Raw genomic sequence first — 54,641 nt, 5'->3', positions numbered from 1 at the left:
CCGAAGATCACTATAATATTGTTTGTTGACGCTTGTTTGTTTAGTTTTCAAAGAGCAATTTTTACCTTGTCGCTCAAAGGCGACTTTATTAGTCTATCAGGTTGTTAACTTGAAGTCAACATCTTTTTTTGCTTTTTTCTAATCTTCTTTGTTGCCGTCGCAGCAACATTTACTAATATAGCACCTTTGTATGTCCCTTGCAACAGTTTTTTAATTTAATTATAAAGATAAAAATACCAATATTGCCGTTATACCCGGACGTTTTTAAAACAGTTCCCTCCAGAATCACAAATGACAATGTTCTTGTTCACATTTTTTTCAGTACTACCTCTATAGGAAGATAGTAATCGCTGGAATAGAAAAAACGCCAGCTTCCCTTATAAGGAAACCGGCGATGTTTGTTTTTTATTTGTGCCTCATTAATGGGAATAGCAGGACATCTCGAATTGACGGAGAATTTGTCAGCAACATAACAATCCTGTCAATTCCTATTCCAAGTCCGCCAGTTGGAGGCATCCCGTACTCAAGGGCTTCAATGAAATCGTCATCCATTTCGTGGGCTTCGTCATTTCCTTGCTCACGTTCTTTAAGTTGTGCTTCAAAACGCTCTCTTTGGTCGATTGGATCATTCAGCTCCGTAAAGGCATTTGCATGTTCACGGGCAACGATGAACAATTCGAAACGATCTGTGAAACGAGGGTCATCCTCGTTCTTTTTTGCTAAAGGAGAAATTTCAACTGGATGCCCATAAATGAAGGTTGGCTGAATGAGTTTTTCCTCTACCTTTTGCTCAAAGAACTCGTTGACGATATGTCCATATTGCATATGTTCGTTTATTTCAACTCCATGTTCTCTAGCAAGCGCACGTGCTTCCTCTATGCTTGTCTCTTTCCAGAAGTCGACACCTGTATGTTCTTTAATGGCATCAACCATATGAAGCCTCTTCCATTCCGGCTCAAGGTTTACTTCATACTCACCATACTGGATGAGGGTTGTTCCCAACACTTCGCGGGAAATATGGGCTATCAGGTTTTCAGTAAGCTTCATGATATCCTTGAAGTCCGCATACGCTTCATAAAGCTCGATCATTGTGAATTCCGGATTATGCCTCGTTGAGACCCCTTCATTCCGGAATACACGCCCGATTTCGTATACCTTTTCAAGGCCTCCGACAATAAGTCGCTTTAAATGGAGCTCAATGGCAATCCTCATGAACAATTCCATATCAAGTGCGTTGTGGTGTGTGACGAATGGGCGTGCAGATGCTCCTCCGGCAATTGCATGCATCATCGGAGTCTCTACTTCAAGATAGCCTTGTTCATCAAGGTAACGCCTCATCGACTGAAGAATAAGGCTGCGCATAACAAATGTGGCTTTACTCTCATCGCTCATTATTAGGTCCAGGTAGCGCTGGCGGTAACGCTGTTCAACATCTTTTAAGCCATGGAATTTATCAGGTAGTGGACGGAGCGCCTTTGTCAGGAAGGTGTACTCTGTTACTTTAATGGAAAGCTCGCCAACCTGGGTTTTAAAAAGTGTCCCTGTCACACCAACGATGTCGCCAAGGTCTGTTGAATTAAATAGTTCATATTGCTGGTCCCCAACTTCATCTTTGCGGACATAAATCTGGATTTGGCCGGTCAGGTCTTTAATGTGGGCAAACCCAGCCTTTCCTTTACCGCGTTTTGTCATAATACGGCCAGCAAGGGAAACGGATACTCCCTTCGACTCAAGCTCTTCTTTTTCCAGTTCGCCGTACTGTTCGATTAATGATTTTGCATTGGCGTTACGTTCGAATTTTTTGCCAAACGGGTCAATCCCATTCTGGCGCATTTCATTCATTTTTTCTCTTCTTACCAAAAGCTGGTCATTTAATTCCTCTTGGCTCATCTACATTCAGCTCCCCATTTATATAGTGCGGTATGCATACACGCGCTAATTGATTTATTAAAGTTCCTTTATGCAGTTTAGACAATTTCACATAAAAAGAGACATTAGTACCATTGTACACAAACTTCCTTCGAGGGACATTAAAAAACTATAAGTACAACAAAGACTGCCAGTTTTTTACTGACAGCCCTACACCTTATATGGCCAAAGACCGGGTTTCACCAAACCATACTTGTGAAACTCTTTAAAACCTCTTACCCGACGATTGCCTGGCTTTCCTTTTCTTCGGCTTCTGTAACAAGGGCATTGAGCAGCATGACAAGGTCATCTCTTGTATTACACTCATTTATGGGGTTGCGGACCTTGGCATTTCCCTTGACCCCTTTCAGATACCAGGCAGCATGCTTACGCATTTCGCGGACAGCGACGTATTCATTTTTAAGGGCTATCAATCGGTCAAGGTGAAGGATGCATACGTCTATCTTTTCACGGACCGATGGCTCGTCCATCAATTCACCAGTCTCAAGGTATTTAACGGTCCTGTATATCATCCATGGATTCCCAAGAGCGGCGCGGCCGATCATGATGCCATCGACACCTGTTTCATCAAGCATGCGCTTCGCATCCTGCGGGGTCTGGACATCGCCATTCCCAATGACGGGAATGTTTACAGCCTGTTTCACCTCGCGGATGATATCCCAGTTTGCTTGGCCCTCGTACATTTGGACACGGGTGCGGCCATGGAGCGCGATAGCCTTCCCTCCGGCGCGTTCAACCGCGCGGGCGTTCTTAACGGCATAAATATGCTTCTCGTCCCAGCCCATACGCATTTTGACCGTAACCGGCTTTTCTACAGCATCAACAACCGCGGAGACCATTTCATAAATTTTATCCGGATCTAGAAGCCACCTCGCTCCTGCATCACATTTTGTGATTTTCGGAACTGGGCATCCCATATTAATATCAATAATATCCGCATTAGTGTTTTGGTCAACGAATCTTGCGGCCTCGACAAGCGTATCTTTTTCACCGCCAAAAATCTGGAGGCTTAGCGGCTTTTCGCGCTCATCTATATAAAGCATATTCATTGTCTTTTCGTTCTTGAAGAGAATGCCCTTGTCGCTGACCATTTCAGCACACACAAGACCCGCACCAAATTCCTTCACGGTCAGCCGGAATGCCGAATTGCAGACACCTGCCATAGGGGCCAGGACAACGGGGTTCTTCATGGCAATATCGCCAATTTTCAACATTAGTAACGGCCTTCCCTTCTGTAAACTATTTATCTTACTCCTCAGGGGGAGCCATATCCTCGATGCTTACGCGCAAAATTTGTGAAGCTCTCCTTAAAAAGTCAGCAGTTGGCAACCGGTTGCCTCTCTCAATCTCCCCAAGAACGGAAACCGATACTCCAAGCTCCTTTGAAAAACTGTCCTGGGTATATCCTTTTAGTTTTCTGAAGGCCCGAATCCGTCTTCCCCATTTTTCCGCATCCATATCCGTACTCCTTTTTTATCAGGCAAGCGATCCACTATTGATGGAAGTGGTTCGATTTTTCCTGGAAGAGTTATATTTCCGGCAACTTCATACAGTGGCATAAGCACAAATGCACGTTCCGCCATCCGGGGATGGGGAATAATAAGCTTCTCTGTTTCAATATTTTCTTGGTTATAGAGGAGAATGTCAAGGTCTATTGTGCGCGGACCCCACTTCATTCCCCTTTTTCTCCCAAGTGAGTATTCGGCCCCTTGGCATACTTCCAGCAATTCGCCTGGCGGCAAATCTGTTTTAATCTCTACCACCATATTTAAAAATAGGTCCTGGTCCTCATAACCGACTGGGTCCGTTTCATAAATAGAGGAATATTCTTTTACATTAATTGAAGGGTGGCTGTCGAGGATGCCAATCGCTGATTTCAGGTTTTGAAATCTGTCACCCATATTTGAACCGAGTGAAAGGAAAGCGTGATTTTCCACAATTATCTTCTCCTTGTAATTTCAACAGCGACTGACTGGTAATGGCCTGGGATTGGGGGATCAGGTTTAATTACCTTGACAGTTGCTTCTTCAATCAGCGCAAATTCACCAAGAATCCTTGATGCGATTTTTTCAGCAACTGACTCAATTAATTTATACGGCTTACCTTCGACGACCTCCCTGCAGACTTGGTAAAGCTCGGCGTAATTGACAGAAGCATCTAAGTCATCGGTTTCCCCCGCCCTCTTCAAGTCGAGGCCGACCGCAAGATCGACAATAAACCGCTGCCCCAGTTTCGTTTCTTCGGAAAAAACACCATGGTACCCATAAAACGCCATTTGATTTACATGGATTTTATCCATCCACTCTCCCCCTGCCCATTAAAGCATCCATCATTTTGGCCATCCTCGCCATTTCCTTTACATCATGAATGCGAATCATTTGGCACCCCTTCTGAATCCCATAACAGACTGTGGCCCCTGTTCCTTCCATTCTTTCCTCGGGTGGCAATTCGAGGACCCGGCCAATGAACGTTTTTCGGGAAGTGCCAAGAAGGACCGGATAACCAAGGGCAACAAGCGTATCCAGGTTTTGCATCATTTCGATATTTTCCTTAAAGTTCTTTGCAAAACCAATCCCGGGGTCAAGGATAATTTGCGAATCCTGTACTCCTGCTTCTTTTGCAATACGGATGCTCTCGTAAAGATCCGTAAACACATCACGTGTGAAAAGCTCATAATCGCGATTATCGCGGTTATGCATAAGAATAATCGGTGCGTTGAATTCAGCGGCAACTTTAGCGATTTCAGGCTCGGCTTTTGCCCCCCAAATGTCATTTACGATATGGGCGCCTGCTTTAAGGGCCTGCCTAGCGACTTCCCCTTTATAAGTATCAATGGATATTGGCACCGCAATTTCTTTCACTAATGACTCAATAATTGGGACGACCCTTTCAAGTTCTTCTTCAAGTGAAACCGGATCGTGGCCCGGACGAGTGGATTCGCCGCCAATGTCGATAATATCGGCGCCCTGCTCGACCATTTCCCGGGCACGTGCAACCGCGCGGTCGGCCGCATTGAATTTTCCGCCGTCGGAAAAGGAATCAGGGGTTATATTTAAAATCCCCATCACAATGGTTTTTTGCATATAATCAAGGATATACTTTCCGCATACGATTTTTCCATGTCCGTTGCTCATTAAAAATCCTCCGTTCCAATTTCACTCTTGCTGCGATACAATTTGCGGCCGGCCGCGTACCTGCTATGCAGAAAGCTGGCCAGTTTCCCATTTTTGCCATTAAAGCAAGTATTCCCAATTTGCGGGCATGCAACAATTTCCTGAATCGAGTTCGTAAAAAACACCTCTTCGGCCTCAAGCAATTCCTCTGCAGTATATACCCCTTCACAAACCTCAATTCCGGACCTAAAGGCAAGCTCCTTTACAAACTGACGGGTAATCCCGTTTAGTATCCCTGTTTCCATAGACGGGGTATAAAGGATACCTCCTTTGGCCCAAAACACATTCGATACAATTCCTTCAGCAACAAAGCCTTCCTTCGTCAAAAATATCCCTTCCGCTCCAGGAAAATCGCGTAGCTCCCGCCAAGCCAGAAGGTTATTCAAATAATGGTGCGATTTCAGCCGTTCCTTTCCCTCAGGCGTATTTCTGGGTAGGGAAAGGATTTTTCCGAACTTTTCTTGCATAGAGCCTGCCGGCGGTAGCGGCTTTGAAAAAACGATTACTTCTGGCGAATCATAAGGCTCGAACCGAAGGCCGATTTCCCCCATCCCTGCTGAAACATTAAAGCGAATGTAGGCGTCCGTGTATCCATTCGCCCTCAAGAGCATATCCACAGCAGCTTCCGCTTCTTCCAAACTAATTTTCCTGTCAATCTCGAGGATTTCAAGCCCTGCATTCAGCCTAGCAAGATGGTCGCCGAGCAACAGGGAATGGCCATCATAAACCCTAAAGGTTTCGAACAGCCCCACACCATAAAGGAAGCCGTGGTCGAAAGGGCTAATCGCCGCTTCTTCCTTTTTGACAAGTCTACCGTTCTGCCAAATATACATTCCTATTTCCCTTCTTAAATCCCGAATGGGCCTTGATAAAATTGGCGAGGAGTTGTTTTCCCGGGCCAGTCATAATGGATTCCGGGTGGAACTGAACCCCCTCGATGGCTGCTTCCTTATGGCGAAGCGCCATAATTTCGCCCTCTTCAGTCCAGGCTGACACCTCAAGGCAATCCGGAAGCGTTTCTTTTTTTACAATCAAGGAATGGTAGCGGGTTGCTTCAAACGGGCTAGAGATTCCACTAAAAATCGTTTTCCCATCATGATGAATGGGCGATGTTTTCCCGTGCATTAGCCTCTCTGCGCGGACGACATCCCCGCCGAACACCTGAGCGATTGACTGGTGTCCAAGGCATACGCCAAAAATGGGGACCTTGCCTGCGAAATAGGAAATTGCCTCAAGGCTGATCCCAGCCTCATTTGGGCTGCACGGGCCTGGGGATATCATCAGGATGGACGGGTTTGCCTGCTCGATATCCTCCATTGATACTTCGTCATTTCTTTTTACAACCAAGTCCGCGCCTAGCTCCCCCAAATATTGGACAAGATTGTACGTAAAGGAGTCATAGTTATCAATCATATAAATCATTTGTTATCACCTGTTTCCGCAAGTTCTTTCGCTTTCCAAAGCGCTCTTGCCTTTTTCAGAGACTCTTTATATTCATATTTGGGGTTTGAATCAATAACGATTCCTGCGCCTGCCTGTACATGGGCTTGTCCTTCTTTTACAAGCATTGTCCGTATCATGATGTTCAGCTCAAGGTCTCCGTTGAACCCAATCCATCCTAGTGAACCGGTATAAGGGCCACGCCTAGAGGGCTCAAGCTCTTCGATAATTTCCATCGTCCTCACTTTCGGCGCCCCAGTAATGGTCCCACCCGGAAAAACGGCATCAATCAAATCAAACCCGTCCTTTTCAGGAACGATTTTGCCGCGGACATTTGAAACTATATGCATGACGTGTGAATATTTTTCAATGACCATGAACTCATTCACTTCAACCGACCCATAGGCGCTAACCCTCCCGAGGTCATTTCGCTCAAGGTCCACAAGCATCACATGCTCTGCCCGTTCCTTTTCACTTTCAATCAATTCATTAGCTAGCAGTTGGTCTTCTTCCTCATCTTTTCCCCTAGATCTTGTCCCCGCTATCGGCCTTGTACTGATTTCATCCCCCATTTTCTTGACGAGCAGTTCTGGGGAACCACTTACTAACTGGAATTCAGGTGAATGGAAATATCCCATATACGGCGAAGGATTGATTTCCCGCAGCTTCTCATAGACCGTAAGCGCTGGAACGCCAATCGGCTTGGTCTGCCTAACAGACAGGTTTACCTGGAACACATCACCCTGAGCAATGTATTCCCTCACCTTGCCGACCGCTTCCATAAATTGATTCTCCCCAATTGAGACCTCTCGTTCCTGATAGGCATCACAATCGTGCTGTATTTCCGTATCAGCAGCAGGCTCATTCCACCGGGCTTCCCAATGCGCGGCACGCTTCGCCAAGTCATTATTCTCTTCCTCTTCATAAAGAAAGTACATTCTCACTGAGCCCTCATGCAAATCAAGTACAAACCATTCTCTATGGAGCATAAAATAGAGGTCAGGAATACAAAGTTCATCTTTTGCCAGCTTAGGCAGTGTTTCAATGTACCTTGCATAGTCATAGCTTAAATATCCAATTGCTCCGCCTGCGGCAAGGGGGATTGGCGATTCGGCCTCAATTTTGAAATCGGCCATATACTTCTTTAGTTCATGAAGGGGGTTTCCATCCACCGTAACGGCAGGCTTGCCTTCTTCCATGATTTCAAGACAATTCCATCCCTTGGATTTGATAATTGCAAAAGGACTGAATGCCGCAATGCTGTAACGCCCTCCCCTCCCACTTTCCAAAAGGACGTGGTAGCTTTCACCGGCTGCAATTTGTTTATATTGCTGAAAAAACTTATCGGCTGACAAGTTGATTTTATGCGTGTAGATGTTTTTCCCCAAAAAACTCACTCCCATTTTCCCGTATCTTCTTCATCATACAAGAAGTCCGCAAATGAAAAAAGCATGATCCGCAAAGTTGCGTCCATGCTTTATTAAATCTTTGTTTATTCTTCGAACTGAAATAGAGGAGTACTAAGGTAGCGTTCGCCGTTGCTCGGGATAATAGCCAGAACTTTTTTGCCTTTTCCGAGTTCTTTCGCAACCTTTAACGCCGCATAGATGGCCGCGCCGGAAGAAATACCTCCGAGGATCCCTTCTTCCTTCGCCGCACGGCGGGCATATTCGAAGGCCTGTTCATTTTCAACCTGGATGATTTCATCATACATGTTTGTGTCTAGGATTTTTGGAATAAATCCGGCGCCAATTCCCTGGATTTTATGAGGGCCCGGTTTACCGCCTGAAAGGACAGGCGAATCGGTTGGCTCTACCGCATAAATTTTTATATCGGGATAAGCGTTGCGGAGGACCTCGCCCGCACCCGTTATCGTACCGCCTGTTCCGATTCCTGAAATAAATCCATCCAGCTGGCCGCCCATTTGCTCGACGATTTCTTTTCCAGTTGTCCTTCTATGCACTTCAGGATTTGCCTCGTTATTAAATTGCTGTGGCATAAAGTAACCGTTTTCCTTGGAAAGCTCTTCAGCCTTCCGGATCGCACCGCCCATTCCTTCTGGCCCAGGGGTCAATACAAGCTCTGCCCCATAGGCGCGGAGAAGGTTGCGGCGCTCCATGCTCATTGTCTCAGGCATAACCAAAATAGCCTTATATCCTTTTGCAGCTGCAATCATTGCTAGCCCAATACCGGTATTCCCGCTTGTGGGCTCAATTATCGTATCGCCTTCTTTTAAGTCGCCCTTCTCTTCGGCTGCTTCTATCATTGCCAAGGCGATACGGTCCTTTACACTGCTTCCCGGGTTCATATATTCCAACTTCAAAAATACTTCCGCACTATTCTCATCCACAAGCCGATTTAGCTTTACAATCGGGGTATTGCCGACCAGGTCAGCCACCGAGTTTGCAACTCGTTCCATTCGTCCCACTCCTTAATCCGAGTAAATTTATTGGTTTTATATAGAATGTAACAATTTGCCTACTAACTGTCAATATTTTAGTTTCCCCGAAACATCATTAGGGAAACAGAAATAAAACAAAAAGGTTCCGCATTGCCAATGTATGCGGAACCTTCCCAGTTTTGCAGATTTTTTTAAATTTTTACTCTTACTGGATTGAAAAATCCGTATTCCGCCGCTTATTTGCCAAAAAACCATTTAACGTCGGCCTCTTCCCAAAGCGCCGATGCTGATGGTGGCATTCCTAACTGCGAAAGGGCGATCTGCCTGCGAATTTCATCCTTCACTTCTTTAAAGGAATACTTTTTTTCCTCCATTTTTGCGTGCAGCTTTATAATCGCATAGCCTTGGCCCGCTTTAATTGGCGAACTCCATTGATCCTGTTTGAGTTTCTGTGCAGCTTGGATATATTCAGAAGGGAAACGTTCATCACCAACCTGGATAAACCCAAGGTCTCCACCTTCCCCAGCTGTAAATTCATCAACGGATCTTTCCCGGGCTAGTGTTTCAAAGCCAGAGCCGCCTTCAAGCTCCTTAATGGCCTGATTCGCTTCCTCCTTTGTTTTTACAACAATATGGGAAAGATGGTAGGCTGCCTGTACATCAAAAAGAGATTTATTCTTTTCATAGTAACGTTGCATTTCGGTCTCGGATACCACTGCATCCTTTGTTAAGATTTCTTCGAGCAGCAGTGAGAGTTCAATTTGTCTTTTCCACTTTCTCACATCCTCGCCCTTTAGAGAGGATGCTCCGCCATAGGCGGTCTGGAACATTCTAAGTTCTCTCTCAACATCTGCCTTCGGAACGGTTATTTTGTACTTTTTGGCCATCTGGCTGATTACTTCCCTGTCAACCAGTTCCCTTAATGTATCTTCACCGTATCGTGACTCCAGCTCCTTCAGCCACTCTTCTCTGGAAATACTGCCTTTCCCTACTGTCGCAACTGTTTCTCCGTTCGCCTTGAAAACGGAAGCCGTTTCTCCTTTGGATAAAAAATACGAGACGGTCACAGCATTCAGGATGACCAATGCTGCGATGACCCACCACAATTCCCTCGTTTTCATTGTCCCTCTCCCGGATAGCCTTACTTCGCTTCTCTCTTTAGCGCTTCAAGCTCTTCTTTTGAAAAATGGTATTTTTCGTTACAAAAATGGCAATGGGCTTCTGCCATCCCATCTTCTTCAATCATATCGGAAATTTCGCCCTGTCCTAGCGACACAATCGCATTGGAAAACCGTTCCTTGGAGCAGGTGCATTCAAATTGTACAGGCATCTTTTCCAGGATGGTCAGTTCTTCCTTTTCAAACAGCTCTTCAAGAATTTCTTCTGGGGTAAGTCCTTGCTGAATCATCTTCGAAATCGGGGTAATGGTTTTAAGCCGCTCCTCGATTCGTGTAATTGTTTCCTCACTTGTCCCAGGGAGCAACTGAAAAATAAAGCCGCCTGCTGCAAGTATGCTGTTATCTGGGTTAACGAGTACGCCGACACCCACAGAAGAGGGCACTTGCTCCGAGGAAGCAAAATAATAGGTGAAATCCTCTCCCAACTCCCCTGAAACAAGAGGAACCGATCCGCTAAAAAAGTCCTTCATGCCAATGTCCTTAATAATGGTGAGCGTACCGTCTGTCCCAACCGCGCGCCTTACATCCAGCTTTCCTTGATCATTAAGTTCAAAATGCGTTTGCGGATTGCTTACATATCCCCGCACAGTTCCTTTCGCATTGCTATCGACAAGGATATTTCCGATTGGGCCTCCGCCTTCAACTTTTATTGTTAATTTGTTCTCGCCCTTTAGCATGGCCCCCATCATCAATCCAGCTGTCATGGTACGGCCAAGCGCTGCTGAAGCCGTAGGCCAGGTATAATGCCTTCTTTGCGCCTCCGCCACGGTTTCTGTACTTCTTACTGCATATGCTCTAATTTGCCCATCGTAGGCAAGAGCTTTAACTAGATAATCGCTCATTACTCTGCTCCTTTCTCGCTGTTCTTTTTTAGAGTCCAATTCAAGCTGCTGGGTTTGCGTTATTACCCCTATTACGACTCTCATTGAATGGCTTTTCACGCATGGAGCTTTTCCAGCCGCCAACGACTAGGAATCTTGCCTATTTAGTGTATCCATATTACGCTTATAGATTAAATGAAGTCCTTTGAGTGTCAAGAACGGGTCAACAATATCGATAATTTTTGATTCCTCGGCAATCAAATTGGAGAGGCCGCCTGTCGCAATGACGCTCGGAACTTTTGAGCTATTGGCAACCATCCGCTTTACGATGCCTTCAACCTGTCCAACATATCCATACACAATCCCAGCCTGCATGGCTGCGACCGTATTTTTGCCGATAACGCCCTCGGGCCTTGCGATTTCAATCCGTGGCAGCTTGGCTGCCCTTGAATAGAGAGCTTCGGTCGATATACCTACACCAGGGGCTATTGCTCCACCCATATACTGTTTCTGCTCGTTAACATAGCAATAGGTTGTTGCTGTGCCGAAGTCAACGATGATAAGCGGGCTCCCGTATTCATGAATGGCTGCAACAGCATTGACAATCCTATCGGCCCCCACTTCCCTCGGATTTTCATATTTTATATCCAGCCCAGTCTTAATACCTGGGCCGACGATTAATGGCTTAAGGTTAAAATATTTTGCGCACATCCTTTCGAGCGAGAACATAATCGGCGGCACAACAGATGAAATAATAATCCCTTCAATATCGTTAAAAGAAAGGTCAGAATGCTCAAAGAGGGATTTTATCAGCATTCCGTATTCGTCCTCCGACCGGTTTCTACTCGTTTCAACTCGCCAATGATGAAGAAGCTCGTCTCCCTTGTATACCCCTAAAACAATATTTGTATTTCCGACATCAAATACGAAAATCATTCAACTCACCACTCAATGGAAATTAACCTGGACGATTGTCCCTCAATGGATATCGAGCATCTTGCCACAGGTTTCAGGTTTACTGAAAACATCATATCACAAACGGTTTACGGATAGGAAAGACCAAGCGCCTATCCGGCATAAAAATTCCGCTTATACACCCTATGGGAGTGAATGTAAATTTAAAGGGCACCGTCAATTGAACGGTGCCCTTAAGCTTTAGATTATTTTTTCTCGTCCTGATTTTCTTCAGGCTTGAGCAAATTCGATTTTGGTGTACCTGATTCCTCGTCCTCTTCCTTTTTGCCAGAAATGTTTATGATGACATCATCAAGAGTACTCTTGATTTCGGCTGGAGTAGAGTTGGCCGGAACTTTCCCATCCGGAAGCCTTCCGTGGTCAATCAGGTGCTTGATGCCTTCAGCATCGAGTGTTTCCACTTCCAGAAGCGTATTGGCGATTAAATCGAGCTTGTCACGGTTTTCTGTCAAAATCCTCTTCGCACGCGCATACGATTCCTTGATGAAAGTCTGAATCTCAGTGTCGATCTCAAAAGCGATCTGATCGGAGTAATTCTGTTCACTGTGAAGGTCACGGCCTAGGAATACCTGGCCTCCCTGCGGCTGGCCGAACTGGAGCGGTCCAAGCTTATCGCTCATACCAAATTCGGTTACCATCTTTCTCGCAATTCCTGTTGCCCTTTGGAAGTCATTATGGGCTCCAGTGCTCACTTCGCCAAAAACGATTTCCTCCGCAACACGTCCGCCTAACAGGCCGGTGATTTTATCCAAAAGCTCAGGCTTTGTCATGAAATAACGGTCTTCCTTAGGAAGCATGACAGCGTATCCGCCAGCCTGTCCACGCGGTACAATCGTTACCTTATGCACCATTTCAGCCTCATCAAGCATAACGCCGATAACTACATGGCCAGCTTCGTGGAAAGCGACTATTCTGCGCTCTTTCTCAGAAATGACCCGGCTCTTCTTCGCCGGCCCCGCAATGACACGGTCAGTTGCTTCGTCGATATCTTCCATTTCGATTTTCTTCTTATCGTGGCGGGCCGCTACAAGCGCTGCCTCATTCAACAGATTTTCGAGATCAGCTCCGGAAAATCCAGGAGTCCGCATGGCTATGCTCTTCAGGTTGACTGATTCATCGAGTGGCTTGTTCCGTGCATGGACTTTAAGGACTGCTTCCCTTCCTCTAACATCCGGTCGGTCTACTGTAATTTGGCGGTCAAAACGCCCCGGACGGAGAAGCGCCGGATCAAGGATATCAGGGCGGTTTGTCGCCGCAACGATAATGATTCCCTCATTTGCCCCAAAACCGTCCATTTCGACAAGAAGCTGGTTCAGGGTCTGTTCACGTTCATCGTGGCCGCCGCCAAGGCCAGCCCCACGCTGGCGTCCAACCGCATCAATCTCATCGATAAAAATGATACAAGGGGCATTTTTCTTAGCTGTTTCAAACAAATCGCGGACGCGGGATGCACCCACACCGACGAACATTTCCACGAAATCGGAACCGCTGATCGAGAAGAACGGCACACCGGCTTCCCCGGCAACCGCACGGGCAAGAAGCGTTTTACCTGTTCCCGGAGGACCCACTAGCAGGACGCCCTTGGGAATTCGCGCGCCAAGCTCGGAAAACTTGCGCGGATCTTTAAGGAATTCAACAACCTCAATCAGTTCCTGCTTTTCTTCATCCGCCCCGGCCACATCCTTGAAGCGGACCTTTTTCTTTTCATCATTGTAAAGCCTGGCCTTGCTTTTACCAAAGTTCATGACACGGCTGCCGCCGCCCTGTGCTTGGTTTAGCAAGAAGAAGAAAAGAATGAAAATGATTACAAACGGGATAATGGATGTAAAGAAAGTGACCCAGCCGCTCGTTTCTTTCGCAGGCATTGTCTCAATCTTCATATCTGGAACCGCATCATCAATCCGGCTCAGCATCCGTTCGCTATTCGGGACATACGTCAGGAAAAACTTGTCCTTGGCGGCATTTTCAAGCTGGCCACGGACTTCATAGACGCCGCGCTCTGGCTGCAGCGTGACCGATTTTATTTCTCTCTTTTCTAGATGAGAAATAAATTGGTCATACGATATATTATCTGTTGGCTCATTGTTTCCATTAAAGAAACTTACAACGCCAATGATGACTAAAAATATCAATAAATAAAAGATGGTGTTACGGAAAATCCGGTTCATCCCTTACCTCCTCCCACGGTGGAAAACAGTATATAAAATAGTAGCATAATGATGATGCCGCTTCAACAATTGAGTTTGAAAGCCGCCTGATTCACCTATTAGTTTAGCCTATTAGGCATTGTTGTACACTTCAGGTTTCAAAACACCGATGTAAGGAAGATTCCGGTACTTTTCCATATAGTCCAGGCCGTAGCCGACAACAAATGCATCAGGAACTTTAAACCCTACATAATCAGCAGTTATATCTACCTTTCTTCCAGTCGGCTTGTCAAGCAGAGTGACTATTTTAATCGACTTAGCTTTCCTGTAACGGAACAGTTCGACAAGGTAGCTCAATGTCAGGCCACTGTCGATGATATCCTCAATAATCAACAGGTCCCTTCCTTCAACGGAGGTATCCAAGTCTTTTAGAATTTTCACTTCTCCGGAAGATACTGTGGAATTCCCATAGCTTGAAACATCCATAAAGTCCATCTCAAGGTAGCAATCCATTTTTCTAAGGAGATCTCCCATAAAAGGCATAGCTCCCTTTAAAACGCCGATTGCCAGCGGAAATTTATCCTGGTAATCATCTGTCAATCGGGCTCCCAGCTCCCTGGTTTTTTCTTGGATTTCATCTTCCGAAATCAGGATTTTTTCAATATCATTTCTCATTTTCCATGTGCCCCCTAGATGTTGGTTCCTTATTAATATAAAGCTTTAGATAGTCTTCCCCGGGTTTTCCGGCACAATCAAGGGCGGATTTTTTCAGCCCGGGAAGCCAGACAATCCGGCCGGTGCTATCTGTTATGACAGGCCAGTTTTCCCGCTCGGAAACCGGTACCTTGTTATCGATAAAGATATCCTTCAGCTTCCTTGTGCCTCGCATCCCTTTCAATGTCATCCTGTCGCCATTACGCTTTGTACGGATGATAAGTGGAAAGTGTACTTCGGTTGCAGGTAGATATGTACATTCCGTCCTAGTGTCTTTTTCAGGCTGCGTGCACACCTCAAGGGAAATTACAGCTCCACTCGGCAGCGCCACTTTCCCGGGTATATGCATCTCAATCCTGAATGGTTTCACTTTTGGACGCCCAAATTGGAAAATACACTCAGAATAGGAACGGGTGACAATCAGCCCAACGGGGAAATCAAGGTTTCCGGATGGATGAGGACGGTTTATCAAGGAAATAACTTGATCGATATGTATGGCTGCTAAATCCGCAAGCCTTTCTTCATAAAGATAGTTTAATATTAGTTGAATCCCTCTTCTTTGTAAAGGCATTGGCATTCCAAGAAAAGTCAGTATATCCAACACTACTTTTCCTTTTTCCCTGCTTTTTATTACTGTAACCATCCTGCTGGCCGCCAATTCCTCCAAATAGGCTTCGTCGCTCTCCAATTCTTCACTAAATCGCTGGAAATGTTCATGCACTAGTGGGTTTTCCTTTTTTAAAAAAGGAAGGACAGCCATCCGAAACCGATTCCTGCTATAGATATCCTTTTGGTTGCTTGGGTCTATTCGCGTTTCAAGGCCATTCCTTTTACAATAGTCGTCAATATCCTCCCTCGACGCTGTCAAAAACGGACGGATAATCGCTCCCTTCACGAAGGGCCTCATAAACGGGATGCCGGCCCGGCCTCTCCCAGAGCTGCCCCGAGTCAGACGCATCAGAATTGTTTCCAATTGATCGTCCCCATGGTGTGCGAGCGCCAGGTACTTATATCCATGCTGTTCCATCTGTTTCCGAAAAAATTCATAGCGGGCTTCCCTTGAAGCCTCCTGGCCATTCTTCCCTTCAAGGGCAATAATTTTGGGGACATCTATTCTTGCCATATCAAACTGAATTCCGAGCTCCTCGCAAAAATGCTTTACAAATAAAGCGTCCTCAAGCGATTCGTTTCCCCGGAACATATGGTCCACATGGGCCACGGCAAGTTTCAACCCCCATGCCTTTTCCCGCTCCCATAAATAATGAAGGAGAGCCATGGAATCAGGTCCGCCGGAAACTCCCACAAGAATACTGGCCCCTTTGAGGGAGACGGATTTTCTTTTCAATAGCGCCTCTGTTTTTTCTTCCAGCATGGTCATACTTCCTTAGTTTTGTGGTTAGTGTATACCGCGCTTATAAGCCGGTGAATCCTGTTTAATACGACTTAAAATGAAAAAAGTTTCACTTTCCGGATACTTTTAAAATTTTTTCCCTGTTTTAATGAAGAAGACAATCATGTCAATTGTACAACAATATATATAAAATAAAGAAGCGCCATCACCGAAATCACATAAAAGGTTTCATTCCGGCGGCTTTGTCCCTTTTTTTGGCGGGTAGAATGGCGCCGCAACTTTGGATTCACCGCCGGTGGGATTGGATCCGAATTACCATTTTGAGGATAAGGGCGCTTCATGCATAAGAGAAGGCCATTCCTCATTTCCCGGGCCGTGGAATATTTACCCTGCAAAGCATTTGCCAAAACCGGCTCTAAAGGGACAAGCTCTTTCTTTTGCCTGATTGCTCCCAGCAATTGGCCTAATCCTCCCTCCCCTTTTCGGAAATTGTTCGGGTAGGATGTTGCGATCATCACCATCGCAACTGCAAACAAGTCATAGGATGGCTCGGCTTTCCGCGTCCCCATCCCCCAATATCCCCGGTCATAAAACTCGGTGTATTCCTTTATCGCTCTGCCAATCAGGGTTGTTCCACCTACATCGATGCAGCGAATCCTTGGCGGAGGGCCAGCCACAATTAAATTTTCCGGCTTTAAATCGCCAAAGACCCAGCCGTTTTCGTGAAGTTTCTCCAAATCCTTCAGAAGCTGGAGGAAAAGGGCCAGCCTCCACTCCTTGCCCTTATTGTAAATGAATGGCAGAAGGCCTGATCCCTTGATGTATTCCATGACATAAAAACTGAGCATTCCTTCGGAAGTAAGCCAATCGTCTACATCAAGCAGGGAAGGCCCAAGGGCTTGGCCCCGGGCCTTGGCAAAGGATTTGAGCACATTAACCTCCGAGGTAATCGACATGCTGTCTCCGCTGATTTTTAAGGCTGCTTCTTGGTTTCCTTTTTTAACCAAGTAGACGACTCCGTTTGCACCATTACCCAACTCTTTTAAAAGAATATATTCATTCCTGTGCCACTTTCCCGAAACAACTGTCCCTGGCCTAAACTTACATGGATTCTTCGAGGAAGGATTCATCATCTTCGTTCAGAACTCTCCTTAACGCGCTCTTTTCATTGAACAAATGAATGGCCTCACGGATTGCCGGCCCTGTTGGAGTAATTCCTCCGGCAGCCAGGAGTGGGAAAATGGAGCTAATGGTCTCCAACCTAGGTGTCCAATCTAGAATTCTCTCCGTTTCTCCCCTTTTCCCGGGAAATACTAACACAGAAAACTGGTTTTTGCCCGAACGCGCATTCAGGCTTAAAGAGAGATCAAGCAGCGCTTCCTTTACGGTCGGCAATTTGTGCTTCATGCTAGCGCTCATATCAACTAGAATAATTACCTCAAGGTCAACCGCCTCGCCAAGCTCGTCAACTACCTCAAGGACTTCCCCTCTTTTTTCCGGGGGAAGATCCTCAAGAGTTTTCGTACCTCCGAGGATTTGCCTTAATTCCCGGTTTACAACCCCCTGAAGGGTCTGGGTCATAGCTTTCCTCGTTACCATTTGAACAGTCTGCGATAGCTGCTCCGAATATACCACTTGGCTGACTCCCCCGCCCGACAAAGCGATTCCTTCAATCTCCCTCATTCCCTGGCTATCAATTATATCCTGCTCCATGACTCCAATTACGTTGACAGTGATACCCTGCTCCTTTGCTAGCGCCGCCATAGCGACAGGATCCTCACCCTGATTTGAACAACCATCCGTAATCACAAGGAGCTGCCTGATTTTCCCTATATGCATTTCATTCTCCTCCAATCGATAAATGTTACCATTTTCGACTTGATAGAGGGGATTTATACCAACTTCGCTTTATGCACGCTTCTTTTTGATTCCATGAACCGGTATGGAGGCCCACTTTGGTGTATTGTGCATGATCTTTGCAACAGCGACCGTCATATCATCTTCAATTTGATTGGATCTCGAACGGATTACCTCTTCCATAATCAAGTCTGCTACTTCCTGGGGATTAGCTGTTTCAAGCTCATGGATTTTTCGTTTCATCCACATTTCATAATTTCCGACATGCTTTGGGCCCTCGAAAACTCCATCACTCATCATAATCAAAAGATCGCCCGGCTTCAGCTGCTCACTGACGACATCAACATCGAATTCCTGCACGATCCCCATCGGCAAGTTACTCACCTGTATTTTCATAACTTTTTCTCCTCTTTTAATAAAACTAGGAGTAGAACCGATCTTTAAAAATTTTGCTGAAGCATTCTGCAAATCAATGACTGCCAAATCAAGCGTAGAAAAAATCTCATCTGTCGTCCTTAAAGCAAGGACGGAATTTACAGACTTGATTGCCACTCTTTCTTCTATGCCTGACTGGAGAATTTGCTGAAGAAGTTTTAGTGTTTCCCTGCTTTCTTCCTGCGCCCGCTCTCCATTCCCCATTCCATCACTAATGGCTACCGCATATTTTCCGCTACCAAGCTCCATCGTCGAGAAGCTGTCTCCCGAGATGAAGCCCCCTCCTTTTGCAGCATAGGCAACCCCCGTTTCAACAGTAAATGCCTTTGCGGACCGGAAAGTCGCCTGGCAGGTACTATGTGGATAGGCACCACATTCTTCGGTGTTTACAACAATGGTTTCCCCTAGAATGTCGGACAGCATTGGTGCTATTAGTTTTTCACATTCCCCATGCCCATTGCAAAACGGAATTGTCATATCAATGTCTACATTTCCGGTTTCCAAACTATAAATCTCCACGTGCTCAATTTGCAGCCCGAAATCCTGGATTGCCTCCATAATCTGTTCTTCCTGTTTATGGAGGTTTTCGCGTTCACGTTGGATTTCCTTTGCAAAATCACCCATGACCTCGGAAACGCCAAGCAGCTGATCGGCAACGAGCCTTCTGCTTTCCTTCACCTGCTTCTTCAGCTTCTGGTTTGCCTCATATACTGCCAGCTCTTGATGGACTGCTTCCAACACTTTCTTTGGGCGGGAACAAAGCTTTTCCCATTCCCGTGACAATTTAGGCGGAATAGTCCCCTTTGATTGATCCATTTGAAGCATAATTTCTTCCATATAGCCATATGTTGTAGTAAAGTTCTTTGTCCAACAATGTTCTTTTTTAAAACAAGTCTGGCAAGTCTTTTCGGCAACATTGCTCAAAAAGAAATCCAGTTCTTTTTCTACCTCGCCAGACTCCTCCTCGCGGTGGGAAAAACTTTTCGAAAGGGCTTCGAATACATTCGAAAATTGCGCAACCCTTTTTGCGGTTACATCCCTCATTTTTCTCATATATTTTTGCTGTTCGGCTGTATGTTCAGGGGTTCCAGGTATATACCTTGCTACTCTGGAAGTTAATGAGGTTGGGGTCAGGAAAAACAAAAGGATTGCCACTGAAGATTCCATCATTGTGGACTGGAGCGGAATGCCGGCTTCTCCGTACATGCCGATTAATAAAGTAGCAACTAGTAGGCCTAGTGAAACGCCAGCTTTCTTCCCTTCTTTCAATAAGCCACCAAGGACACCCGAAAAAGCGAGAAGGCTCATATGAGAAAAACTTGATATATTTGCAAGGCTGAATATTAGACCCGTGACGACCCCTACAGTTGAACCGACCGCGGCACCTGCCATTAGGGAAAATAAAAGGACCATATACCTCGACATAATATGTTCAATTGACAATCCATACAGCATCCAGCCGATTGTTCCGGTCATAATCGACGCCAGAAGTATGATTACAGAAACTATTTCTTCTGTTTTTAAAGGCTGTTTTCGTTTCCTCGTGGTTAACAAAGGTACACTTTGCATAAAAATCAGGGAAAGGGTAAAAGCTAATACCCCTTCTATCCCGGCCATCACAGCATCATAAATGGACAGGCTGCCTCCAACTATAAATCGCTCCGCTAGTTTTCCGGCAAGCAAAACCGTTCCGATATAATACGGAATCACTTTCGTTGTATTCACTATCCATTTTCTAGTGATCCGGAAAGACGCCAGGAAAAGGAACACCAGGGAAAAGGTCGAAATGGCATGCCCGATGGAAATAGTAACCGCTCCGGCAACAAGGCCAAGCAGCGCGAGCGGCGCCCTATCCTTTTTTATAAAAAATACAGCGGCGAAAAAGGGAAGGCTGAAAGGAGCCAGCTTTGCCAGTATAAGTGCGCGGCCAAGCAAAAAACCGACCAGCAAAAGAAAGTATCCCCTTTTCAGAAATAATTCTTCTGCCTTCTCCTCCAATTTTCTAAAGGCTGCCGACAAACCTAATTTTGGACGGATACCGGTACTCGTCACCTGGTCCATTATTGTGTGTTGTGCCCTTTCCAATAAAAAACACTCCCCTGTCCTCTTATTATTGTGCTAATTATATAGGGACAGGCATCCAAAGATTGTCAAAATTATGTATAGCCATAATGGAATTCTTCGACTTGTTTCACCGCGACTGCCATGGTTGGGCAAAAGCTGCCAGAGAAATCGAAAAGGCAATTATAAAAATGTATTGACAGTCTTTTTTAAACTATGTATTATAGAACTTGTGCTTTAAAATGGCGGTGTAGCTCAGCTGGCTAGAGCGTACGGTTCATACCCGTAAGGTCGGGGGTTCGATCCCCTCCGCCGCTATACTTTTTCCTCATCTTTTCACAAGTGCATGCAGCAAGGCTCTCCCCTAAGGGAGAGCCTTTTTTTCATGTTAATTCCCCATTCCCCTTCTAACCACATATCAGTTTATTTAAAAAACAAAACAGGCAGGACCCCATTGCGGGCCTGCCTGGTATAATGACGTAATTTGGGTTAATAAGCAGCAACAAGTTAGCCTCTTCTAGCCCCTCTTCCACCGCGTTTTGATTCGGTGTTGCGTTTTAGGGAGGATAAACGGTCTTCGCTGTCCTTTAGAAATTTGGCCATTTTCGACTCGAAATTCTCAGGCCTTGCATTCCGGTCATTAGCTCTTCCCTGGCGGGGACGAGGCGTGTAAGACCTTTGCGGTTCAGGACGGTCCTTGGCTTTTTTAATGGAGAGGCCAATCTTTCCATCCTTTTCAACATTGATGACTTTAACCTCTACCATATCTCCCACTTTCAGATGATCGTTGATATCCTTTACATAATTATCAGCGACCTCACTGATATGGACAAGACCTGTTGAACCTTCCGGCAGCTCGACAAACGCTCCGAAATTTGTAATCCCTGTTACCTTTCCTTGTAACTTGCTGCCTACTTCGATTGACATAAAAAGATATTTCCTCCTTAAGAATATAAAAAAAATCAGTCTTACTATATATTATACCTAAGTTTTAAAATAAGTGTCAACCAGAGTGCCCTGTATCATTTTTCCTTCTTCTTATTTCCTTCAGGAATAGTAAAAATAATTTCACCCTTATCGGAAAGGAAGTATTCCTTCCTAGCGAGCTTTGCGATATAGTCATCATCATTCAGCTTGATGATTTCCTCATTCAGGATATCCCGCTCGCGTTCCAAAGCGGCTAGCTGTTGTTCCATCTTTTCTTTCTCCGCCTTTTTCTCCTCAAGGACCTCAGCCCGCGAATAAATGGATGAAACAGTGAAATAAATCAAAAGAGCTGCCATAAGGGCAAATGCGGCCAGCCTTCTAGCCAGAGCTTTTCGTTTCCTGGAAGCGGATTCTTCCGAATAATAATGTGATTCCGCATAGCTATTGCGGATTCTTGCTACATTCCGTTTCTTCTTTGCTTCCAATGGCTCTTCCCCCTCACTCTTTGTTTTTATTCCACCTAATAACCCGTTTAAAAACATTCCGAACTTTTAAAAGAATTCTTGTCCCATTATTATACAACTTCTCCGCGAGTTTTTTAATCCCTTTCGGCAAAACTTTCCACACCACTGATAATATTTTTTTTAACGGCCAAAGAATCAGAGTCCGGAAAAGAAAATAAATGGTTTTTAACAAGAGGCGAAGTAGCCCCATTCCTCCGTTTAATAGGAGTAGGACGATTGCGGCGACTAACTTGGCTAGGCCGGCAATTGGTTTGAATAGCACAATCTGGACTGTTTTTCCAAAAGTGCGCCCTGCTACGATTGCTGCCTTAATGGCTCTGTCTAGGAACCAGAGATAAACCTCCTTCAACAATGCCTGATATGCCGCAAAACCGCACAAAAGCGCAAGAAAGATATAAAACCGTATTTCACCTTTGTTTACATGGAAAAGAACATAAAAAACAAGCAGGGCCTGGACAATCCAAAAAAGGATATCGTTAATAAAGGTAATCCAGCTTTTTCGTTTGGGGCGGTTTAAAAAGCGCTGGTATGTATCCAGCATCGCCCCAAACCCCGCTCCTGCTGAGATCATAGCCGCCATTGTTAGAAACTGTACGGAAAGAGTCATCGGAACAGCTTGCTAAAGAAGCCTTTAGCTTTGTCTCCGTGCTGTTCATCTAGGTAAACAAGTTCAAATATCTTTCCCTTAATGGACACAATGCCTTTATCGACATCCAAGTTTTTCATCTGCAGATTCTGTCCTTTTATCGACAAAAAGCCCATGGCCGTTTCGAGAAGAAACTCTTCGTTGTCGAAGCTTTCCACCTGTTTGACACCGGTAATATCCAGGAGCCTCCTTCCCCTCATGATGACATCATGGTCGGGCATTGACCCTTTATTTGCAGCATTTGAATCATAATATTGGCTCATCGTTCATCCCCCGAATCACATTGTACAAACTAATTTTGTACATACTATGTATTTACTGGGGTAATTAGAACAAGCCCTTTATTCTTCGGATTGCACCTTTTCTTCCTTCAGGATGGTATACATTTCCGCAGCCTCATCCTTTCGGGATGTTTCCTGGATTCGGTCTACCCTCGCTGTTACAACCCTCTGCCCAAAGCGGATTGTCAGTTCGTCCCCGGCCTTGACCGTCGAACTTGCCTTAGCCTGGTTGCCATTTACCAAAATCCTTCCCTGATCGGATACTTCCTTTGCAAGAGTCCTTCTTTTAATGATCCGCGATACCTTAAGAAACTTATCAAGCCTCATTTCTCTTCCCCCATTCATTCATTATTCTGCTCCTATAATCCTTTTTTCTTTGCTGCATCCCAATACCTGTCAAGCTCCTCAAGTGAAAAAGCTGTAATTGGCCTTCCGCTTTCTGTGACCTTCTCTTCAATGAAGCGGAAACGCCGGATAAATTTTTCATTTGTTCCAATCAGGGCTTCTTCGGGATGGATGTCCAGAAACCGGGCTACATTCACAAAGGCAAACAGCAGGTCACCAAATTCTTTCTTAGCTAATGCCAGTCCAGCCTCACCGTTCAACTCAGCCTCGAATTCCTTTAGTTCTTCTTTAACCTTCTCGAATGCCGGTCCAATTTCCTGCCAATCGAAACCAGCCTTTGCCGCCTTTTTTTGTAATTCGTAAGCTTTCAGGAGAGCTGGCAGGGATTTTGGAATCCCATCAAGGAATGACTCCTTACTGCCACTCCCTTTTTCCAATGCCTTGATTTCCTGCCAGTTCGCAACGACCTCCTCCGCTGTATTTGCTGCCTTGTTGCCAAACACATGCGGATGCCTCCTAATCATTTTCCCTGAGATTGATTCGATTATGTCGTTAATTGAAAAGTAACCGTCGTCCTCCCCGATTTGCGCATGGAGCATCACTTGGAGGAGGACATCACCAAGTTCTTCAATTAGATGATCGATGTCTCCGCTGTCAATTGCGTCAATAACCTCATACGTTTCCTCAATAAAATATTTTTTCAGCGATTCGTGGGTCTGTTCCTTATCCCATGGGCATCCATCCGGCCCCCGTAGGGTAGAGATGATGTCCTTAAGCTTAGAAAACTCGCGCAATAGAAGTTTTTCCTCTCGTACCGGAGGAACATAGAGAGTAACAAGATTATGTATCTCTGTTTTATGGTCCAGTTCATAAAGTGGAATTTTTTCGATTTTCTCTTCGGTACTTCCAGCCGCCGTAACAATATAAATATCGTACTCGTCCGGAAGCCGTTCCATCAGAGTGAGCTTTACATCGGAAGCAATCAGCCTGTCATAGACCTGGCTAATAAACATATGCTGGCTCAGCTGCAGCTCATCCGGACGTAAGGCTGTGCCGTCAAGCAGCTGGAATCCCTCTACAGGATCGATTTTTAAAGCAAGGAATAAAGCGTCAAGAAAGCTTTGCCCCCCTCCGAAACGAATTTCAATCCCTTCTTGCCGAGCTTCCGCTTCAAGCAGAAGCTGTACGGTCCGTTCCGCCACAAGCGGATGGCCCGGAACAGCATAAATTACAGGTCCTAGAGTCGCCTGAACGAGAAGGGTTTCACAAATTTCATTGTACACCGCTTCGAATGTATCGTATTTTTCATAAATGGAATCAAAAGAGGTATATGAAAACCCTTCTTTTTCAAGCTCGCGCACGACAGGATGTTCCTTCGTTCTAAGGAATACCCTTCCACCTTGCTTCAATTTCTTGTAAACTCCCAATGGCAAGGCATCCAAGTCAGCCGACCCCAGGCCAATAATTTCAATTTCCTTTTTCATTTCATCCTGCTCCTATCCTTTGGCAGCAATAATTGTAATTTACTTCCGAATGGAAACAGTGCAAGTTCCTCAGCACGAAAAACACCGCTCCTCACGATAATCCAAGCATAAACGAAAGCACCCAGTAAACTTGAGCCTGCTGCTTGGATAGCCGCAGCCGTCCGCTCGCTTCCTATTTCGTATAAGAAACCCGTTCCCGAAAGGAACAGTTTTAAAAATAGCAGCATCCCCAAAAGCGCCACGGCTATTTTTTTCAAAAATGCTGCCTGAAATACTTCCCCTTTTATATTGTCCTTCAGGAAAAGGATGGCAGCAATGGAAATTGTGAAAAGTGTTATCGCAGTGGCCCAAGCCGCACCAAGCGTGCCAAATCTGGGGACCAGGGCAAGGTTAAGAACGTATTTTAACGGAAATCCCAATAGGATTGCCACTGCGGGCTTAAATAGGACCCCGCGGCCTTGTAAGATTGCCGCTGCGGTTGAAATAGCCGAACTGAAAACGATAGCAAGGCTCAAAACCGCGAGAACCGATGTCCCGTTTTCATTTTCAAAAAGCATGATATTTGCCGGCCGGGCTATCATCCAAAGCCCTGCTGCCCCACCAGCGCCTATCACAGCCGTCACCTGCATCGCAATCCGGATTTTATGAGCCAAAAAAGACTTGTCGCGCGTCAGCCTACTGCTGGCAATAAGGGGAACAACAGATAACGAAATGGCTGAGGCCGCGGTAAGGCCTAGCTGGATTAGAGGCTGGCCCCGATCAAAAACACCCTTCATTTCTTTTGCCGCCTCAGGGGCGACCCCATTCGCCACAAGAAGTGAATACAGGTTTAGGGCATCCCCCATTTGAATAAAAACCATCAGCAGGCTGCTTATGCAAATTGCAAGGCCTTGAAACCCAAGAACCCTGGCAGCCCGTTTCACTTCTCTAAAGTCCGGCATACGAATCGACCCGGAAATCGTGCCGATCATCCTATTCTTCTTATTCCGAAAAAACAGTACAAGAAGCGTAAGTGAAACCATCCCTCCTGTAATCGATCCCAGCATCGCACCTGCACCGACGTAATATAGGGAAAGGCCGTGTCTTGTAAACAGAATTGCAACCGCAAGAATTGTTATTACGCGGATTGCCTGCTCGCCAATCTGGGATACAGCCGTCGGAACCATATCCCCCTTTCCTTGAAAATATCCTCTTAAAACAGAAATGATTGGGAATAGCAAGAAGACAACTGCCACTACCCTGATTAACACAAAAAGACCAGGGTCTCCCATCCAGCGAGCTATGTATTCCGCCCCTGAGTAGAGAAGCACAAAACAAAGGAACCCAAAAAGCTGTAACAAGATATACGATGCCGCGAGGAGCTGAAATCGCCGCTCGCGGCTTTCAGCGTAAAGCTTCGACAAGACGACTGGAAAACCGGTCGTCGCGAGGGCCATCGCGATTCCGTAAAAAGGATATACTTGCTGATAAATATAAAAACCGATATCCCCCGTAATATTTTGAAATGGGATTCGGTAGCCTGCACTCAATAGTTTTGTAAACAAAGCGGCAGCTGTCAGTATGAAAGCTCCCTTAAAAAGATTATCCGCCTGCTTTACCGGCTCCATTGCAGTCTCCTTCATAAAAAGAATTCGACAACTATTATAGCATATGCTTCTGAGCCTAAACTTAAAAAAGAAGGCTGGACCCAATAACGGTCCAGCCCTCTTCTGCCACTATTGTTCCATTTGCCTTGCAAGGAAGCCGGCTGCCGTCTCAACTGCTTTTTGCTCAACTTCCCCGAGGGTACCTTCTTTTGCAAAAATGATCACCGCTCCAATAGGGTCGCCATTGGCAATAATCGGGCCAACTGTATAGGAAGAAACAGATTCTTCATTGCCATCCACAAGTTCGATTGTTCCTTGCTGGGTAACGAGGACGGAAGAACGGTCTTCCATTGTTTTTTCAACCACTTCTCCAATGTTTTTGTTCAGGAAATCCTTTTTAGAACCGCCTGCTATAGCGATGTAAGTATCCCGGTCACAGATTAGAACTGGATTTCCCAAGCTATCATAAAGCGCTTCGGCATACTCTCTGGCAAAATCGCCTAACTCACTGATAGGTGAATACTTTTTCAGAATTACTTCCCCATCACGGTCAACGAATATTTCCAGTGGATCACCTTCCCTAATACGGAGGGTTCTACGGATTTCCTTTGGAATAACTACTCGACCCAAATCATCGATTCGACGAACTATACCTGTTGCTTTCATCCAATGTTGCCTCACTTTCATCTGATGATTGAATTTAATGATTCATTTTTCCTTCAGGTGATAGCATCACCAAGTTTGAACTTAGTATCCTTCATATGGAAAGTTCTATTCATCGGCGAATAGGATTTTATTTGTGGTAATATAACTTCCAAAATAGGATAAACCTGCCAATATTTTTTTCCGGCCACATTGAATGAAATACCCAAGATCGTTCGCCCTGAAACATCGATTCCCGATAAAAAATTAATTAAAAAACCGTTACTTTCTCGCTTTTTCATTCCTAGCCTCATCCAATCCCTTTACAATTGCATAAATGGCATGGAGCCATCTGGAAGTCTCTTGGCCCCTGACATTCAGTGTGATCTTGAACTTCTTTCCATCCATGCCGAATCCTGCCTGGCGCCCCAATGGGTAAGTAATGTTTATAATTTCATCTCCTGGTATTTCAGAGCTTCCCCTTTCGTTTAAGAGAACTGTAATCATATCCTTCGCTTGCTTAATCGATTCGACTCCTGCTTTTAATGCATGAATTTTTATCTCCGCCACACTGAACAGATAGGAAACTTCATCCGGGTATTCGCCAAATCGGTCTTTTAATTCCTCTTCAAGCTCATTTAGGTCCTCATTTCCCTCGATTCCCCGAAAGCGTTTATACATCTCTATCTTCTGATGCCCATCGCGAATATAAGAATCAGGTATATAAGCATCAATCTCTAGATCGATTTCAACAGTTGGTCTTTCTACTTCTTTTATGCTTCCTTTTCTTTCTTCAATGGCTTCCTTCAGCATCTGCGAATAAAGATCGAAACCAACTGAATCAATGAAGCCGTGCTGCTGTGCCCCCAGCAAGTTTCCAGCACCTCTAATCGACAGGTCCCGCATGGCAATTTTGAAGCCTGAACCTAGCTCGGTAAACTCCTTAATCGCATGAAGGCGCTTTTCAGCTACTTCCGTGAGGACCTTGTCCTTACGGTATGTAAAATAGGCATAGGCAATCCTATTGGATCTGCCAACACGTCCCCGAAGCTGGTAAAGCTGGGATAATCCCATCCTGTCCGCATCATGTACAATCAAGGTATTGACGTTTGGAATATCAACCCCTGTTTCAATAATCGTTGTGCTGACAAGAACATCAAATTCGCCGGCAAGGAAGCTGATCATGACCGATTCAAGCTCGTTTTCCGACATTTGCCCGTGGGCAGAGGTGACTCTGGCATCGGGAACCAGCATGGATATCTCCTCTGCCTTCCGATCAATATCCTCAACGCGGTTATACAGGAAGTAAATCTGCCCGTCCCTCGCCAGCTCCCGTTCAATGGCTTCTTTTGCCAGCATCCCGTTGTATTCCATCACATAGGTCTGGATCGGGAAGCGGTTTTCCGGCGGGGTTTCAATGACGGATAAATCACGGACACCTAGCATCGACATATGGAGGGTCCGCGGTATCGGCGTTGCTGTCAGTGTAAGGACATCGACATTTGTCTTTAATTGTTTTATTTTTTCTTTATGAGTAACCCCAAAACGCTGTTCCTCATCAATGATTAATAACCCTATATCCCTGTAGATGACATCCTTTGATAATAGCCTGTGAGTACCAACAACAATGTCCACAGAACCTGCTTTTAAACCCTTCAGTGTCTCCATTTGCTGCTTGCGTGAACGGAAGCGGCTCAGGAGGCCGATATTGATCGGATAGTCCTGGAATCTTTCCCGAATTGTTTCGTAATGCTGCTGCGCAAGGATGGTTGTGGGAACAAGGAACGCGACTTGCTTTCCATCCGCAATCGCCTTGAAGGCAGCACGGATGGCAACCTCCGTCTTTCCATATCCAACATCGCCGCATAGCAGGCGGTCCATTGGGCGTGGTTTTTCCATATCACGCTTGATTTCATGAATGGAACGAAGCTGGTCCTCCGTCTCTTGGTAAGGGAATGAAGCATCAAACTCCCGCTGTAAATCGCCGTCCGGGCTGAAAGCATAGCCTATTGCCGCTTCACGCTCCGCATACAGCTTAATCAAATCGTCGGCAATATCCTGTACCGATGATTGAACCTTTTTCTTTACCCGCTTCCAATCACTGCCCCCAAGCTTGTAAATCTTTGGCTCTTTCCCTTCCGAGCCTACATACTTTTGGACAAGATCGATCTGGTCGACAGGGACATACAACTTGTCTGTCCCGTGGTAGCGGATATGGAGATAATCCTTATGCAGACCGTTGATGACAAGCGTTTCAATACCTAGGTATTTTCCAATCCCGTGGTTAACATGGACGACGTAATCACCAATTTTAAGCTCCGAATAACTTTTAATCCGCTCCGCATTCGATAGCTTTTGGCGCTGGCGCGTTTTTCTCGGCCGCTTGCTAAAAAGCTCCTCCTCGGTAATCACCGCGATTTTTTGGAGCGGGAGCTCAAATCCACCCTGAAGGCTGCCGTGCATTATTTGCACTGTGCCACGGACTAGACGGGCGTTCCCGCTCGCCATTCCGGCCTCAACCCCATAATCCTCTAGAACCCTTTGCAGCTTGTCAACCCGTTCGGCATCCGCGCCAAGGAACAGCACCGTAAAGCCACCCTTTTTCCAGCGCTCCATTTCCGATTTTAGAAGGTGCATTTGTCCATGAAAATTCTGCATTTGCCTCGAGGATATATTGATAATATTCTGCGGATTTGTATTGGCTACATGGCGAAGGAAAAGTGACAGGTACAAAACCGGGAGCTCCCTTTTTTGTAAAAGCACCTGAACCTGGTGTGATAGGTTTAATCCCTGGATTATTTTCCCTTCACTTAACAGCGACGTGTACCATTCAGCTTCCTCCCTGTCTAACGAGTCATTCATTTCCTGGACTCTGCTAATTTCGTCTATCATGACCAAACCATTTTCAGGGAGATAATCTAGTAAACTAGCTGGGTTTTCGTATGCTATCGACACATATTTGAATATCTGGTCAGGCCGCTGCCCGTTTTTCAATTGTTCAAGCTCAAGGGATATGTTTTGCGACATTTGAAGTTTCGCTTTTTCATCCCTGATTGTTTTAAGACTTGCAGCCAATCCTTCCTGGAGCCTTTCGGATAAGCGCAAAAGCTCGGCCGCCCCTAATGGTAATTCCGTTGCAGGGCCGATTAACGCTTCTTTTGCTTTATCCCTAGAACGCTGATCCTCAAGGGAAAAGGTCCTAATTGATTCTACTTCTGTATCAAATAATTCAATCCGCAGTGGGTTTGTTTCCGTAATCGGAAAAATATCTATAATCCCGCCCCTGACACTGAATTCTCCAGGAGTCGTGACCATCTCAGACCGGACATAGCCCATTTGCACAAAGGTTTCAAGTGTCGCATCGATATCAAGGTCCTCACCCTTTTTTATCGAAAATTGATACCCGGCCCAAATTTCCTTCGGCGGCAAAATTTTTCTTAAGCCCGATACAGGCGCGATCAGGATGCCTTTTCCACCCCTGCTCCAGTGATTCAGCACTTCAATTCTTTGCGCCCTCAGCTCAGGGCTTGCAATGCTCATCTCCGCGGCAATTAATTCGTTGGCCGGAAACAAATAAACTCCCCGATCATGCATAAGGCTTGAAAGGTCATCATATAGCTTCTGGGCCTGAAGCAGATTATGGGTAACAAGAAGGATAGGCCTTCCCGTTTCGCGGTAAACGGAGGCGGCGAGCACCGTTCTCGATGAGCCGGATAAGCCAGCGATGAGCTGTTCCTTTAAACCGCTTTCCATTCCACTGATAAGAGATTGAATATCTTCCTGCTCCAGGAATAATGTCGTCAGGCCTTCCATCCTGTTCCCTCCTTTGCTGCCTTCATAGGCTGTTTTTCTCTCTCTCCAAAACTCATTTGTTATACTCCCATCCTATAGAAACAGAAAAATGCTTTGGATCTTTCTCCAAAGCCTGATTAATGAATCAAGTAATCATATTGGTGAAGACTTGGATCCTTCTCAAGTGATTCCTGGCAGTCTTCACATATGGATTTTATTTGTATATCACCATTTTGCTCATACGAAACCATCGTTGCCCGTTCCTGCCCGTTTAGCATATGGAGCCCAAGCATGATTGAATCGGCCGCTTCCTTATCAATCGAACCGAGAGCGATGCCACAATGGCGACATAAATAATGGATAGCCAATCAATTCCCTCCTAGAGAAAGCCGTATTCCTAGTATGGACGGCCAGGGAGAAAATTATTCAGTTACAACCATTTTATTGCCTTGCCGTATTAACGATGCATGCCTACTGATTAAATTCGTTCATTACCTGCAAGAACGGCTTCGAAAGCCATGCTTCGCAAGCCTCGGAGCTTTTCTCAACAGCTTCCTCAATAAGAGGTTCCTCTTCTTTCCTGAAACGCGCTAGTACATAATCCGGTACTGCCATGCCAGCTGGTGGCCTGCTGATCCCAATCCTAATCCTGTTAAATTCCGCGGTACCAAGATGGGCTATCGCCGATTTAATTCCATTATGCCCGCCTGGGCTTCCTTTTTGCCTAAGGCGAATTTTTCCCGTTGGCAAATCAAGGTCATCATAAATAACGAGAAGATCTTCAGTCTCTATTTTATAAAAATCCATTGCTGATCTAATTGATTCACCTGACAAATTCATATATGTAAGGGGCATCAGGAGTATAACCTTTTCTCCTTGGCAATGTCCCATCCCTATCAGGCCTTTGTGTTTCGCCTGGTCAAGAGGAATGCCAAGGCGGCCAGCCAGCCTCTCGATCACCTCAAAGCCGATGTTATGCCTGGTTCCGGCATACTGCCTGCCGGGATTCCCCAAACCAACAATCATCTTCACTACTGATTCCCCCGTTCAAAATAACAAAATGCGCAAGCGCCTTGGTCAGCCCCGACTAGCATAAGACGGGGCCCGCAGGAAGGGCCTGCCCTCCGGAGGGAACCGACTTATGACCTCGAGGGGCTAGGCGCTCCTCGAAAAAGCTAACGCTTTTTCTTCGTGCGAGGCTTATGCTTCCGAAGCTTATTCTGGTGGAGCTGGATTACAATAACTTATTTCGAGTTATCCTACAATGTTCTATTTTTTATTTCGAGAGCAATCATAAAAGACGTAACCTTATTGCTAAGGCTACGTCCGGCAACCTATTCTTTCGAGGCTTCGGTTTCCCTGCCCTCTTCATTTTCAGGTGTTCCACCGTCCTGCTGTTCGCCGCTATCAATTTCCTCTTCTACCTTCGGCGGAAGGATTGAAGCGATGACTTCATCCGCTTCATGGTTGATTTGGAACTTTCCGTCTGTATTCAAATCGGCAATGGTAATCGTTTCCCCAACCTGCAAACCGGTGATATCCACTTCAATGGATGACGGAATATTGGCTGGCGAACTAGTAATTGAAACTGTAAACAAAGGCTGCTGTAGGACGCCTCCATCCCTTACCCCGGCAGCATCCCCAACTAGGGCTACGTTTACATCGGCATTGATTTTTGAAGACTTGTCCACGGCAAGGAAGTCGGCATGGGTAATTTCGTTGTTGATGACATTCTTCTGGTACTCTGTCAATACAACATCTTGCCTGTTGCCATCAACATCCAGTGAGATAATCCCATTCCTTCCGACCTGCTTAATTGTCTTGGCAAATTCGGCCGCACTGACGTATACAGGTATGCTGTCAACCTTCGACCCGTACACAATAGCCGGGATGTTGCCCTCCCTCCGTAACTCTCTGACCGATACCTTTTTCTCTCCGCTTCGGTTTTTTGCCTGCAAAACTGTACTCATGAATTTATCCCCTTCCATTTCTCATTTGGTTCCTCTATAAAAAGTGCCCCAAAAAAGGGAGGTCTAAACGCATTAGATAAATCTAAGAGGCGGGAACCTGCTAATACGTGAGGAAAAGGCCCTGCCCGCAACGGGGGACCCTCACAACAGATTTTTAATCAAACAATGTGCTTACCGACTGCTCCTCATGCACCCTGATGATGGCTTCGCCAATAAGAGGGGCAACGGATAAAGACGTGATTTTCGAAATCTTCTTTTCATCCTTAAGTTCGATTGTATTTGTTACAACCAGTTCTTTGATGTTCGAATTCTGAATCCGTTCTATGGCCGGTCCGGATAAAACCGGATGCGTGCAGCACGCATACACCTCCGACGCGCCATTTTCAATTAGCGCATTTGCGGCAAGGGTGATGGTACCCGCTGTATCTATTATATCATCAATCAGAATCGCAATCTTGCCTTCAATATGCCCAACAATGTTCATTACCTCGGCTACGTTCGGGCGCGGCCGACGCTTATCAATGATTGCGATTGGCGCTTTCAGGCGCTCAGCCATTTTCCGCGCGCGTGTCACACCACCATGGTCAGGGGAGACGATAACAATATCCCCGTTCAGGTCCCTGTTCTTAAAATGCTCCGATAGAATAGGCACACCCATTAGATGGTCAATCGGGATATCAAAGAAGCCCTGGATTTGAGGCGCATGCAAATCAAACGTAATAACCCGGGTTGCCCCTGCTGTTTCAAGCAGGTTTGCTACCAGTTTTGCCGTAATTGGCTCACGTGCGCGCGCTTTTCTGTCCTGACGTGCATAGCCATAGTAAGGCATTACAATATTTATCGTCTTTGCCGACGCCCGTTTCAATGCATCAATCATAATAAGCAATTCCATAATATTTTCATTGACTGGAGCGCTCGTGGATTGAATGACATAAACATCGCAGCCGCGGATGCTCTCTTCAATATTAATCTGAATTTCCCCATCACTGAAGCGGGTCACGGAGCATTTTCCCAACTCGACACCGATTACTTTGGCAATTTCATCGGCTAGCGGGAAGTTTGAGTTCAGGCTGAACACCTTTAAATTCGGATCTAGGTATTGATTTGACATAATGGCCTCCAATTGGTTATTTCCTTATGTTAAGTTTTTGAACGTAGTTTTCTTTGTTTACCTGCCGCGCCCTTGCAAGTGATAATGCATCAGGAGGCACATTTTCTGTAATGGTGGAGCCCGCAGCGACATAGGCACCTTTTCCGATTGTCACCGGGGCAACCAGGTTCGAATTGCAGCCGATAAAAACCCCATCCTCAATTGTTGTCAAAAACTTGTTTTTGCCATCATAGTTGACGGTAATGGAGCCACAGCCGATATTGACATCCCGGCCTACCTCCGCGTCACCGATGTAGCTTAAGTGAGATGCCTTGCTTGAATCCCCAAGTACGGCTTTCTTAATTTCTACGAAATTTCCAATTTTTACATCGTTTCCTAGAGCCGAATCAGGACGGATGTGGGCAAATGGACCAATATTGACATTGGAGCCAACCAAGCTTTTAAAGGCAGCGGATTGCCGAATAACCGTTTTGTTCCCAATTTCACAAGAATCAATTTCTGAATTCGGACCAATTTTGCATTCTTCACCGATGACAGTTCTGCCACTGATTATGGTTCCCGGATAAATTACTGTATCCTGGCCAATAACAGCATCAGTACCAATATATGTGTTCGCAGGATCAAGGATTGTTACGCCGTTCTTCATGTGGTTTTCATTAATGCGCTTCCTCATAATCCGTTCTGCTTCCGAAAGGGCAACACGGTCGTTCACCCCAAGCGTTTCATCCGGATCATCCGCTAGGAATGCCGTGACTACCTCTCCCTGACCCTTAAGGATTTCGATCACATCGGGTAAGTAGTATTCTCCTTGGGAGTTCTCATTGGATACACGTTGAAGAGCAGCAAACAGAGCTTTATTATCAAAGCAGTAGGTCCCTGTATTAATTTCGGTAATCGTACGTTCTTGTTCGCTGGCATCTTTGTGTTCCACAATTTTTTCGACATGGCCACCTGTATTGCGGACAACACGTCCATATCCAGAAGGATTATCCATTTTGGCGGTCAAGATGGTTGCCTTGGCCGATTGTTCGGTATGATGGCGGAACAGCGCCTCCATTGTTTCGGCGCGAATAAGGGGCGTATCTCCGCATACAACGATGGTAGTACCTTCCCTGCCCTCCAACTGGGAGGCTGCCTGCATGACTGCATGGGCAGTCCCTAGCTGCTGATCCTGCAGGGCATAATGGCATTTTCCGCCAAGTTTCTCCTTAACCAGTTCAGCTCCGTGGCCGACAACCGCCACAATTTCCTCAATAGAAATTTGTGATATTTGATCAACTACATGCTCCACCATCGGCTTGCCACAAACAGGATGAAGCACTTTGTAAAGTTTCGATTTCATGCGCGTCCCCTGGCCAGCAGCCAGGATGACAGCAAAACGGTTCGACATGGCTATGCCTCCTCCAAAATCCTTTTATATGTAACAGAATTAAAATCTGTCTTCTAAGCACGTATCCGGCAGCATTCCGACTATAGCCTCCGCAAGAGCGGTCGGCTCCTAATTGCATTGCGAACGGCAGCGCCAGTGCACTATTTCCAAGGCATTGCTTCGCCCCGATTCACAAAAGCAACATGAAGAAACTTCTGCCGGCAGCTACACTTTATCCAATTTAAAATATTAACGTAAATGGGCGCCCATTTCAAGGATACAGGAGGAATGTATAAAATTGACACATATGTGGAACCCGAGGGAAAAGATTGGGGTTTGATAAAATGAAAAAAGAGCCTGACTTTCGAAGTAGGCCCTCGTTGCGGTATTCTTAGGAAGCTCCGGCTTCTTCAAATTCTACTTCTAATTCTCCAAGACGGTGGTACTCGGCCAGAACTGCTTCCTGAATCTTCCCGCGGGTACCGGAATTGATCGGATGGGCTATATCGCGGAATTCTCCGTCCGGAGTCCGCTTGCTTGGCATTGCCACGAACAAGCCATTGTTGCCATCGATCACACGGATATCGTGGACGACAAATTCATTGTCTAGCGTTATGGATGCAATCGCTCTCATTCGTCCTTCTGTATTTACCCGGCGCAATCTTACGTCTGTCACTTCCATTTGTTCACACCCTTTTCCCTTAAAAAATGAAATCCTACTACCATATTCGGCAGAAACTTTCGATATCCTTCTTTATTTTGAGATTTTTTTGAAAAATTAGGGCAAATTAGTGAACTTTTAATAAAAATGGAACAATATGGCTCAAAAATAGTCTTTTTTGATTATTTCACTAACGCAATTACTTCAATTTCAACCAATGCGTCCTTAGGCAGCCTTGCTACCTCTACAGTAGACCTCGCAGGTTTATGTACAGTGAAATATTCCGCGTATACTTCGTTCAATGCGGCAAAGTCATCCATGTCTTTTACAAATACCGTCGTTTTTACGACTGTTTCAAATGAAGCGCCGGCCGCAGCAAGAACTGATTCCAAATTTTTAAAAACCTGCCGTGCTTGGATGACGATATCCCCTTCGGCCATTGTCCCTTCCGTTGTAAGGGCTATTTGTCCGGAACTGTAAAACATATTATTGACGATGATACCTTGGGAATATGGCCCGATTGCCGCGGGCGCGTTTTTTGTCTGAACACTTTTCATCTTTAGTCCTCCATCCCATTCCTCTTAAAATAATTTCCTTCCATTACCTTGATCCGCTTTTCCCTGACATCCACATCGGCCAGCTGGACAAGCGAAATATATTCATCAACTAACCTCTCCTCAATTTTTTCTGCTTCAACCAGAACCGCGATTCCGGCAACCGAAGCATTGAATTCCTCAAGAAGGCTGATCATTCCGACTACCGTTCCTCCCGCCTTCATAAAATCATCAACAATTAGGACCCTTGACCCTTCAGCCAAACTTCGCTTCGAGAGAAGCATTGTCTGGATTCGCTTGGCCGATCCCGATACATAGTTGATGCTGACCGTCGGCCCCTCTGTTACTTTGCTGTCCCGCCTAACAATCACAACTGGGACGTTCAGCTGAGTGGCAACTGCGTAAGCGAGCGGAATGCCTTTTGTTGCCACAGTCATGACGACATCTATTTTCGAAGATACATAGGCTGATGCGATAATTTTACCCGCAGTCTGGACAATCGACGGGTTTCCGAGAATGTCGGCTAAATACAAATATCCGCCCGGCAAAAGGCGGTCTGGCCTTGCAATTAAATCACAGAGCTTTTCAATAAAGTGCTTCGCATGGCCGTCGCCCAGCTTCACTAGGAATTTTACCCCTCCGGCTGCCCCGGGGATGGTTTGTAGGGTTCCGACCCCTCGCTTTTCAAGAGTTTCTTTAATTATTGCCAGGTCCTCACTAATCGATGATTTAGCTGAGGAATACCGTTCCGCAAAAAAAGTAAGCGGTACTAGTTCGCGGGGCCGTTCAAGCAAATAATGGGTCATGTCAATTAAGCGTTCACTGCGGCGAAATTTCATGAAAACCTCCAAAATACCGAATATTTTAGTTTAATGTAACATAAATGTACGGATTTATTCAAGGTGGCGCTCGCCAAGCATCCTAACCGCAAAAACCTGCCCGCAAAACCCCCGCAAACCATTGTAAATCCTGTTCAGCCGCGAATCATGCCTGACAAGGCCAAACACCGTAGGCCCACTTCCGCTCATCAATACGGCATCCGCTCCAAACCGCTTCATTTGGTCCTTGATATGGGCTACATCTGGGTAAAGCTTCAATGTAACTTCTTCTAGCACATTGCCGACATTTCCGCAAACTGCCTCAAAATCCTTGTTCTCGATTGCCTGGATCATCGCTTTTGTGTTTGGGTGGACTACGCCTGAAACATCGAGCCGTTTGTAGACATCAGCCGTAGAAACCCCAATATAAGGCTTAGCGAGGATGACCCAGCATGTTGGAGGAGCGGAGAGCTCCTTAATTCGTTCTCCCCGTCCGGTCGCAAGGGCGGTTCCCCCGTAAACACAAAAAGATACATCAGACCCAATTTCCGCCCCAAGAACGGCAAGTTCATCGAGGGATAATCCAAGACCCCATAATTTATTCAACCCTCTTAGGGCTGCTGCGGCATCACTGCTGCCTCCGGCAAGACCGGCCGCTACTGGGATTACCTTTTCAATCGAGATTGTAACCCCATCTTTCACTTGAAAACGATCCTTTAAAAGCTGGGCTGCCTGATAGGCGAGATTGCGCTCATCATCCGGGACGAACCTGCTTTGGGATAGAATTTTTATTTGCCCATCTTCCGAATGCGACAGTTCGAGACGGTCGGCAAGGTCGATGGTTGTCATGATCATTTCTACTTCATGGTAGCCATCCGGCCGTTTGTGCAGTACATCAAGCGACAGGTTGATCTTTGCTGGGGCTTTGACTAAAAGCTTCACTGAGGTCCACCTACTTTTATATGTTCCAGCTTTACGACAGATTCGGCGCTTCCCGAATACTTCGTGCGGCCAATATGCATTAAACATACATATGCCCGCAGCTGGACAATTCCCATTGTTTTTGTCCTATTTTACCACAAAAACACTGCGATAAGACCCCTGTTTCCTGAACTGCCACGGAAAAATGTCAATAGGCCGAGAAAAATCCCGGCCAGCCGCGCTGCATGTGTTATTTTAATCGAATGGCTTGCCGGTCAGGTTTCACGCTAGCCGTTTTTGAATACCAGATTGTTCCCGGTTCTTCCAGATGATCTTCCTTTTTCTGCAGGATTCCAGGGCTATCCGGGTCAGGAGCGAGACAGCCTAGCTTTTTATAAGCGAGCCTTCCGGCCACAAACAAATTCCCCAGCTTCCGAAGCCGCGGTTCGCTCATCCTCTACTGTTCTCGAGAAGCTGCTGTTCAGCTAGCTCGATTGCACGCTTGACCATATTACCTGCATCCCGGGCCCTAATGCCACCCCAACCTTCCTTTTCAACCACATCATAGAAACCAAGGTCCTTAGCCAGTTCTTCTTTAAAACGGTCCGACATTACTCCTCGTCTTCTCGCCATCTAAACAACCCCTTCCATCAGCAGCGGCATTCTTAGTATGCTGGCTATGCAGCTGTTTCATAATGCCTAATCCTGTCAGAAAAGCAAAAGCGCCCGTTTAGCGCCGTATGGACTGGAGGGAAGCAGCTGCCTGAGGTACTTCCATGCAGCTTTGCGACGAGCTGAAGACAGCTTCTCCGAATTTACTGTGGCGCAGGAGCACCCTCCCACAGTAAAGGAAACACGATAAGCGTAAGCGAATCGATGTTGACTTATCGTAGCGAGGGGACCGAAGTACACTAGGCGCTGGGCGCTCCTCGGAAAAGAAGAACACTTTTCCTTCGTGCGATGCTATGCTGCCGAAGCGTCCCTTGTGTAGCTAGACAAGAAAAGCGCAATGGCTTTTAAAAACGCAAAAACAGCGGCTTAGATAGCCGCTGCCCTGCATTATTATATCTAGCTTAGTGCTGCCTGTCCTGCTGTTTCTTCATAGAAGGTGATTTCGACTGTTTCTGTCAGTACATCTGCATAGCTGTAAGAAACACGTTCAAATGCATTTTCGTCTTGATCTAGTTCAATAACAAAAACTGATGGGTATGTCTCTGCCAGGATGCCTGACCGTTCAATCGTCTTCCTGCGCCCACCATTGGCTTTAAGCAGGAGCCTTTTACCCAAATTTGAATCCAGAGCCTTTTTGATATCGGCAAGTGTTTTTGGCATTCGGTCCACCTCACTGTGTAAAGTATAACACACTGACATATTTTTGTCAAAGAAAAAACATAAATTATATCAGTCACTGAAAAAGATTGTCAATATTTTTTGTTCTTCTTTTTCTTATAAATTTCAACAATCGTTAGTTTTACCTATATACAGCTTTTTATGTAAGGGCAATTTTCTGGCCAAAAGAAAAATAAGCCTTCATCTTTAAGGCTTATTCCCCCTCTTCCGCATATTCAGGCCGATAAGGCATTCCGGTCCGGAGAACGCCCTTTGTTTCAATTCCTCCAAGGCCTTTTTCTCCAGTAAGCGTGTTCCTTAATACATCCCATACATGGATGCGCTCCATGAACGGCGTAAAGCTGATTTTGGCCACTATATATACCGGGTCAAGGGCATGGATATTGATCCTGGATGGTGAGCTAGCAAAATTAGCACCAGCTGATATCAATGATTCGAAATGCGACTGGCATGCCCCCGCAAAAATGACTAGCTGGTCAAGGTGAGGTACCTTCTTCCTCGCTTCCCTGACTGTCTGCACAAAATGCTTTGAATGGCGGTAGGCATTAATATCGCTCATTTTCCCTTTGGATTTTGAATAGGCATCATGTCCGGTAACAACAAGGATGTCTGGCCTATAATAGTCGAGGAACCCGCCAATCCTTTCGGGCATATCCTTTTCATTGCAATGGATTCCGTAAACCGGTATGCCAATTTTCTCATAAAGAGCCAGGCATTTTTTCAAATAGGTTTGATCCCCATCCATGTGAAGGACCTTACCGGGAATTTGAAAATAATTAGCGGGCTTTGCATATCCCCCGGTTACCTGGTATTCCTGTCTTTGCTTGAGTAAAGTAACATCCTGGCGGAAAAGCTCAAGTGATTGCTCCTCCCTTGAACGGTATTCATTTGTCAGCTTTAACCTCTCCGCCTGGCCCATTACCACCAAATCATCAATTGGGGCATCTGCCGCCAGCCGGATATATTCCCCATAAAGATGAGCTATTTGCCGTCCATCCCGTTCTATAATTTCAATTACCCTGAAAAGGATGTCACAGTTATACGATCGCCTTCCGACGATGTCCATTTTCTTTATAGCCACAGAATTCACCCCAATAGGTTTCTTCCATAGGCTATGCGGGTGCAAATAAACAGGTGACTAACACACTTATCGGCACTGGCCAAAAAAATCAGCTGAAATTGTGCAGCAGCGCTTCGCTCAGGCTCCCGAACTCCTCGAGTGAAAGGGTTTCCCCTCTCCTGGACGGCTCGATTTTTGCTTTCTCCAGGGCAGCAAGTATCGCTTCCTTCCTTTCCTTACCCCCTTCGAGCTGGCTGATAAGGTTATTCAGGATTGTTTTCCTCCGCTGGGCGAACGCCGCCCTTGTTACTTTAAAGAAAAATGCTTCATTGGAAACCGCGACGGCCGGTTCACTACGGACATTTAAGCGAATGACGGCAGAGTCGACGTTTGGTTGGGGGACAAATACAGTTTTCGGAACAATCATAACTGTTTCCGCCTCTGTATAGTATTGGACGGCAATCGATAGTGATCCGTAATCCTTTGACCCTGGCCTGGCTGACATCCGGTCGGCGACTTCCTTCTGTAGCATGACCACTATCGCCCTTATAGGAAGCCCCTCCTCAAGGATTTTCATGATGATTGGGGTCGTGACATAGTAAGGCAAGTTGGCCGTTACGACCAAATCCATTCCACTCCCGAATTCATCTTTAATCACAGCGGGTACGTCAGCCTTTAAAAAGTCGCTGTGAATGATTTTTACATTCGGGTACGGTGATAGTGTATCCTCTAGGATTGGAAGAAGACGCTGGTCAATTTCAAAGGCTACAGTCTTCTTGCTGGCCTTGGCAAGCTGCTCTGTCAGCGCGCCAATGCCAGGGCCTATTTCAATTGTCCCTGTTTCCCTTGTAATACCTGCCGCATCAACAATCTTCCTCAAAATATTCGTATCAATCAGGAAATTCTGTCCAAGGCTTTTCTTAAAAGAAAATCCATATTTATCGAGAATGGCCTTTGTCCTTATCGGGGTTGCAATATCTTTATCCATTACTATTTTCGTCCTCCTGCTGGATGGCTTTTAGTGCTTCGGCGAATTGGCCGCTGCTGATTTGGAACATTTTCAGCCGTTTGTGGAGCTGCTTTCCATTCGTATACCCGATTTTCAGGATTTTGCCAAGCCTCGCCCTTTTCCCGCTAGCGTCTGGTCCACCAATCAGCCCGGCAACCATTAAATCTTCCTGAGTAATTTCCTCCGCTGCTTCTTCAATCATTAGTTGCGCGTCCTTCAACGCTTTCCGGATGTTCTCCGGATCGGCATGCTCGACTCCAAGCCCGCGGCCAAGCCGTTCCCTTGCCTCTTCTTTTGGCAAAAAGGCATGCTTGCAGCCTGGAACCCTACGGGAAATCTCATGTCGAATTTTTTCCCCAGGATAATCAGGGTCTGTGAAAATGATTACGCCCCTTTTTTCCTTGGCAAGCATAATTTTTGTGATGGTCTCCTCCGTCAATGCCGAGCCATTTGTCTCGATCGTATCCGCGTCAACCGCCCTTTTTAGGGCAGTGGTATCATCTTTTCCTTCAACCACGATGATTTCTTTGATTTTCATTGCATCCTCCATGGGCAGATAAAAACTTAATCTTTTTGAAAAATAGTTGAAACCAAATTGTAACCTTTTGCGTCTATATAAGTAACAAGGAATTACGTTCTTAGTATAAGGAAAACTCCGGACAAAAACAAAATGCAGAGGTTGGCCCCCTGCATTTATGTATATTAATTCAAAATCTTTATCTTTACTTTCCTCGTTCCCCAGCGGTAGGCATCAGATAGAGCAGGGAAAAAGACATCGATTTTATTTCCCTTTATCGCAGAGCCTTTATCGGCCGCGATTGCATACCCATACCCTTCGACATACACTTTGGAACCAAGCGGAATGACTCTCGGATCAACGGCAATCACCTTAACGTGCGGATTGGCGCGAAGATTGATTCCCGTGGCAGTCGTGCCCGAACAGCCGTTGCAGCCCGCCGTATACGCTGTCGCAGATACATAAAGTTCTTTGCCCCCTGCAGGAGCGGCGCCACGTGAAACCTGGGCCACAAGGACCTTTGTACCTACCGCAACAACTTTGTCCTGTTTGGCGCGGACTGTTTTTTCACTGATCAACTTCCGGGTTACTTCCTTGCCATTTTCCCGGACCACTTCAAACTTCTTGGAGAGAAGCCCTTCTTTCCCTTCGGTAACAACCTTCTTTTGGCCTTTTGACAGTTTTGAATCCTTCTTTGTAACCTCTGCAAACTTAATTGGTTCTTCCACTACATCGGTGACTTTTTCTACTCGAATGACCTTTATCACGGCATTTTGTTTTACTTGATCCTGTAAGGATGGTTCAACTCGATCAAATTTATTTAATATAATGCCTTGCTGATTTAAAAAGTCAGCGACCGTAGCCGAAGTGGACCACACTTTTTGTTCTTTCTTGCTGCCATCGAGTAAGCTTAGATAGAGAGCCTTCTTAATCTCAACGCTCATCTTGTCTCTGATTTGCTCTTCCGGTTTTACTGAAATATAGTCTTGTGGTATCAACGCTATCTTTTGCTCGTTAAGGAGCTCCCCAACCTTATCGGCTGTAGTCCATACCGTTTTCTTCTCGTTATCTTTGACAATTTCAACCTGCTTCGCTTTTTTCCAGACGATTTCAAGATTGTTTTCTACCTTGGTTCCGACTGGAGGAAACAAATAGTCATTTGAGTTGACCGTTATTTGCAATTCCTTGAATAGGTCTTCCACGGTACCTGCCCGGGTCTCGACCACCTTTTCCTTGCCGTTCAGGGTCAAGGCGACGGTGCTTTTTGTCCCTTCATAAAAAAGGAACCCGAGGGTAGCTATGAAAACTAGGAAACTGGCAAAATATATCGCCACTTTCTTCCTACTCAAAGACGCTGGAAACAGGCTTTTCATGTTTATGGATCCGATGAAAAACGCCTCCTTTTCTTGGAGTGATTATATAGAACCATATTGCCGACTGTCAACCCTAGTACATTTCCGAAGGTAGTTCTAATTATGCACATCCAACTGGGAAATGCAAAGAATTACTTATCGACATGTTCATCCTATGCAGAAAAGGAGGCGTGTAGAACTTTTTGTTTTTATTAAAAAATTGGACAAACTTTCTGGCTATTCGACAGGTTTCTCTATCAACTTATGCCGAACAATCGCTTTGCATTTTTAGTAGTAACGTTTGCCACTTCTTCAAATGAGATTCCCTTTAGAGCGGCAATTTCCTCAGCAACAAGCCTGACATAGCTAGGCTCATTGCGTTTTCCCCTATGTGGATGCGGTGTAAGATAAGGGCAATCGGTTTCGACGAGCAGACGGTCCAGTGGGATTTCTGAAGCCACTTCCTTCGGCTTTACCGCATTCTTGAAAGTAACGGGTCCTCCCAATGAAATATAAAAATTCATTTCAACACACTGCTTTGCAATTTCCACACTTCCACTGAAGCAGTGCATAATTCCCCCGACCTCAGCAGCGTCTTCTTCCTTCAGGATGTCAACTATATCGGCTGTTGCATCCCTGTTATGGATGACAATCGGAAGTTTTACCTTTTTTGCCAGCCTGATCTGCTTCCTGAACACTTCTTTTTGTACATCCTTAGGTGATTTGTCCCAATGGTAATCCAGGCCCATTTCACCAAGTGCCACGACCTTCGGATGGGCGGATAGCGTTTCAATCCAAGCAAGGTCCTCATCTGTCATGTCGACGGCATCAACCGGATGCCAGCCAACACAGGCATAAATGAACTCGTTTGCTTCCGCCAGGTCGATTGCTTTAGTTATCGTTGGCCGGTCAAAACCAACTACAACAATCTTTTCAACCCCGTTTTCCTTTGCACGCGCCATTACTTCCTCGACATCATCTTCATATTGATCCGCATTCAAATGTGCATGGGTATCAATCAGCATTGTGCCACTTCCCTTCTCTGTTTGAATGGAGCCCGTCGTTGGGATGGGAAAGGGAATGCATCGTCGAAAAATTCAGACGCGAGCATTCCCTCCCTTTGTTACCTATTACTTAATTTTCGTGCCATTAGGCAGGCTCTGGTCAACAGAAGCGAGCGAAAGGGTTCCTTCAGTTTTACCCGCGAGAATCATCCCCTGTGAGAGCTCTCCCCGCAATTTAACAGGCTTGAGGTTGGTTACGCAAATGACCTTCCTGCCTATCAGTTCTTCCGGTTTGTAGTACTCAGCAATCCCCGAAACAACCTGTCGTTTCTCATAGCCCAGGTCAAGCTGCAGCTTCAAAAGCTTATCAGCCTTCTTTACCGGCTCGGCATGGAGAACCTCGGCGATCCTCAAATCAATTTTCATAAAATCGTCAATAGAAATCTCTTCGGTTTCAGGCTCCGCCTGCTTTTCTTCCTGCTTCGGTTCCTTTTCAGCAGCTGATACTGCCGGGCCCTGCATTTCAGCCTTAATGAATTCTACTTCTTCAGCAATCTCAAGGCGAGGGAATAAAGGATTTCCTTTCACTACCTTTGTTGCTGCAGGAATCATTCCGAATTCAGAGAGGCCCTCCCATTTTTTTAGCGAATCTTGATCAATGCCAAGCTGCTCAAAAATATGCTGAGGCGAGCGTGTCAGGAATGGCTGAAGAAGGACTGCTATCCTGCGAAGGGACTCCGCTAGATGTGCCATGACCGACCCAAGTTCGGCTTTTCGCTCCTCATCCTTGGCGATAGCCCAAGGCTGTGTTTCATCGATATACTTATTCGAACGGCTGACAAGCTGCCATACCGATGAAAGCGCCACTGAAAACTCCATCTTTTCCATTGCATCTTCATACTTGCTGACCGTCTCCCTATTGGCAGCAAGAAGACTCTCATCAAACTCGGTCACCGATCCGGAATAAACTGGTATCTCGCCGCCAAAGTACTTGTCAATCATGGCTACTGTCCGGTTAAGGAGGTTACCCAAGTCATTGGCCAGGTCAAAATTAATTCGTTCAACAAATCCTTCCGGAGTGAATACGCCGTCCGATCCAAATGGCACTTCGCGCAGCAGATAATACCTAAGGGCATCGAGGCCATAACGGTCAATCAAGGTAACCGGATTCACAACGTTCCCTTTCGATTTGGACATCTTTCCGTCCTTCATCAAAAGCCAGCCGTGGGCAAAAACCTTCTTGGGAAGAGGCAGCCCCAACGCCATCAGCATAATTGGCCAGTAAATCGTATGAAAGCGGACAATTTCCTTCCCTACCAGATGGACGTCAGCAGGCCAATATTTTTGATATTTCGAATCATCATTGCTTCCATACCCTAAAGCGGTAATATAATTGGACAGGGCGTCGATCCATACATAAATGACGTGCTTTGGATTGCCAGGCACCTTGATGCCCCAGTCAAACGTAGTTCTCGAAACAGCAAGGTCTTCAAGCCCTGGTTTGATGAAATTGTTGATCATTTCATTCTTTCTCGATTCAGGCTGGATGAAATCAGGGTTGTCCTCATAATATTGCAGCAGCCTGTCCGCATACTTGCTCATCTTGAAAAAATAGGACTCTTCCTTCACTTTTTCAACTGGGCGCCCGCAGTCAGGACAATTCCCGTCAACGAGCTGCCTGTCTGTATAAAAGGACTCGCATGGCGTACAGTACCAACCTTCATATTCATCCAGGTAAATATCTCCTTGTTCGACAAGCTGCGCAAAAAGCTTGTCGACCGATTTTTTATGCCTGTCCTCCGTTGTTCTGATAAAATCATCATAAGAAATATCTAATTTTTTCCAAAGCTCCTGTATTCCTTCAACAATGCCATCTACATAGTGTTGAGGAGTCATTCCGGCTGCTTCGGCATTGCGCTGGATTTTTTGGCCGTGCTCATCCGTTCCAGTCAAATACATGACATCGTAACCGCGCAGACGCTTGTATCTGGCCATCGCATCCCCGGCAACCGTTGTATATGCATGCCCAATATGCAGGTTTCCGCTCGGGTAGTAAATAGGGGTTGTCAGGTAAAATGTTTTTTCTCTCTTTTCCATCGAGATCCCTCCTTATATATACCTATCGCCTAATTAAGGCCGTTGAGGTCATTATTGCCTTTTCCTATAAGCTTCTATCAACAAAATATACCGAAAAACCAATATTTCTGCAATATAATAGGCCTTTTCAGAACCGAACCGAAAAAACTTTTGGCCCCCTATCCCTATAAAAAAAAAAGGAACGTCGAATAGTATAGTTGGTTGCCGAAGTTCTACAAAATATTTGTCGAAAAAAAATTTCATTTCTGTGTTTTTTATTATACTGAAAAAGTATTATAAAATTGTTTACTATTTACTTAACATATTCGCCTAAGAGTTAAGAAAACATTGATGGTGTAGGGTTTTCATGGTAAACAAAAACTTTTTAACACTTTTTTAATGAGAAATTGATTGACGAATTTGGGAATCGCTGGTATTATAAAATTATTAAAAAAATTGTCGAATAATGGCGAATGATGTATTATTAGAGAATCTTTTTTTAAAAATGGGAGGAGAAGCATTACATGAAATCTACTGGTATTGTACGTAAAGTTGACGAACTCGGCCGGGTGGTTATTCCTATCGAATTAAGGCGTACACTTGGCATCGCAGAAAAAGACGCTCTTGAAATCTATGTAGACGATGAGCGTATCATCTTGAAAAAATACAAGCCTAACATGACTTGCCAGGTTACAGGCGAGGTTTCCGATGACAACGTGACACTGGCAGATGGCAAGCTAATCCTTAGCCGTGAAGGTGCAGAACAACTATTGAAAGAAATCGAGTCAGCATTCAGCAAATAATCCTTTTAAAGGCTTCTCCATTCACGGAGAAGCCCTTTATTTTTTGGTAAAGCTGCTTGGCTGAAAAACCCTAAGCTTACTCGATATGATACTCCCGGTATATATCCCGCTTGCTCATCCCCCGGTCTTTTGCCGCCTTTTTAATCGCTTCCTTTGATGCAAGCTTTTCCTTGGACATATAATGGCTGACATGCTCCTCAATTGTGAGGTCCTCCCACCATGGCATTTCTTCCGAATCCTCGCCATTGCCGCCCTGAAGAATCAGGCAGAATTCTCCCCTGACTTCTCCATTGGTGCACCACTCAATAGCTTCCTCAACAGTCCCACGGATGAATTCCTCGTATTTTTTTGTAAGCTCCCTGCAAAGGACAATTTTGCGATTCCCTAAAATATCTAATATCAGGCCTAGTGAATCCTTTAACCGGTGGGGAGATTCATATAAGATAATGGTTGCTGCCTGTTTTTTTAATAGTTCCAATTCCTGCTTCTTTTCCTTCCGCTGCCTATTGAGGAAACCATAGAAATAAAATGGCTGTGGGGGCAGGCCTGAAGCAATTAGGGAAGGCAAGGCCGCGTTCGCTCCCGGAAGAGGAACTACCGCTATGTCTTCCTTTATCGCCATAATAATTATGTCGTATCCAGGGTCGGAAATGGCTGGCATTCCGGCATCGCTGACCAAAGCGATTTTTGCCCCTTCCCTAAGCTTTTCTAGCAATTTATCCCCGCTTGCCTCCTTGTTATGCTCATGGTAGCTAACTACGGGGGTTGCTATTTCAAAATAATTGCATAGCTTTTTTGTATTCCGTGTATCCTCGGCTGCAATTACGTTGGCTTCCTTAAGAATTCGGATTGCCCGAAAGCTCATATCCTCCAAATTGCCAATCGGGGTCGGCACAAGGTAAAGAATACCCTTCTCCGCTTCATTCTCGAAACTCTTCTGCTGTTGCATTTCTATCACCCCTTCCCCTGGCCAAAAATTCTTCCTTTTTTCCACGTGGAAGCTGTTTAAAGCGATATTCCGCCTGCATGGCTTCAGCTTTGCTTGGAAAGGCCCGCGCAAAAACAAGTTCCACCGGACCGCGGCCCCTTGTATATTTAGCCCCTTTTCCTTCATTATGGAGCCTGACCCTTCTTCTAAGGTCATTGGTGTAGCCTCCATAAAAGCTTCCATCACGGCATAACAGTACATAGAAAAAATGTTCAGCTGCTTCCATATAAAATCTCTCTGACTTCCGTTGTGTATTCATTGGTTTGGTCATAAACAATTAGCGGTGGAAGGATTTTCAAGCCAGGCTGGCCATCCTTTGTTGCCTCTACAAGCATCGTATTTGCTTCTCTGCCTTCCTTTGGATAAACAAACTTAATCCTCTTCGGTTCTAAGCGATATTTTCTCATCAGCTCAATCATATCATTCAAACGCTCCGGCCTATGCACAAAAGCCACCTTTCCCCCAGCCCTTGCAAGAGCACTAGAGACACGGATTGTATCTTCAAGGGTACATAATAGCTCATGCCTCGCAAACGCATAATGTTCATTCTCATTGATTTCCGAGGTTGGCGGCGTTTTAAAATAGGGAGGATTACAAGTGACTACGTCAAATTTGCCATAACCAAGCTTTGCGGGCATGTCCTTCAAATCACCATGAATCATCTCCAGGCGGCTTTCCAGGCCGTTGTAGCAGATACTTCTGACAGCCATGTCATACAGCCTTTCCTGGATTTCCACGCCTGTAATGCGCCCCTTAGTCCTTTTGCTAAGGAATAGGGGGATAACCCCGTTGCCGCTGCACAAATCAATTAAGTTCCCTTTTTGAATCGGAACATACACAAATCGTGACAGCAAGACTGCATCAAGCGAAAAAGCGAATACGGACGGGCTTTGGATGATCCGTAAATTTTCCGCAAGCAAATAATCCAGCCGCTCATCACCTATTAAATTGGTCATTGTCATCCTCCCATGTCCACAAAAAGGCCTTCCCGCTAAAAGGAAGGCTTTATTTTTTATTCAAAAATGATAGGCAAAATAAGCAATCGCCTTCTTTTCGCAGGCTTCCGAAATGCAAATTGCATATATGGAAACCTTCCTGGTAAAGGCGCGCCAAATTGTCGTACCCTTCACCAATATCCAGGGTCTTGGATTCGGCTGCCCCGTCCTTCTTTCCTTTCTTGCCTGAACTTTCTTCCTGTGCCGATGACTTATCGAGACGCCGGCGCAGAAGCTCATTTTCAAGCTTAAGCGAATGATTCTCTTCCAGTATTTCTGCGAGATGTTGCTTTAATTCACCCAGCTGCTGGTAAAGATTGCCGATTTGGATTTCCATTGAGCCAACCGATTCAAAAATTTCCTTCTTATCCACTTATTCCACCTCATCAGTCTGTGGATGGTATAGAAAAAGCACCTTCTTTAAGGATTTCTTCAAGGGTAAACTCAAGCACCCTTTCCTGTTCCTTTATTTCAACTTGGAGAATTCTCTCCAAAATGTTTAATCCAACAACCTTCCCTCTTCCAAGCGGCGTTGAAATAACCTCGCCAAGATCAGGAAGAAGATCCTTTGCCGTTTCATATTCGTCATTCTCATATTTCAGACAACACATGAGCCGGCCGCAAAGTCCTGAAATCTTAGTCGGATTCAAGGAAAGGTTCTGATCCTTCGCCATTTTAATCGAAACCGGATCAAAATCGCCAAGGAAAGTGGAACAGCACAGCATCCTGCCGCAAGGGCCGATACCGCCAAGCATTTTTGCTTCATCCCTGACCCCGATTTGCCTTAATTCTATCCTTGTCCTAAAAATCGATGCCAGGTCTTTTACCAATTCCCTGAAATCAACCCTGCCATCGGCAGTGAAATAAAAAATAACTTTGTTTCTGTCAAATGTATATTCAACATCGACAAGCTTCATATCGAGCTGGTGCCCGTTTACCTTCTCGCAGCAAACATCATAGGCTTCTTTCGCAGCCAGCTTGTTTTCCTCCACAATGATTCTATCCTTTTGATCTGCAATCCGCACAACCTTTTTCAAAGGGAGGACAACGTCATGCTCGTCCACTTGTTTACGGGAAATGACAACCTTGCCAAACTCGACTCCGCGTACGGTTTCGACTATAACATAGTTGTCCTTTTCTATGGGCAGATCTCCGGGATCGAAGTAATATATTTTGCCCGCTTTTTTAAAGCGGACCCCGACTACATCATACAAATGCTGATCCCTCCTGCAATTTTAACACGAGCTGTTCCATCAGAAGCTGGGGATTCATATTGGCATGAAGCCTCCGTTTGGCATCCAGAATCGCCGCCATCTGATCGGGCAAGCCTCGCATCCGGGTTTGAAGGGCAAATTGTTGAAGCCGTACAGATTCCTTTTTAAAAACAATTTGCTCCTGTTTACCCAACTGTATATATAATAAGTCCTTAAGTACGAGAAGTAGAAGATCCAAGCCGCGGTCAATCTGTTCTTTTTCTTTAAAGTGCGCAAACCATTCCCCCTGGAGGGCGACCATAGCCTCCAATTTATTTTTTTTAAGCACTTCATATAATTTTACCACTATTTTTTGGGCTTGTGCAAACCAATCCTGAGTATTTAGTTCCATTGCCTCATGTAAATTGTTTGTCAATTGGGCAAGCAGTGGGGCAGAATCAGGATCAATCCCATTTTCAATAAGTTTTCTTATGAAAACAACCGGAGGAAGTGGGAGAAATGAAATGGTTTGGCATCGCGACAGAATCGTCGGCAACATTTTTTGAGGATTCTCCGTAAGTAGGAGCGCAACTGTCTGGGCCCCTGGCTCCTCAAGAAACTTTAGCAGTGAGTTGGATGCGCTTGTCGACATCTTTTCAGCGTCAATTATCAAATATATCTTTTGGGATGACTCCATCCCTTTTTTTGAAAATTCTTCCTGCAATTCCCTGATTTGCTGCTTCTTAATTGAAAGGCCATCCGGTTCGACCCAGTGAACATCAGGATGGTTGCCGCTGTTGATGCGTTTGCAGTTCAGGCAGGTTTCACACGGCTTGTACCCTTCTATCGGGTTTTCACAAAAGAGCGACTTAGACAAAAGCCTAGCCGCATCCTTTTTCCCGGTCCCCCGCATTCCCTCAAGCAAATAGGCATGTGCTAGCCGGCCCTTTTGAATGCTGTTCTTTATCATCTTTAATGCAGCTGGCTGAATCTCCTCCAGCCCATCCCAATTCATCGTCAATCGGTTCACCTGCTTATCGCTACGTGGTATTGAAAGGAGGAAGGCGCTTTTTAAAAAAGGGCCTTCCGATTAAAAACGGATGACTAAAATTGCAAAAATTGCTCAATTGGAAGGACAAACACCGTAGCTCCGCCCACTTCTACCTCGACTGGATATGGAACGTACGAGTCGGCATTTCCTCCCATAGGTGATACTGGGGCAACGAGCTGGTCCCTCGACTTACAGTTAACCCTGATAATCTCCAAAGCCTTGTCGATTCTGGTATCATCCGTACCAATCATAAAGGTTGTATTTCCCGACTTAAGAAAGCCTCCCGTTGTAGCAAGCTTTGTTGCTCTGAAATTATGCTCAACGAGTGCATTTGATAACCTGTTGCTATCCTGGTCTTGTACCACTGCAATAATTAATTTCATTTGCATACAACCTCCTTCTTATAAAGATTTGGTACCATATACTTTCTTTTATTATAACAGGATTTCCTGCTTCTCACATGAATGAAGGAGTTGGGAATTATCTGTAAACAAACAAATCCTCCCTATTCGGAAGGGAGGATTGCTTCTATTTTTGCTAATGCGGCCTTAAACACTTCCTCCATCGGCAAGGAGGCATCAATTTTTACAATCCGTTCAGGAAAACGAGCCAGCAAGATCAGGTAGCCCTCTCTCACTTTTCGGTGGAAATCCAACGCTTCGAGATCAAGCCGGTTTACTTCGCGCCCTTGATGCTTTTCAATCCTCGCAAGCCCTTCCTCCGGGGCGATATCAAAATAGATCGTCAAGTCAGGCATCATTGTTTCAATTGCGAATTCATTTATTTTGTAGACTTCATCAATCCCGAGCCCTCTTGCATACCCCTGATATGCTAGTGAACTATCCACAAAGCGGTCGCAAAGAACAACAGCGCCCTCCTCGATACCAGGCTTAACCTTTTCTACGAGATGCTGCCTTCTTGCCGCGGCATATAGCAGCGCTTCGGTACGTGGATCCATGGCTGTATTCTCAGGCTCAAGGATGACCCTTCTGATTTGCTCAGCAATGTCAATTCCACCCGGCTCTCGAGTAATGAGAGTAGTAATGCCTCTATTTTTTAAATGCTCGTCCAAGTGCGCAAGAACCGTTGTCTTTCCAGCACCCTCTGGACCTTCAGTCGTTATAAATAATCCTTTTTTCATCATGACCTCCAACAAACTAGCCTTTTCTATAGATGAGAATTTCTCCGGCTGTAAGCCGTTGCCCTCCTTGGAACCTCGAGCCGGACTTTTTGAGTTCTGCGAGCCGGCTGGCCATCCGCTTAGTTATACGTTCCCCTTTTAAAATAACCGGGATTCCGGGCGGGTATGGTATGATGGTTTCCGCTGAAATTAAACCAACCGCTTTAGTAAGCTCTATCACTTCACATGGCAGCCCATCCATTTCATTTAAAGAAAGGGCCAGTCCTGACAGACATCCTCCACTGGAGGATTCTAAAGGAGTAGGCGAAACAGCAGGATAATGGGCAAGGGCTTCCGCAATTTTCCTCGCTGCATTTTTAAACGGATAATCCATCCCTTCTTTTAAAAGAGGCAGGATCAGCAAAATATTATGGGGGTCGGCAAGTTCTGTAAAGATGCCTTGATGCTCCAGAAGTTTTTGAATTTCATATCCATTGAGGCCGCAGGCTGCCTGAATGACCACCTTTAGCGGATCAGCTTTTCCTTCATTCTCCAAGACTCTTATTTGCGGTATGTCCGCGAGTTCACCCCTGAATCGATTGATATGTTCCAAAAGGTTTTTCAAATCCCTTTTATTAATAGTTCCAAGAAAGTTTCGCGCCAAGTCCAATGAAGCCATTATTGGGTAGGATGGGCTACTTGATTGAAGCATTTGTAAATAATCCTTTAAACGGGTAAGTTCCACCAGCTTGCTATTAAAATGCAGGAATGAACCCATAGTCATCGCTGGAAGCGTTTTGTGAGCAGATTGGACTACTATATCCGCACCTAATTCCACTGCAGACTGCGGGAATGGAGCCCCTGCTATAAAATGGGCGCCATGGGCCTCGTCCACAAGAACCGGAATGCCCTTTAGATGGGCGGCTGAAATGATATCTCCAATTGGGTCGGCGATTCCGTAATAATTCGGGTAAGTAAGGACAATTGCCTTTAATTCCGGATAGCAGGCAAGCGCTTTGTGGACGGCGGGAACATCCAGTCCGCAAGCCACTTTCCATTCTCCGTTAAATACTGGCTCAATAAAAATGGGCTCAGCCTTTGCGAGACGGATTCCATTTATTATTGATTTATGGCAATTCCGCTGTACAAGGATTTTATCCCCCTCCCCGCAGACGGATGCTATCATAGCGAGGTTTCCAACGGTGGAACCATTAACGAGAAAAAAGCTTTCTTCCACTCCATATAGTTCTGCTAATAGTTGTGCCGCTTCATGAATCGCTCCTTCCGGAGAATGGAGGTCATCCAGCCCAGACAACTCAGTCGCATCCAACTTCATTATCTCTGAAAAATAGACAGCGGCTTCTCCATCCAGGACAGTTCCGTATTTATGGCCTGGGACATGGAAAGAAACCGGTTTCGTACTTATATGCGCAGTCAATGCATTCAATAAAGGAACATTAAGTTGATTCATTTTTTCTCCCTGATAAAGTTAAGTCTCATCCATTTTATCAGAATTGCAGTGTTTGGTATATTTCCGGGCAAAAAATAAAAGCCCTATCCGGACTTTTACGACAATATTCGCTGTGCAGCAACTTTTCTTAGCTGCTTTAAATAGTATATATATTTGGGGTCGTTTGTCTCAGTGGAAACCATTTCCCTTTCGCACTCCGCACAAATAAAAGAAGTGTATAGATGTATTCCCCGACTTTTCGTTCTCTCGCATACCACACATGTTTCCCCATAAAGCTTTTCAATAGGCTGATGTTCCACTTCTCCCACCTCCATACCCCTATTGTGCCCCGCACACTTAATTTGTATACAATTTTATGAATTGTCTAGCTGCCTACTGTTCCTAGTGTATGTATATATACCTAATTCGGTGTATGTCTACCCAATTTTAAATTGTATTTTCTTAATTGTGGCGGAATACAAAAAAGCAACCCCTATATAAGGTTGCCTTTCGCATTGCCCGGCAGCGTCCTACTCTCACAGGGGCAAGGCCCCAACTAC

58 protein-coding genes and 1 tRNA gene are annotated in these 54,641 nt (G+C 45.5%); 2 read left to right on the top strand and 57 right to left on the bottom strand.

Annotated features, from left to right (window positions below):
- Positions 1-405 precede the first annotated feature (405 nt).
- From lysS to spoIIE, 19 genes are all read right to left on the bottom strand, one after another.
- Positions 406-1,890 carry a lysine--tRNA ligase gene (gene lysS / locus AR337_RS22115; RefSeq protein ID WP_059174226.1) on the bottom strand — a complete coding sequence of 495 codons (1,485 nt, stop codon included), beginning with the start codon at positions 1,888-1,890 and terminating at the stop codon, positions 406-408.
- Between the two features lie 254 nt (positions 1,891-2,144).
- Positions 2,145-3,143 carry a tRNA dihydrouridine synthase DusB gene (dusB, locus tag AR337_RS22110; protein WP_059174225.1) on the bottom strand — a complete coding sequence of 333 codons (999 nt, stop codon included), beginning with the start codon at positions 3,141-3,143 and terminating at the stop codon, positions 2,145-2,147.
- A 34-nt stretch (positions 3,144-3,177) separates the two neighbouring features.
- Entirely contained in the window at positions 3,178-3,387 is a 210-nt protein-coding gene (locus tag AR337_RS22105; RefSeq protein ID WP_059174224.1) for a helix-turn-helix transcriptional regulator, read from the bottom strand.
- On the bottom strand, positions 3,339-3,866 hold the full coding sequence (gene folK, locus AR337_RS22100; protein WP_059174223.1) for a 2-amino-4-hydroxy-6-hydroxymethyldihydropteridine diphosphokinase: 528 nt from the start codon (positions 3,864-3,866) through the stop codon (positions 3,339-3,341). Before folK ends, AR337_RS22105 begins: the two co-directional genes overlap by 49 nt.
- Positions 3,867-3,868: 2 nt before the next feature.
- Complete coding sequence (folB, locus tag AR337_RS22095) at positions 3,869-4,228, bottom strand: dihydroneopterin aldolase (RefSeq protein WP_059174222.1); 360 nt, start codon at positions 4,226-4,228, stop codon at positions 3,869-3,871.
- Positions 4,221-5,063, bottom strand: a complete 843-nt coding sequence (gene folP, locus AR337_RS22090) for a dihydropteroate synthase (protein ID WP_059174221.1) — start codon at positions 5,061-5,063, stop codon at positions 4,221-4,223. Before folP ends, folB begins: the two co-directional genes overlap by 8 nt.
- Entirely contained in the window at positions 5,063-5,935 is an 873-nt protein-coding gene (gene pabC, locus AR337_RS22085) for an aminodeoxychorismate lyase (protein ID WP_059174220.1), read from the bottom strand. The genes folP and pabC overlap by 1 nt, the downstream gene beginning before the upstream one ends.
- Complete coding sequence (gene pabA / locus AR337_RS22080; protein ID WP_059174219.1) at positions 5,913-6,524, bottom strand: aminodeoxychorismate/anthranilate synthase component II; 612 nt, start codon at positions 6,522-6,524, stop codon at positions 5,913-5,915. Before pabA ends, pabC begins: the two co-directional genes overlap by 23 nt.
- Complete coding sequence (locus AR337_RS22075) at positions 6,521-7,945, bottom strand: anthranilate synthase component I family protein (protein WP_059174218.1); 1,425 nt, start codon at positions 7,943-7,945, stop codon at positions 6,521-6,523. Before AR337_RS22075 ends, pabA begins: the two co-directional genes overlap by 4 nt.
- 89 nt (positions 7,946-8,034) lie before the next feature.
- Positions 8,035-8,961, bottom strand: coding sequence for a cysteine synthase A (cysK, locus tag AR337_RS22070; RefSeq protein WP_059174217.1), 927 nt, complete (start codon positions 8,959-8,961; stop codon positions 8,035-8,037).
- A 218-nt stretch (positions 8,962-9,179) separates the two neighbouring features.
- Positions 9,180-10,064: a peptidyl-prolyl cis-trans isomerase gene (locus tag AR337_RS22065; protein WP_059174216.1), complete on the bottom strand. Its 885-nt coding sequence runs from the start codon at positions 10,062-10,064 to the stop codon at positions 9,180-9,182.
- Between the two features lie 20 nt (positions 10,065-10,084).
- Entirely contained in the window at positions 10,085-10,963 is an 879-nt protein-coding gene (hslO, locus tag AR337_RS22060; RefSeq protein WP_059174215.1) for an Hsp33 family molecular chaperone HslO, read from the bottom strand.
- Positions 10,964-11,089: 126 nt separating this feature from the next.
- The gene (locus tag AR337_RS22055; protein WP_059174214.1) at positions 11,090-11,878 is read right to left on the bottom strand and encodes a type III pantothenate kinase; all 789 of its coding nucleotides are present in this window, start codon (positions 11,876-11,878) and stop codon (positions 11,090-11,092) included.
- A gap of 224 nt (positions 11,879-12,102) precedes the next feature.
- Positions 12,103-14,085: an ATP-dependent zinc metalloprotease FtsH gene (gene ftsH / locus AR337_RS22050; protein WP_059174213.1), complete on the bottom strand. Its 1,983-nt coding sequence runs from the start codon at positions 14,083-14,085 to the stop codon at positions 12,103-12,105.
- 111 nt (positions 14,086-14,196) lie between these two features.
- On the bottom strand, positions 14,197-14,739 hold the full coding sequence (hpt, locus tag AR337_RS22045) for a hypoxanthine phosphoribosyltransferase (RefSeq protein ID WP_059174212.1): 543 nt from the start codon (positions 14,737-14,739) through the stop codon (positions 14,197-14,199).
- Positions 14,729-16,150 (bottom strand): tRNA lysidine(34) synthetase TilS, encoded by a 1,422-nt coding sequence (tilS, locus tag AR337_RS22040; RefSeq protein WP_059174211.1) that lies wholly within the window; start codon positions 16,148-16,150, stop codon positions 14,729-14,731. The genes hpt and tilS overlap by 11 nt, the downstream gene beginning before the upstream one ends.
- 140 nt (positions 16,151-16,290) lie before the next feature.
- Positions 16,291-17,262: a serine/threonine-protein kinase gene (locus AR337_RS22035; protein WP_059174210.1), complete on the bottom strand. Its 972-nt coding sequence runs from the start codon at positions 17,260-17,262 to the stop codon at positions 16,291-16,293.
- Positions 17,231-17,968 (bottom strand): VWA domain-containing protein, encoded by a 738-nt coding sequence (locus tag AR337_RS22030; protein ID WP_059174209.1) that lies wholly within the window; start codon positions 17,966-17,968, stop codon positions 17,231-17,233. Before AR337_RS22030 ends, AR337_RS22035 begins: the two co-directional genes overlap by 32 nt.
- 69 nt (positions 17,969-18,037) lie before the next feature.
- Positions 18,038-20,482 carry a stage II sporulation protein E gene (gene spoIIE / locus AR337_RS22025; RefSeq protein WP_156424498.1) on the bottom strand — a complete coding sequence of 815 codons (2,445 nt, stop codon included), beginning with the start codon at positions 20,480-20,482 and terminating at the stop codon, positions 18,038-18,040.
- A gap of 244 nt (positions 20,483-20,726) precedes the next feature.
- Between spoIIE and AR337_RS22020 the strand changes: the two genes are divergently transcribed.
- Positions 20,727-20,800 (top strand) — tRNA-Met (locus AR337_RS22020).
- A 189-nt stretch (positions 20,801-20,989) separates the two neighbouring features.
- Here the strand turns inward: AR337_RS22020 and AR337_RS22015 are convergent.
- From AR337_RS22015 to metG, 28 genes are all read right to left on the bottom strand, one after another.
- Positions 20,990-21,409, bottom strand: coding sequence for a S1 domain-containing RNA-binding protein (locus AR337_RS22015; protein ID WP_053368687.1), 420 nt, complete (start codon positions 21,407-21,409; stop codon positions 20,990-20,992).
- 95 nt (positions 21,410-21,504) lie between these two features.
- On the bottom strand, positions 21,505-21,894 hold the full coding sequence (locus tag AR337_RS22010) for a septum formation initiator family protein (protein ID WP_059174207.1): 390 nt from the start codon (positions 21,892-21,894) through the stop codon (positions 21,505-21,507).
- A gap of 13 nt (positions 21,895-21,907) precedes the next feature.
- Complete coding sequence (gene yabQ, locus AR337_RS22005) at positions 21,908-22,540, bottom strand: spore cortex biosynthesis protein YabQ (RefSeq protein ID WP_059174206.1); 633 nt, start codon at positions 22,538-22,540, stop codon at positions 21,908-21,910.
- Positions 22,537-22,842 (bottom strand): sporulation protein YabP, encoded by a 306-nt coding sequence (yabP, locus tag AR337_RS22000; RefSeq protein ID WP_059174205.1) that lies wholly within the window; start codon positions 22,840-22,842, stop codon positions 22,537-22,539. The genes yabQ and yabP overlap by 4 nt, the downstream gene beginning before the upstream one ends.
- 78 nt (positions 22,843-22,920) lie before the next feature.
- Positions 22,921-23,187, bottom strand: a complete 267-nt coding sequence (locus tag AR337_RS21995) for an RNA-binding S4 domain-containing protein (protein WP_059174204.1) — start codon at positions 23,185-23,187, stop codon at positions 22,921-22,923.
- 32 nt (positions 23,188-23,219) lie between these two features.
- On the bottom strand, positions 23,220-24,689 hold the full coding sequence (gene mazG, locus AR337_RS21990) for a nucleoside triphosphate pyrophosphohydrolase (protein WP_059174203.1): 1,470 nt from the start codon (positions 24,687-24,689) through the stop codon (positions 23,220-23,222).
- Positions 24,686-26,296 carry a polysaccharide biosynthesis protein gene (locus tag AR337_RS21985; protein WP_059174202.1) on the bottom strand — a complete coding sequence of 537 codons (1,611 nt, stop codon included), beginning with the start codon at positions 26,294-26,296 and terminating at the stop codon, positions 24,686-24,688. Before AR337_RS21985 ends, mazG begins: the two co-directional genes overlap by 4 nt.
- A gap of 108 nt (positions 26,297-26,404) precedes the next feature.
- A complete protein-coding gene (gene spoVT, locus AR337_RS21980) occupies positions 26,405-26,941 on the bottom strand; it encodes a stage V sporulation protein T (protein ID WP_059174201.1) in 537 nt (178 codons plus the stop codon).
- 53 nt (positions 26,942-26,994) lie between these two features.
- Positions 26,995-27,219, bottom strand: a complete 225-nt coding sequence (locus tag AR337_RS21975; protein WP_059174200.1) for a hypothetical protein — start codon at positions 27,217-27,219, stop codon at positions 26,995-26,997.
- Positions 27,200-30,730, bottom strand: coding sequence for a transcription-repair coupling factor (gene mfd, locus AR337_RS21970; protein ID WP_059174199.1), 3,531 nt, complete (start codon positions 30,728-30,730; stop codon positions 27,200-27,202). Before mfd ends, AR337_RS21975 begins: the two co-directional genes overlap by 20 nt.
- Positions 30,731-30,846: 116 nt before the next feature.
- The gene (locus AR337_RS21965; RefSeq protein WP_059174198.1) at positions 30,847-31,077 is read right to left on the bottom strand and encodes an anti-sigma-F factor Fin family protein; all 231 of its coding nucleotides are present in this window, start codon (positions 31,075-31,077) and stop codon (positions 30,847-30,849) included.
- A gap of 103 nt (positions 31,078-31,180) precedes the next feature.
- On the bottom strand, positions 31,181-31,741 hold the full coding sequence (gene pth / locus AR337_RS21960) for an aminoacyl-tRNA hydrolase (protein WP_059174197.1): 561 nt from the start codon (positions 31,739-31,741) through the stop codon (positions 31,181-31,183).
- A 302-nt stretch (positions 31,742-32,043) separates the two neighbouring features.
- Positions 32,044-32,679, bottom strand: a complete 636-nt coding sequence (locus AR337_RS21955) for a 50S ribosomal protein L25/general stress protein Ctc (protein WP_059174196.1) — start codon at positions 32,677-32,679, stop codon at positions 32,044-32,046.
- A 154-nt stretch (positions 32,680-32,833) separates the two neighbouring features.
- The gene (locus AR337_RS21950) at positions 32,834-33,790 is read right to left on the bottom strand and encodes a ribose-phosphate diphosphokinase (protein WP_059174195.1); all 957 of its coding nucleotides are present in this window, start codon (positions 33,788-33,790) and stop codon (positions 32,834-32,836) included.
- A gap of 16 nt (positions 33,791-33,806) precedes the next feature.
- Entirely contained in the window at positions 33,807-35,180 is a 1,374-nt protein-coding gene (gene glmU, locus AR337_RS21945) for a bifunctional UDP-N-acetylglucosamine diphosphorylase/glucosamine-1-phosphate N-acetyltransferase GlmU (protein ID WP_059174194.1), read from the bottom strand.
- Positions 35,181-35,550: 370 nt separating this feature from the next.
- A complete protein-coding gene (gene spoVG, locus AR337_RS21940) occupies positions 35,551-35,841 on the bottom strand; it encodes a septation regulator SpoVG (protein WP_042453823.1) in 291 nt (96 codons plus the stop codon).
- Between the two features lie 161 nt (positions 35,842-36,002).
- The gene (locus tag AR337_RS21935; protein WP_059174193.1) at positions 36,003-36,377 is read right to left on the bottom strand and encodes a RidA family protein; all 375 of its coding nucleotides are present in this window, start codon (positions 36,375-36,377) and stop codon (positions 36,003-36,005) included.
- Positions 36,378-36,379: 2 nt separating this feature from the next.
- Positions 36,380-37,213, bottom strand: a complete 834-nt coding sequence (purR, locus tag AR337_RS21930; RefSeq protein ID WP_059174192.1) for a pur operon repressor — start codon at positions 37,211-37,213, stop codon at positions 36,380-36,382.
- A gap of 54 nt (positions 37,214-37,267) precedes the next feature.
- The gene (gene ispE, locus AR337_RS21925) at positions 37,268-38,134 is read right to left on the bottom strand and encodes a 4-(cytidine 5'-diphospho)-2-C-methyl-D-erythritol kinase (protein ID WP_059174191.1); all 867 of its coding nucleotides are present in this window, start codon (positions 38,132-38,134) and stop codon (positions 37,268-37,270) included.
- A 229-nt stretch (positions 38,135-38,363) separates the two neighbouring features.
- On the bottom strand, positions 38,364-38,567 hold the full coding sequence (locus AR337_RS21920) for a hypothetical protein (protein ID WP_059174190.1): 204 nt from the start codon (positions 38,565-38,567) through the stop codon (positions 38,364-38,366).
- On the bottom strand, positions 38,564-38,746 hold the full coding sequence (locus tag AR337_RS21915) for a small, acid-soluble spore protein, alpha/beta type (RefSeq protein WP_059174189.1): 183 nt from the start codon (positions 38,744-38,746) through the stop codon (positions 38,564-38,566). The genes AR337_RS21920 and AR337_RS21915 overlap by 4 nt, the downstream gene beginning before the upstream one ends.
- 435 nt (positions 38,747-39,181) lie before the next feature.
- A complete protein-coding gene (gene veg, locus AR337_RS21910; RefSeq protein ID WP_059174188.1) occupies positions 39,182-39,445 on the bottom strand; it encodes a biofilm formation stimulator Veg in 264 nt (87 codons plus the stop codon).
- 211 nt (positions 39,446-39,656) lie between these two features.
- The gene (gene yabG / locus AR337_RS21905; protein ID WP_059174187.1) at positions 39,657-40,544 is read right to left on the bottom strand and encodes a sporulation peptidase YabG; all 888 of its coding nucleotides are present in this window, start codon (positions 40,542-40,544) and stop codon (positions 39,657-39,659) included.
- A gap of 88 nt (positions 40,545-40,632) precedes the next feature.
- The gene (gene rsmA, locus AR337_RS21900) at positions 40,633-41,511 is read right to left on the bottom strand and encodes a 16S rRNA (adenine(1518)-N(6)/adenine(1519)-N(6))-dimethyltransferase RsmA (protein ID WP_059174186.1); all 879 of its coding nucleotides are present in this window, start codon (positions 41,509-41,511) and stop codon (positions 40,633-40,635) included.
- Positions 41,504-42,070 (bottom strand): ribonuclease M5, encoded by a 567-nt coding sequence (gene rnmV, locus AR337_RS21895; RefSeq protein WP_059174185.1) that lies wholly within the window; start codon positions 42,068-42,070, stop codon positions 41,504-41,506. Before rnmV ends, rsmA begins: the two co-directional genes overlap by 8 nt.
- A gap of 164 nt (positions 42,071-42,234) precedes the next feature.
- A complete protein-coding gene (locus tag AR337_RS21890; protein ID WP_059174184.1) occupies positions 42,235-43,422 on the bottom strand; it encodes a G5 and 3D domain-containing protein in 1,188 nt (395 codons plus the stop codon).
- 236 nt (positions 43,423-43,658) lie between these two features.
- Entirely contained in the window at positions 43,659-44,426 is a 768-nt protein-coding gene (locus AR337_RS21885) for a TatD family hydrolase (RefSeq protein WP_059174183.1), read from the bottom strand.
- A 105-nt stretch (positions 44,427-44,531) separates the two neighbouring features.
- Positions 44,532-46,502: a methionine--tRNA ligase gene (gene metG / locus AR337_RS21880; RefSeq protein ID WP_059174182.1), complete on the bottom strand. Its 1,971-nt coding sequence runs from the start codon at positions 46,500-46,502 to the stop codon at positions 44,532-44,534.
- 503 nt (positions 46,503-47,005) lie between these two features.
- On the opposite strand from metG, the gene AR337_RS21870 reads away from it, so the two are divergent.
- Positions 47,006-47,284, top strand: a complete 279-nt coding sequence (locus AR337_RS21870; protein WP_059174180.1) for an AbrB/MazE/SpoVT family DNA-binding domain-containing protein — start codon at positions 47,006-47,008, stop codon at positions 47,282-47,284.
- Between the two features lie 76 nt (positions 47,285-47,360).
- Here the strand turns inward: AR337_RS21870 and rsmI are convergent, their stop codons facing one another.
- The 10 genes from rsmI to AR337_RS21820 all read right to left on the bottom strand — a co-directional run bounded on the left by rsmI (position 47,361) and on the right by AR337_RS21820 (position 54,416).
- Positions 47,361-48,233, bottom strand: a complete 873-nt coding sequence (gene rsmI / locus AR337_RS21865) for a 16S rRNA (cytidine(1402)-2'-O)-methyltransferase (protein ID WP_059174179.1) — start codon at positions 48,231-48,233, stop codon at positions 47,361-47,363.
- The gene (locus tag AR337_RS21860; protein ID WP_059174178.1) at positions 48,205-48,498 is read right to left on the bottom strand and encodes a GIY-YIG nuclease family protein; all 294 of its coding nucleotides are present in this window, start codon (positions 48,496-48,498) and stop codon (positions 48,205-48,207) included. The genes rsmI and AR337_RS21860 overlap by 29 nt, the downstream gene beginning before the upstream one ends.
- Positions 48,485-49,228 carry a tRNA1(Val) (adenine(37)-N6)-methyltransferase gene (locus AR337_RS21855; RefSeq protein ID WP_059174177.1) on the bottom strand — a complete coding sequence of 248 codons (744 nt, stop codon included), beginning with the start codon at positions 49,226-49,228 and terminating at the stop codon, positions 48,485-48,487. Before AR337_RS21855 ends, AR337_RS21860 begins: the two co-directional genes overlap by 14 nt.
- 49 nt (positions 49,229-49,277) lie before the next feature.
- Complete coding sequence (gene yabA, locus AR337_RS21850; protein ID WP_059174176.1) at positions 49,278-49,640, bottom strand: DNA replication initiation control protein YabA; 363 nt, start codon at positions 49,638-49,640, stop codon at positions 49,278-49,280.
- A gap of 13 nt (positions 49,641-49,653) precedes the next feature.
- A complete protein-coding gene (locus AR337_RS21845) occupies positions 49,654-50,481 on the bottom strand; it encodes a stage 0 sporulation family protein (RefSeq protein ID WP_059174175.1) in 828 nt (275 codons plus the stop codon).
- Positions 50,474-51,475, bottom strand: a complete 1,002-nt coding sequence (gene holB, locus AR337_RS21840) for a DNA polymerase III subunit delta' (RefSeq protein ID WP_059174174.1) — start codon at positions 51,473-51,475, stop codon at positions 50,474-50,476. Before holB ends, AR337_RS21845 begins: the two co-directional genes overlap by 8 nt.
- A gap of 89 nt (positions 51,476-51,564) precedes the next feature.
- Positions 51,565-51,894: a cyclic-di-AMP receptor gene (locus AR337_RS21835; RefSeq protein WP_059174227.1), complete on the bottom strand. Its 330-nt coding sequence runs from the start codon at positions 51,892-51,894 to the stop codon at positions 51,565-51,567.
- Between the two features lie 122 nt (positions 51,895-52,016).
- A complete protein-coding gene (gene tmk / locus AR337_RS21830) occupies positions 52,017-52,652 on the bottom strand; it encodes a dTMP kinase (RefSeq protein WP_059174173.1) in 636 nt (211 codons plus the stop codon).
- Positions 52,653-52,668: 16 nt separating this feature from the next.
- Positions 52,669-54,102, bottom strand: a complete 1,434-nt coding sequence (locus AR337_RS21825; protein ID WP_059174172.1) for an aminotransferase class I/II-fold pyridoxal phosphate-dependent enzyme — start codon at positions 54,100-54,102, stop codon at positions 52,669-52,671.
- Positions 54,103-54,197: 95 nt separating this feature from the next.
- Positions 54,198-54,416 (bottom strand): sigma factor G inhibitor Gin, encoded by a 219-nt coding sequence (locus AR337_RS21820; protein WP_059174171.1) that lies wholly within the window; start codon positions 54,414-54,416, stop codon positions 54,198-54,200.
- Positions 54,417-54,641: the final 225 nt, after the last annotated feature.

The sequence above is a fragment of the Bacillus sp. FJAT-27445 genome (genome assembly GCF_001510665.1).
In the GTDB taxonomy this organism is placed as follows: Bacteria; Bacillota; Bacilli; order Bacillales; family Cytobacillaceae; genus Bacillus_D.
This window is presented reverse-complemented; position numbering and strand designations above follow the sequence as displayed.

Excerpts from the sequence above, each read along its gene's own strand:
- lysS (WP_059174226.1), bottom strand. The coding sequence starts at position 1,890 with ATGAGCCAAGAGGAATTAAATGACCAGCTTTTGGTAAGAAGAGAAAAA.
- dusB (WP_059174225.1), bottom strand. The coding sequence starts at position 3,143 with ATGTTGAAAATTGGCGATATTGCCATGAAGAACCCCGTTGTCCTGGCC.
- AR337_RS22105 (WP_059174224.1), bottom strand. The coding sequence starts at position 3,387 with ATGGATGCGGAAAAATGGGGAAGACGGATTCGGGCCTTCAGAAAACTA.
- folB (WP_059174222.1), bottom strand. The coding sequence starts at position 4,228 with ATGGATAAAATCCATGTAAATCAAATGGCGTTTTATGGGTACCATGGT.
- folP (WP_059174221.1), bottom strand. The coding sequence starts at position 5,063 with ATGAGCAACGGACATGGAAAAATCGTATGCGGAAAGTATATCCTTGAT.
- pabC (WP_059174220.1), bottom strand. The coding sequence starts at position 5,935 with ATGTATATTTGGCAGAACGGTAGACTTGTCAAAAAGGAAGAAGCGGCG.
- pabA (WP_059174219.1), bottom strand. The coding sequence starts at position 6,524 with ATGATTTATATGATTGATAACTATGACTCCTTTACGTACAATCTTGTC.
- AR337_RS22075 (WP_059174218.1), bottom strand. The coding sequence starts at position 7,945 with ATGGGAGTGAGTTTTTTGGGGAAAAACATCTACACGCATAAAATCAAC.
- cysK (WP_059174217.1), bottom strand. The coding sequence starts at position 8,961 with ATGGAACGAGTTGCAAACTCGGTGGCTGACCTGGTCGGCAATACCCCG.
- AR337_RS22065 (WP_059174216.1), bottom strand. The coding sequence starts at position 10,064 with ATGAAAACGAGGGAATTGTGGTGGGTCATCGCAGCATTGGTCATCCTG.
- hslO (WP_059174215.1), bottom strand. The coding sequence starts at position 10,963 with ATGAGCGATTATCTAGTTAAAGCTCTTGCCTACGATGGGCAAATTAGA.
- AR337_RS22055 (WP_059174214.1), bottom strand. The coding sequence starts at position 11,878 with ATGATTTTCGTATTTGATGTCGGAAATACAAATATTGTTTTAGGGGTA.
- ftsH (WP_059174213.1), bottom strand. The coding sequence starts at position 14,085 with ATGAACCGGATTTTCCGTAACACCATCTTTTATTTATTGATATTTTTA.
- hpt (WP_059174212.1), bottom strand. The coding sequence starts at position 14,739 with ATGAGAAATGATATTGAAAAAATCCTGATTTCGGAAGATGAAATCCAA.
- tilS (WP_059174211.1), bottom strand. The coding sequence starts at position 16,150 with ATGCTGGAAGAAAAAACAGAGGCGCTATTGAAAAGAAAATCCGTCTCC.
- AR337_RS22035 (WP_059174210.1), bottom strand. The coding sequence starts at position 17,262 with ATGATGAATCCTTCCTCGAAGAATCCATGTAAGTTTAGGCCAGGGACA.
- AR337_RS22030 (WP_059174209.1), bottom strand. The coding sequence starts at position 17,968 with ATGCATATAGGGAAAATCAGGCAGCTCCTTGTGATTACGGATGGTTGT.
- spoIIE (WP_156424498.1), bottom strand. The coding sequence starts at position 20,482 with ATGGACCAGGTGACGAGTACCGGTATCCGTCCAAAATTAGGTTTGTCG.
- AR337_RS22015 (WP_053368687.1), bottom strand. The coding sequence starts at position 21,409 with ATGTCAATCGAAGTAGGCAGCAAGTTACAAGGAAAGGTAACAGGGATT.
- yabQ (WP_059174206.1), bottom strand. The coding sequence starts at position 22,540 with ATGACTCTTTCCGTACAGTTTCTAACAATGGCGGCTATGATCTCAGCA.
- yabP (WP_059174205.1), bottom strand. The coding sequence starts at position 22,842 with ATGAGCCAATATTATGATTCAAATGCTGCAAATAAAGGGTCAATGCCC.
- AR337_RS21995 (WP_059174204.1), bottom strand. The coding sequence starts at position 23,187 with ATGAGGCTTGATAAGTTTCTTAAGGTATCGCGGATCATTAAAAGAAGG.
- mazG (WP_059174203.1), bottom strand. The coding sequence starts at position 24,689 with ATGAAAAAGGAAATTGAAATTATTGGCCTGGGGTCGGCTGACTTGGAT.
- AR337_RS21985 (WP_059174202.1), bottom strand. The coding sequence starts at position 26,296 with ATGGAGCCGGTAAAGCAGGCGGATAATCTTTTTAAGGGAGCTTTCATA.
- spoVT (WP_059174201.1), bottom strand. The coding sequence starts at position 26,941 with ATGAAAGCAACAGGTATAGTTCGTCGAATCGATGATTTGGGTCGAGTA.
- AR337_RS21975 (WP_059174200.1), bottom strand. The coding sequence starts at position 27,219 with ATGAAAAAGCGAGAAAGTAACGGTTTTTTAATTAATTTTTTATCGGGA.
- mfd (WP_059174199.1), bottom strand. The coding sequence starts at position 30,730 with ATGGAAGGCCTGACGACATTATTCCTGGAGCAGGAAGATATTCAATCT.
- AR337_RS21955 (WP_059174196.1), bottom strand. The coding sequence starts at position 32,679 with ATGAGTACAGTTTTGCAGGCAAAAAACCGAAGCGGAGAGAAAAAGGTA.
- AR337_RS21950 (WP_059174195.1), bottom strand. The coding sequence starts at position 33,790 with ATGTCAAATCAATACCTAGATCCGAATTTAAAGGTGTTCAGCCTGAAC.
- glmU (WP_059174194.1), bottom strand. The coding sequence starts at position 35,180 with ATGTCGAACCGTTTTGCTGTCATCCTGGCTGCTGGCCAGGGGACGCGC.
- spoVG (WP_042453823.1), bottom strand. The coding sequence starts at position 35,841 with ATGGAAGTGACAGACGTAAGATTGCGCCGGGTAAATACAGAAGGACGA.
- AR337_RS21935 (WP_059174193.1), bottom strand. The coding sequence starts at position 36,377 with ATGAAAAGTGTTCAGACAAAAAACGCGCCCGCGGCAATCGGGCCATAT.
- purR (WP_059174192.1), bottom strand. The coding sequence starts at position 37,213 with ATGAAATTTCGCCGCAGTGAACGCTTAATTGACATGACCCATTATTTG.
- AR337_RS21920 (WP_059174190.1), bottom strand. The coding sequence starts at position 38,567 with ATGAGCGAACCGCGGCTTCGGAAGCTGGGGAATTTGTTTGTGGCCGGA.
- AR337_RS21915 (WP_059174189.1), bottom strand. The coding sequence starts at position 38,746 with ATGGCGAGAAGACGAGGAGTAATGTCGGACCGTTTTAAAGAAGAACTG.
- veg (WP_059174188.1), bottom strand. The coding sequence starts at position 39,445 with ATGCCAAAAACACTTGCCGATATCAAAAAGGCTCTGGATTCAAATTTG.
- rsmA (WP_059174186.1), bottom strand. The coding sequence starts at position 41,511 with ATGGATAAAGATATTGCAACCCCGATAAGGACAAAGGCCATTCTCGAT.
- rnmV (WP_059174185.1), bottom strand. The coding sequence starts at position 42,070 with ATGAAAATCAAAGAAATCATCGTGGTTGAAGGAAAAGATGATACCACT.
- AR337_RS21890 (WP_059174184.1), bottom strand. The coding sequence starts at position 43,422 with ATGAAAAGCCTGTTTCCAGCGTCTTTGAGTAGGAAGAAAGTGGCGATA.
- AR337_RS21885 (WP_059174183.1), bottom strand. The coding sequence starts at position 44,426 with ATGCTGATTGATACCCATGCACATTTGAATGCGGATCAATATGAAGAT.
- metG (WP_059174182.1), bottom strand. The coding sequence starts at position 46,502 with ATGGAAAAGAGAGAAAAAACATTTTACCTGACAACCCCTATTTACTAC.
- AR337_RS21870 (WP_059174180.1), top strand. The coding sequence starts at position 47,006 with ATGAAATCTACTGGTATTGTACGTAAAGTTGACGAACTCGGCCGGGTG.
- rsmI (WP_059174179.1), bottom strand. The coding sequence starts at position 48,233 with ATGCAACAGCAGAAGAGTTTCGAGAATGAAGCGGAGAAGGGTATTCTT.
- AR337_RS21860 (WP_059174178.1), bottom strand. The coding sequence starts at position 48,498 with ATGGAAGCAGCTGAACATTTTTTCTATGTACTGTTATGCCGTGATGGA.
- AR337_RS21855 (WP_059174177.1), bottom strand. The coding sequence starts at position 49,228 with ATGACCAATTTAATAGGTGATGAGCGGCTGGATTATTTGCTTGCGGAA.
- holB (WP_059174174.1), bottom strand. The coding sequence starts at position 51,475 with ATGAATTGGGATGGGCTGGAGGAGATTCAGCCAGCTGCATTAAAGATG.
- AR337_RS21835 (WP_059174227.1), bottom strand. The coding sequence starts at position 51,894 with ATGAAATTAATTATTGCAGTGGTACAAGACCAGGATAGCAACAGGTTA.
- tmk (WP_059174173.1), bottom strand. The coding sequence starts at position 52,652 with ATGAAAAAAGGATTATTTATAACGACTGAAGGTCCAGAGGGTGCTGGA.
- AR337_RS21825 (WP_059174172.1), bottom strand. The coding sequence starts at position 54,102 with ATGAATCAACTTAATGTTCCTTTATTGAATGCATTGACTGCGCATATA.
- AR337_RS21820 (WP_059174171.1), bottom strand. The coding sequence starts at position 54,416 with ATGGAGGTGGGAGAAGTGGAACATCAGCCTATTGAAAAGCTTTATGGG.